This window comes from Amycolatopsis sp. NPDC045836, from assembly GCF_056431745.1.
Window position 1 is genome coordinate 1 of the sequence record NZ_JBWKKF010000021.1, and the last position, 57,671, is coordinate 57,671.

The window sequence follows — 57,671 nt, forward strand, 5'->3', positions numbered from 1 at the left end:
TGGTACAGCGGCGAATACGACGAATCACGCTCCGGCGCCAGCCGTTCCACCATCTCCGCCATCGGGAAGTCCTCGTGCTCGAACGCCCCGAGCACCACCTCCCGCACCTGCGCCAGCACGTCCTCGAACGACATGCCCGCGGTGAAGTCGGCGATCAGCGGCACCGGGTTGACGAAGTAACCGACGGTCCGCTCCAGCTCACCCCGGCCACGACCGGAGATCGGCGAGCCGACCACCACGCGGTCCTGCCCGGTCTCCCGGTGCAGCAGCAGCTGGTAGGCCGACAGCAGCACCACGAACGGCGTCACCCCACATCGGACACCGAGGTCCTTCAGCCGCTCGGTCAGCTCCCGCCCGAGGCCGAACACCCGGCTCGCCCCGCGGAAGGACTGCACCGCCGGACGCGGGCGGTCCGCGGGCAGCGCCAGCACCGGCAACTCGCCGGACAGCCGGTCGCGCCAGTAGTCCCACAGCCGGTCGCCGTCCGGGCTCGCCAGCAGTTCACGCTGCCAGTCGACGAAGTCGGCGTACTCGACGGCGGGCCGGGCGGGTTCCGCGCCGCCGCCGTACTCCAGCGCCAGTTCTTCCAGCAGCACCACGCAGGACCACAGGTCGACCACGATGTGGTGCGCGCAGATCAGCAGGACCGCTTCGCCGTCCTGGCGCCGGTAGACGCGCAGCCGCACCGGCACGCTGTCTTCCAGCACGAACGGGCGGTCGGCTTCGTCGGCGAGCGCGCGCTCGAAGTCCTCCGGGGCGTCGAGGCACTCGAAGTCGATCGCGGAACCGGGGCGGTAGAACGGGCCCTGGTCGTCCTCGCCGAAGGTCGCGCCCAGGAGTCCGTGCCGGGCGACGACGGCCCGCCACGCCTCCTCCAACGCGTCGGTGTCCAACGGTGAAAGCACCCGCAACGCCGTCGCGACGTGGTAGGCACCGGATTCGGCGGCGAAGCGGTGAATGGACCAGAGCGCTTCCTGCCCGCGGGAAAGCCTGGACAGTCCGCCGTGTTCCCGGCGGGTGATGGCGTTCGTGTGCCCGGCCGATAATCGCTGGACGACCTCGTCAGCCAGGGTTTCCGCCGTGCGGCCGTCGAACAGCAACGTCACCGGGAGATCGATTTCCCACTGGCGCTGGAGCAGCGCTTTGAACTCCATGCCCATGAACGAATCGATGCCGTAGGACCGCAGTTCGCGGTTCGGGTCCAGTTCGTCCACGCGCATCACCCGCGCGAGCCACCGGTGCACCGCCACCCGAACGGTTTCCCGGCGTTCCCCCTCGGCCATTTCCCGGATTTCCGCACCGGACGGCGGTTCCAGGCGAGGTGGGCGCAGTTCACCGGCGCGGAAGGTCCGCATTCGGACGCCGGTGAGTTCCGCGACCACGTAACCGCCGGCATCCAGCAGGCCGATGTGGAATGCCGGGAAGTCTTCGCTGGTGTCGCTGCGCACCACGTGCGTCCACGCCACCGAAGCACCCTCGCGGTGGATTTCGAACCGGTCGATGCCGCCGACGTACCAGCCTCCGCCTTCCCAGGGCCCGAGAAGTGCGAACGCCGGTTGCAGCGCCGCTTCCAGCATGACGGGGTGTAGGCGGTAGAGCTCGGCTTCCGCCTCGGAAACAGTGGAATTCACCGCACCGAGCATTTCCTGGTTACCGCGCCAAGCCGTTTCCACGCAGCCGATCGCGGGCCCGCAGGAAAGGCCGAGCGCGGCCAGATCGGCGTAGAACTCGGCTCGCGAAACGGGTTGCGCGCACCGGCGGCGGATGTCCGCCAGCGGAACGGGGTCGGCGGTTTTCTCCGCGCTGCTGCCGGGCGCGAAGAGCGCCCGCACGTGGACCGTGCGGGCCCAGTCGGCGCGGCGGATGCGCACCCCGCAGGCACCGGCGGAGTTCTGGTGGAGTTCGGCCACCAGCTCGATCTCGTCGCGTTCGGTGTGCACCACCGGTTCCGGCAGGCGCACGTCGACCATGGCTTCGCCCTGCTCGGCGATCGCCGCGGTGGCGCCGGCGATCTCCAGCACCACCGCCGACGGCACGACCGGAACACCCGCCAGCTCGAGGTCCCGCAGGCAGGGCACGGACTCGGTGTCCAGCTCGGTTTCGATCCGGTCAAGGGAGCGCATCAGGTCCCAACCCCATTCCTCTAGCCCTCGCGTGCAGGTTTCAGCGGCCGCGCAGCAGCGGGTGCGCGGCACGCGGTCTGGCCGGTGCCTTCGGCGCCGCCCGGCGCACGGTGATCGGCCACCGCTCGTGGTGTTCGAACGGGGTGACCGGCAGGTGCACCAGCGACCGCCCGGCCCATGCCCGGTCGATCCCGACCCCACGGCAGTGCAGGGCGCCGAGCACCCGCGGCAGGCCGTCACCGGTGAAGTCGTCGCAGAAGCGGACGGTGAAATCCCGCTCGGGGCTCTCGCCGCCGAGGTGCAGCGGGGTGTCCGGCTCGCCGAACGTCCCGTCGAACTCGTACGGGTTGACCGCGCCCGCCACCGCCGCCGCCGCCAGTTCACCCGAGCCGTGCCCGAGGACCAGGTCCGGGTGGACACCCCACTCCGCCAGCAGGCTCGCCAGCGCGTACTGCGGCACGAAGCCGGGTGCGTCGATGGTGCCGTGCAGGTCTTCGGCGATCAGCCGCAGCCCGGGAACCCGGTGGCACAGCGCTTCGAACCACTCGCCGTCCGGCTTGCCGTCGGTGAATTCGAAGGCGATCACCGGCGCACCGGCCACGAACTGCTCGGCTTCCGCCAGGCTCCGCCCCAGTTCTTCGCGGGTGGCGCCCACCGCGAACAGCCGGTGCGGGTGGTGCTTCCTGGCGGTCCACGCGGTGTGCGCGATGTCCGCGACCGGGACCTCCGGGTGCTCACGCAGGAATTCGGTGTACCGGCGGGAAAGCTCGGTCAGCGAGGTCGCCGAGCGGGCCGACAGCACCAGCACCTCGGGCCCCTCGGCGGGCTGCGCGACCTGAGCCGGTGCCTCACCGACCACCACGTGCACGTTGTTGCCGCCGTAACCGAACGAGTTGATGCCCGCGACCCGCGGCCCGTCCCAGGGGCGCGGTTCGGCCGGGATCTCCACCCCGGCACCGAGGCGGACCTGCGGGCTCAGCCGGTCGACCGCGATCGGCGGGATCCAGCCGTGGCGCAGCACCAGCACGGTCTTGATCAGCGAGATCACCCCGGACGCCGCTTCCAGGTGCCCGAGGCCCGCCTTGACCGACCCCAGCCGCAGCGGTGTTTCCCGCGGGCCGCCGAACACCCGTGACAGCGCCCCGGCTTCCACCGCGTCCCCGATGGCGGTGCCGGTGGTGTGCGTCTCGACGTAACCGACCTCGGCCGGGTCGACCCCGGCGTTGCGCAGGGCGAGCCGGACGACCTCCTCCTGCCCGGCCGCACTCGGCGCACCCAGGCCGTTGCCGCGCCCGGAACCCGCCATCGCGGACCCCTTGAGCACCGCGTGCACCGGCCCCGGTTCGCCCGCGCGGCGCAGGACCACCAGTCCGCACCCTTCGCTGCGCACGAACCCGTCGGCGGCTTCGTCGAAAACCTTGCTGCCACCGGTCGGCGAGAGCAGCCGCGCGTGCGAGTTGGCGATGTCCACCTCCGGTGCGAGGCACAGGTTCACCCCGCCCGCGATGGCCAGGTCGCATTCGCCGTCGAGCAGGCTGCGCATCGCCTGGTGCACCGCGACCAGCGACCCGGAGCACGCGGTGTCCACCACCACGCTCGGCCCCCGCAGGTCGAGCGTGTAGGACAGCCGGTTCGCCAGCAGGCTCAGCCCGCCGCCGACCAGCGAGTAGATGTCCACTTCGGACAGGTCCTGGAGCAGCATCCTGGCGAAGTCGCTGTTCGAGGCGCCGACGAACACCCCGGTCCGGCTGCCCGCCAGCGCCTCCGGGACCAGCGCCGCGTCCTCCAGCGCCTCCCGGGCGACCTCCAGCACCAGCCGCTGCTGCGGGTCCAGCCGCTCCACCTCACGCGGGGTGATGCCGAACAGCTCGTGGTCGAACCGGTCCACTTCGGACAGCAGGCCACCCCAGCGGGAACAGGTCCGGCCGGCCACCCCGGGACGGGGATCGTAGGTGGCGTCGACGTCCCAGCGCGACGGCGGCACCTCACCGACCTCGCTGCGGCCCTCCCGGATGAGCCGCCAGAACTCGTCCGGTCCGGCGATCCCGGGCAGGCGGCAGGCCATTCCGGTCACCACGACCGTCACAGCGCGTCCCCGGTCCCCTCGGCCGCCCGCTGCTCCACCAGGTGCCGGGCGAGATCGCGGATGGACGGGTACTCGTACAGCGCGGCGGCGGGCACGGGCACCCCGAGCAGCACCGAAAGGTTCCCGGTGAACTCCGCGCCCCGCACCGAATCCAGGCCCTGCGTGCTGAACGGCTGCGCGCGGTCGATCGCCGTGCCGTCGGCGCCGAGCACCCGGCCGACGTTCTCCGCGAGCAGCACCTCCATCGCCTCGGCGGTGCCGGACCAGCCGTCGTCCAGTGCGCCCGGGCTCCCCGTCCGCGCGCCGGTGGCACCCCGCCACTCGTGCAGGGCTTCCAGGCTGCCCGCGAGGAACCGCGCTCGGCAGGCCCGGCGCTGGATCTTGCCGCTGGTGGTCTTCGGCAACGCGGTCGGCTTGACCAGCACCACCACGTCGACGGTGATTTCCAGTTCCTCCAGCACCCGCTTGCGCACGGCCTCGACGATCGCCTCGAAGTCGCTCTCGCGCCGGGTGCGGACCTCCTGCACCACGACCAGCCGTTCGCTGCCGCCGGCCGGGACCGAGAAGGCGGCCGTGCCGCTGGCGCGGTTCCGGGGGTGGCACGGGCCGATGAGGTGCTCGAGGTCGGACGGCGCGTAGTTGCGGCCGCGGATGATGATCAGGTCCTTGTACCGCCCGGCGACGTAGAGTTCCCCGTCCTGCACCAGGCCCATGTCGCCGGTGCGCAGGTGGTGCGCGCCGCTGCCGGGCAGCGTGGCCCGGAAGGTCCGCTCGGTTTCCTCTTCCCGGTTCCAGTACCCGGCTGGCACGCTCGGCCCGGTCACCCAGATCTCGCCGGGCGTGCCGTCGGCACAGCGCTCCAGCGTTTCCGGGTCGACGATGACCAGTTCGTGGTCGTCCAGCGGGGCCCCGCAGCCGACCAGCCGCTTCCCCGGCTCCTCGGTGTCCCAGGTGCGCTCGGCGACCACCGGGCGGCGGCCCGGCAGCGGCACCGCGGCGGCCAGGGTCGCCTCGGCCAGGCCGTAGCAGGGGCGGAAGGTCTCGGGCCGGAACCCGGCCGGGGCGAAGCGTTCGGTGAACCGCTCGATGGTCTCCGCGCGCACCGGCTCGGCGCCGTTGCACGCGTGGCGCCAGCTCGACAGGTCCAGCCCGGCCAGTTCCTCGTCGGTGACCCGCTCGGCGCACAGCTCGTAGGCGAAGTCCGGTGCGGCCACCATCTCGCCGCGGTACCGGCTGATCGCCTCCAGCCAGCGCGCCGGCCGGGTGACGAAGTCGCGCGGGGTCATCAGCGCGGCGTGGTACCCCATCACCGCGGGCATCAGGATGAATGCGATCAGGCCCATGTCGTGGAACGGCGGCAGCCAGGACACCGCCACGCTGTCCGGGGTCAGCTCGAACCGGCGGTACATGGCGCCGACGTGCCGCATGATGTCGCGGTGCCGCACCACCACGCCCTTGGGCGCGCCGGTGGAACCGGAGGTGTACTGCAGGAAGGCGAGGTCGCCGCCGTCGATCGCGGGTGGCGCCCAGGTCGCGGTCAGCCCGTCGTCCAGGGTCTCCACGTCGAGGACCGGGAACTCGCGCTCGTCAACGGTTTCGGCGAACCGTTCGGCGACCGCGGCCGCCGTGCCACCCGCGGTCAGCACCGCACCGGCCCCGCAGTCCACCGCGATCGCGGCCAGTTCCCGCGACCTGCCGTGCCGTCGCGGCGGGTAGCACGGGACGGCGGTGGCCCCGGCGTAGAGGCAGCCGAAGAACGCGGCCACGTAGTCCGGCCCCGGATCGATCGCCAGCAGCACCCGTCCCCCGGCGAGGTCGTCGGCCTGCAACCGGGCGGCCACCCGGCGAGCGGCGGCGTCGAGCCCGGCGAAATCGTATCGCGCGTTTTCGCGCTCACCGTTCTCGAGAAAGGTGAAGGCGGTTTTTCCCGGAGTGGCTTCCGCACCGGCGCGGACGGCTTCGACTACGGTGGAAAACGGCATGGCACGGCCCCTGTCCCCAGCTGTGGCGTGTTTCCTAAGAGCGCGGTTCACCCAGCGGCAGCACGACCCGGCCGTAGCTGCCGTTGATCAGGTAGGCGGCGCCGACGTAGAGCCCCAGCAGCGCTGCCACCAGCGCGAAGACCCCGCCCACCAGGTCGACGGGCGGCGCGACGGCGAACTGGCCGATGGTGATGAACACATACATCAGCGTGGTCAGCACCAGCAGCCCGAACACCGCGCGGTTCACCCGTCGCGCGGCGACGGTGACGAACAGCGCCACCAGTCCCCACGCCAGGGTGAAACTACCGGTGGCGGCAGTGACAGAATCACCAAAGTTCGCCACCAGCTGCGGCAGGAACAGCCAGGTGTAGAGCGAGTAGCTCAGCCAGAACGCGGCGAACGAGGTGAAGGTGACCGCGGCGAAGGAATCACGCTGGGAAAACGCCAGGATACCGGCGATGAACTGCGCCACCCCACCGAAGAAGATCGCCGTCGGGAACACCACGACGATGAAGTTGAACGAAACCAGCCCGGCGTGGAACACCGCCAGGATGAACAACGTGGTGGAGAAGCAGAGGTAACCCAGCGCCAGGTGCGCCGAACCCGGGCGGCTCGACGGCGCCGGTTCGGAAAGGGGTGCCTCGACCGCCACCGGCCCGGACTGCAACGTGGTCATCGGATTCGCCTTCCGCCGCGGGAGCGCGCCGCGGGAGGGCCCGTGGAAGTTCTTCCCCCAATGCGGCGTGCCTCGATTCGATGCGGCCGATGCTAAGACGCCCGAAGACGGAACCGAGAGCCACGAAGGCGCGCCCCATTCGGCTCAGCCCTGGGCACCGGCGGGGTGCCCCGATCGGGGCGCCCCGTCCGGGCCGGCGCTCTCCCAGAGCACGCTGAGCATCCGGTGCAGGTTCGCCCGGTCGCCGTCGTCGAGCGGGGCGAGCAGGTCCTCGGCGAGCTGGTGCTGGGCGTCGAACAGCCGGGACATCCGGGCGCGGCTGTCCGCGGTGAGCCGCAGCAGGGTGGCGCGGCGGTCCTCCGGATCGGGCTCCCTGGTGATCAGCCCGTCGCGTTCGAGCGCGTCGACCATGCTGGTCACCGAACGCGGGCTGACGCCCAGATCGCTGGCCAGCCTGCCCATCCGCGCGGGCTCCAGCTCGCTGACCGTGACCAGCAGGCGGGCGCGGGCCTCGGACAGGCCGATGGTGGCGCCGAGCAGGCGGTCGGACTGCAGGCACAGGCGGCGCGAGGTGTCGAACAGGAGCGCCACGATGTCCCTGGCGGGCGGGCTCTCGGGTTGACGGCCGGAAGCGGGGGCGGACATACTCCCGAATATTAGTGTACTTCCTCACTATCTACCAGTTCACTGTGAACCGAACCAGGAACGCCAGGAAGGGACTCGCCATGTCCGACCCGACACCCGCGCTGGTGGTCGACGGCCTGCACAAGCGCTACGGCGACGTCGAGGCGGTCAACGGGCTCAGCTTCTCCGCCCGCCGCGGCACCGTGCTCGGCCTGCTCGGGCCGAACGGCGCGGGCAAGACCACCACCGTGCAGATCATCTCCACGCTGCTGCCGTTCGACCGCGGCACGGTCACCGTGCTGGGCCGGGACGTGGTGCGCGACGCCCGCGCGCTGCGCTCGGAGATCGGCCTGACCGGCCAGTACACCGCGCTCGACGAGTACCTCACCGGGTACGAGAACCTGGAGATGATCGGCAGGCTGTACCACCTCAGCGGGGCCGACGCCAAGCGCCGGGCGAACGAGCTGCTGGCCAGGTTCGAACTGGTCGAAGCCGGGAAGCGGCTGGTCAAGACCTACTCCGGCGGCATGCGGCGGCGCCTGGACCTGGCCGCCAGCCTGATCCTGCACCCGGCGCTGCTGATCCTCGACGAACCGACCACCGGACTGGACCCGCACAGCCGGATCACCGTGTGGCAGCTGGTCCGCGAGCTGGTGGCCGGTGGCACCTCGCTGCTGCTGACCACGCAGTACCTGGAAGAAGCCGAGGAACTGGCCGACGACATCGTGGTGATCGACGGCGGCGCGGTGGTCGCCCAGGGCACCCCGGATTCGCTGAAGGAGCAGGTCGGCGGCGCGCGGCTGGAGGTGCACCTGGCTCCGGGCAGCCGGACCACGGTGGCGCTCGAAGCGCTCGAACGGTTCAGCACCGCCTCGGCCGAGGTGGACGCCGAGACCGGCGTGATCACCGTGCCGGCGATCAAGGAACCGCGGCTGCTGGCCAGGGTCATCCGCGAACTCGACGACCTGGAGATCGGCGTGGCGGACGTGCGCCTGCGTGAACCCACGCTCGACGAGGTCTTCCTGACCCTCACCGGCAAGAACGCCGTGCCCGCCGAACCCCAGCGAGCCTGAGCCGGGGCAGCCCGAGAACCCGAGGAGACACCGTGACCACGGCCCAAGCCCCCGTCCAGCCACTGCAGCGCGGCAGGCTGCGCTGGGCGATCACCGACACCCTGGTGCTGACCAGGCGCAGCCTGCGCCACATCCCGCGCATCCCGGACCAGCTGATCTTCGCCACCGTCAACCCGATCATCTTCGTGCTGCTCTTCCGCTACGTCTTCGGCGGCGCGATCGGCACCCCCGGCATGACCTACCCGGACTTCCTGATGGCGGGCATCTTCGTGCAGACCGTGGCCTTCGGCGCGGTCAACTCCGGCGTCGGCCTGGCCGAGGACATGCACCGCGGGCTGGTCAACCGGTTCCGCTCGCTGCCGATGGCACCCTCGGCGGTGCTCACCGGCCGCATCCTGGCCGACGTGGTGCGCAATTCGCTGATCATCGTCACCGGGGTGCTGATCGGGCTGGTGGTCGGTTTCCGGCCGACCGCGGGCGTCGGCGGCTGGATCGGTGCGATCGCCCTGTTGCTGCTGGTCAGCCTCACCTTCTCCTGGGTGTCCTCGACCATCGGGCTGCTGGTGCGCAACGCCGAGGGCGCGCAGTCGGCGAACTACATCTGGCTGCTGCCGCTGACCTTCGCCAGCAGCGCCTTCGTGCCGACCGAATCGATGCCCGCCGGGCTGCGGGTCTTCGCCGACCACCAGCCGATCACCGTGATCGTCGACGCGGTCCGGGGCTTCCTGCTGGACGAGCCGCTGGGCTGGCGCGGCTGGGGCGCGTTCGCCTGGTGCGCGGTGATCGTGGCGGTCTGCGCGCCGCTGGCCGTGCGCCGGTTCCAGCGCCGGGCGATGAGCTGATTCCTGTTCGCCAACGCCGAGCCCTTCCACCAGAATGTGGGAGGGCTTGGCCTTCCTGTGGCCGCGTGTTGTTCTGCGTGGGGGCTCGAATACCGTTGAACAAGGGTAATGCGGCAATTCCGGCGGACTGCTACCAAGAGCGATTGACTGCTCACTGCTTACCACAGCGCCGAGATGAAGACCAGAGGAAATCTTTCACACCTGCGTCGGTAGTAATGGGCTGATCCTGCATTGGGGGCAGGCGTCGTGAATGGGTGAATCCGATGAATCAGAGAAGCTCGGAGAGCATTTCGGTCATCGCTGGGGCGGACGTTGGCACAAGCATTCTCCTGGTGGGGCAGAACGAGGTGGTGCGGCGCGGGATCGAGGCGATGCTCCAGTCGGTCGATGGCGTGCGCCACGTGCTGACCAGCGCCGGCTTCCGCGAGGCGGGCGCACTGGTCGCCGCGCACCGGCCGGACGTGCTGGTGGCCGGGCTGGGGCCCGACCCCGGCCTGGCCACGCTGCTGGAGCAGGCGCGCCTCGCGCACACCAGGATCCTGTTGCTGATGCGCGATCCCGGCGAAGCGGAACTGTCCGCCGCCGCGCGGCTGCCCGGCGACGGCTACCTCGTCGAGGACGAACTGACCGTGCCGGTGCTGGAGGACACCCTGCACCGGCTGCTGGTGGACCAGGTGCCGATGCCCTCGGTGATGGCCCGCGGCCTGCTGCGGCGGGCCGGTCGCGGCCCCGGCCCGGCGGCCCCGGCGCCGCCGCCGCCGCGTGACTACCGCACACGCCTGACCCGCCGGGAACTGCAGGCGCTTTCCCTGCTCGTGGAAGGCATGAGCAACAAGCAGATCGCCCGCGGCCTGGCCATCTCCGACCACGCGGTGAAGCGGGTGATGGCCAGCGTGCTGGTGAAACTGGACTGCGCCAACCGGACCCAGGCGGTGGCACTGGCGCTCAAGGGCGGCCTGGCCGGCGCCGGAACCAGATGAGGTGGGACCGCATGGACTTCAGCCTGCTCTACTTCGCCAACCGGGAAGTGACCGATCCGCCGAAGGAGTACGACCTGCTGCTCGATTCGGCGCGCTTCGCCGACGAGCACGGGTTCACCGCGTTGTGGTTGCCGGAGCGGCACTTCCACCCCTTCGGGGGCGCGTACCCGAACCCGGCGCTGGCCGCCACCGCGCTGGCGGTGTCGACCAGCCGGGTCCGCCTGCGCGCCGGCAGCGTGGTGCTGCCGCTGCACGACCCGCTGACCGTGGTCGAGGACTGGTCCTTCGTGGACAACCTCTCCCGGGGCCGGGTGGACCTCGCACTGGCCACCGGCTGGAACGCCAACGACTTCGCGCTCGCCCCGGACCGCTACGCCGGGCGTCGCGAGTACGTCTTCGAGCACCTGGACACGCTGCGCGACCTGTGGGCGGGCAAGCCGGTGAGCCGGGTCAACGGCGAGGGCGCGGAGGTGGAGATCACCACCTACCCCCGGGCCGTGCAGCCGGACCTGGACCTCTGGCTGACCTGTTCGTCGAACCCGCGGAACTTCGCCGAAGCCGGGGCCCGCGGCCTCAACGTGCTCACCGCGTTGCTGTTCCAGGAGGTCGACGACCTGGTGCCGCGGATCGAGGCGTACCGCGAGGCGCGGTCGGCCGCCGGGTTCGACCCGGGCGCGGGCACGGTGACGGTCATGCTGCACACCTTCGTCGGCGAGACCGACGACGCCGTGCGGGAAACCATCCGGGAACCGTTCCTCGGCTACCTGGAGTCCTCTGTGGACCTCTGGCGCAGCAAGTGGCCGGAACTCGACGAAGCCAGGCAGGGCAACCTGCTCGACCACGCCTTCGAACGGTACTTCCGCTCCTCGGCCCTGTTCGGCTCGGTGGCCCGCTGCGCGGACTTCGTGCGGAACCTGTCCGAGGTGGGGGTGGACGAGGTCGCCTGCCTGATCGACTTCGGCGTGCCAGACCAGCTGACCCTGTCCTCCCTGGCGTACCTGGACCAGGTGCGCCAGGCCGTGACCGCACCGGGAGACCTGCCATGTCGGTGACCACGGCCCACGTCCGCGACCTGCCGCTGGAGTGGACCGCTCCGGCGCTCACCCCGCGTGACACCGGCGCGGAGCCGGGCGTGGTGGTCTGGGACCTCGACCTGGTCCTGCTGCCTTCGCGGCGGCTGGACCGGGAGGCGCACCGGGTGGCCTTCGCCAGGGTGACCGGCAAGCGGCCGGTGCACGAGCCGCCGATGCTGGACCAGACCGATCCGCTGTTCGCGGTCGACCTGCTGTGCCACAACGGGTTCGCCCGCATCGGCGCCCGCAGGCTGCTGCCGACCTACCTGCCCGCACTGGCCGCCGCCTACCGCGCGCTGGCGAAGCGGCGGCCCTGGCTGATGCCCCGCCCGTGTGAAGACGCGTTCGCGCGACTGCGCCGGAGCGCTCCTGTACCGGGTGTGGTGCAGGCGTTCATCTCGGCGAAGCTGCGGCCGAGCGCGCTGCTGACCCTGTCGGCCACCGGGCTGGACCGGTACCTGGACCCCGCGGTGGGGGCCTTCGGCTCGGACCACGTGCACCGGGACAAGCTGGCGGAGATCGCGCTGGCCCGGGCGGAACGCGAGCACGGGGTGCGCTTATCCGCCTGAGCCCCCCGGCTCGATGTGCAGTGCGCTCTGCTCCGGGCCGGCCGCACCCGCCTGCCCGGCGTCCTCGGCGACCTCGTCCTTCTCGTTGTCCAGCGGCAGGCCGCCGTCGGCCGTCGGCTGCAACTGCTGGGCGGGCGCTTCGGGGTCGCCGCTGGTGCGGACGTCCGGGTCCTCGGCCCAATCGTCGCGATCACCCAGTTCGAGCCGCTCGTTCTGCTCGGAACGCATCCCGGGCCTCCTTCCGTTCGCCCGGCGGCTACCACCGGCCTAGCCGGGCGAAACCCCGAAGGTGGTGAGCAACTCGTCCACCAGCACCCCGGCGTCGGCGCCGAAGGCGACGTGGGCGTTGGGGGCACCGGCGGCGTTCGGCCGGGTGTCCATCACCGTCCGGCCGACCGTCAGCGGGCTCTCGGTGTCCACCGTGACGTGCAGGTGCCGGGTGGTGACGACCTCCGGCCGCACCAGGTACGCGGTGCACACCGCGTCGTGCACCGGCGCGGCGTCCTCGGCCGAGATGCCACCACCGGCCCGGTAGGCGTCGATCCGGCGGGTGATCAGGTCCGCCGCCGCCGTGCCCGCCGGGGTGCCGAGGGCCGCCATCGCCTCGCAGTCCCGGCGCGTGACCAGCGCCTGGTGCGTGGCGTCCAGCGGCACCAGCGTCACCCGTTCGAAGCCCGCCGAGAACACCATGGCGGCGGCTTCGGGATCGGCCCACACGTTGAACTCCGCCGACGCGGTCACGTTGCCGTAGGCGTGCGCGCCGCCCATCACGACCAGCTCGTCGACGGCCTCCACCACCGACGGGTCGATGTTGACCAGGGTGGCGATGTTGCTCAGCGGCCCGACCGGGACCAGCGTCAGCTGCTGGGTCGCCGCCCGCAGCGTCTCCAGCAGGTACTCCACCGCCGTGCTGTCCCGGGCCTTCGACCGCGCCTCGGGCAGCGGCAGCGACGTGCCGTGCATGTCCCGCTCGCTGTCGCGTTCGTAGTGCTTCTGCCCGGGGAAGCCACGCCGGGCGATCGGGTGCGCCAGGCCGGGGTGCACCGGCACGGCGCACCCGATCCAGTCGAGCACGCGCAGCGTGTTGTCCGTGGTGTTGACCAGGCCCACGTTGCCGTTCACCGTGGTCACGCCGAGCAGGTCCAGTTCCGGGTGCAACGCCGCGTGCATGAGCGCCACGGCGTCGTCGGTGCCGGTGTCGACGTCCAGGATGAGCCTACGTGCCAACGAATCCCCGTTCCAACCTCGGCCGGACGGCCGCTCGATCGTCCCAGTGCGAGGTCGCGCCGGTCAAAAGCGACCTCGCCCGCCGCGCCGGAGGCGCGGCCAAGAATGCTGTTCTCCGTGCAGATCATCCATGGTGGTCACCCGAAGTGGTTACCCCGGCTACTGAACTCAGTGTGAACGACAGGTGAACGAGGGGTGCGAGGTTTCACGGCTGACCGAAGGGGAACGCCTTCACCATGCGATTCGGGTACACACTGATGACCGAGCAGGCCGGGCCGAAGGACCTGGTGCGCTTCGCCGGTGAAGCCGAGCGCGCCGGTTTCGACTTCGAGGTGATGAGCGACCACTACTTCCCGTGGCTCGACGAGCAGGGGCACGCGCCCTACGCCTGGAGCGTACTGGGCGCGGTCACCCAGTCCACCGAACGCGTCGAGCTGATGACCTACGTGACCTGCCCGATCCTGCGGTACCACCCGGCCGTGGTGGCGCAGAAGGCGGCGACCGTGCAGTTGCTCGCCGACGGCCGGTTCACCCTCGGCCTCGGCGCCGGGGAGAACCTCAACGAGCACGTCGTCGGCCGGGGCTGGCCGCCGGCCAACGTCCGGCACGAGATGTTCGGCGAGGCGCTGGACATCATCAACGGGTTGTTCGAGGGCGGCTACTTCAACTACGCGGGCAAGCACTACCGGGTGGACTCGGCCAAGCTCTGGGACCTGCCGGAGACCAAGCCGCGGATCGGCGTCGCGGTTTCCGGTGAGCAGTCGATCGCCGCGTTCGCGCCGAAGGCCGACACGATGATCTCCACCGAGCCGAAGGCCGAGCTGTGCCGGTCGTGGGACCAGCACGCCGGGCGGTCCACGCGCAAGGTCGGCCAGCTGCCGATCTGCTGGGACCCCGACCGGGACGCGGCCGTGGAACGGGCGCACGAGCAGTTCCGCTGGTTCGCCGGTGGCTGGAAGGTCAACGCCGAGCTGCCGGGGACCGCCGCCTTCGCCGGCGCCACGCAGTTCGTCAGGCAGGAGGACGTGGCCGGATCGATCCCGTGCGGGCCGGACGCCGAGCCGATCGTGGAGGCGTTCCGCGGCTTCGCCGACGCCGGGTACACCGACGTGGCGCTGGTGCAGATCGGCGGTGACCACCAGGACGGCTTCTTCGGCTTCGCCGAGCGCGAGCTGCTGCCCGCCCTGCGCGAAAAGCTGGGTTGAGCACCCCGGATAATGAGGGCTCCTGGTCAACCATGGTGAGCCCGAAAGGAATCCGGTGGAAACGCTCGAGTTCCAGGCCGAATCGCGCCAGCTGCTGCAGTTGATGGTCCATTCGCTCTACTCGAACAAGGACATCTTCCTGCGTGAGCTGATCTCCAACGCGTCCGACGCCCTCGACAAGCTCAAGCTCGAGGCGTACCGCAACAAGGACCTGGACGTGGACACGGCCGACCTGCACATCCAGCTGGAGGCCGACAAGGAGGCCCGGACGCTGACCGTGCGGGACAACGGCATCGGCATGTCGCGGGACGACGTGGTCGAGCTGATCGGCACGATCGCCAAGTCGGGCACGGCCGAGCTGCTGCGGAAGATGAAGGAGGCCAAGGACTCGGACGCCTCGGCCGAGCTGATCGGCCAGTTCGGCGTCGGCTTCTACTCCAGCTTCATGGTGGCCGACAAGGTCACCCTGGTGACCCGGCGGGCCGGGGAGAGCCAGGGCACCACCTGGGAGTCCACCGGCGAGGGCACCTACACCATCGACGAGGCCGAGGACACGCCCGTCGGCACCGCGGTCACCCTGCACCTCAAGCCCGAGGACGCCGACGACCACCTCTACGACTACACCGCCGACTGGAAGCTCAAGGAGATCGTCCAGCGGTACTCGGACTTCATCACCTGGCCGGTGCGCCTCGGGAAGGACAGCACCGAGGCGGTCAACTCGATGAAGGCGCTCTGGGCCCGCTCGAAGGACGAGGCCACCGAGCAGGAGTTCCACGAGTTCTACAAGCACATCAGCCACGACTGGACCGACCCGCTGGAGACCATCCAGCTGCGTGCCGAGGGCACCTTCGAGTACCAGGCGCTGTTGTTCCTGCCGTCGCACGCGCCGCTGGACCTGTACATGCGGGACAGCAAGCGCGGGGTGCAGCTCTACGTCAAGCGCGTGTTCATCATGGACGACTGCGAAGCGCTGATGCCGGAGTACCTGCGGTTCGTCAAGGGCGTGGTGGACGCGCAGGACCTCTCGCTCAACGTCTCCCGCGAGATCCTGCAGCAGGACCGCCAGATCCAGCTGATGCGCCGCCGCCTGGTGAAGAAGGTGCTCAGCACGGTCAAGGCGATGCAGAGCACCGAGCCGGAGAAGTACGCGACGTTCTGGAAGGAGTTCGGCCCGGCGGTCAAGGAGGGGCTGGTCAACGACGCGGACAACCGCGAGACCCTGCTCGAGATCTCCTCCTTCGGCTCCACCCACGACGCCGAGAAGCCGACCACGCTGCGCGAGTACGTGGAGCGGATGAAGGGCGGCCAGGAGCACATCTACTACCTCACCGGCCCGTCCCGCTCGATGATCGAGCACTCGCCGCACATGGAAGCGTTCCAGGCCAAGGGCTACGAGGTGCTGGTGCTGACCGACCCGGTGGACGAGATGTGGGTCGAATCGGTCACCGAGTTCGACGGCAAGAAGTTCCAGTCCATCGCCAAGGGGCAGGTCGACCTCGACTCCGACGAGGAGAAGAAGGACGGCGACGAGAAGCAGAAGGACTTCGCCGGGCTGCTGAGCTGGCTCGGCGAGACGCTCTCGGAGCAGGTCAAGGAGGTCCGGCTGTCCTCCCGGCTGACCACCTCGCCCGCCTGCATCGTCGGTGACGCGCACGACGTGTCGCCGACGCTGGAGAAGATGTACCGGGCGATGGGCCAGGAGATGCCGCCGATCAAGCGGATCCTGGAGCTGAACCCGGACCACGAGCTGGTCAGCGGGCTGCGCCGGGCGCACGAGGAGCGCAAGGACGACCCGGCGCTGGCCGAGACCGCCGAGATCCTCTACGGCATGGCGCTGCTGGCCGAGGGCGGCGAGCTGAGCGACCCGCCGCGGTTCATGCGGCTGCTGGCGAGCAGGCTGGCCAGTTCGATGTGACCACCGGCGGATCCGACTTCCTGCAGCTGCGCATCGAGCGGGCCCCGGCGGGCGGGCGGGCCGCCTGGCTGACCGGGCAGCTCCGGGCGGCCATCGCGGACGGCCGCCTGCCGGTGGGCAGCAGGCTCCCCGCCAGCCGGGTGCTGGCGGCGGAGCTGCGGGTTTCCCGCGGGGTGGTCACCGAGGCGTACCGGCGGCTGGCCGAGGACGGGCAGGTCGCCGGGCACGGCCGGGCGGGCACGGTGGTGGTGGCCCGGCCGGTGACCGCCCCGGAACCGGCCGAGGCGCCGCCGCCGGGTGACGTGTTCGCCGGCGGCCCCGGCGCGGACGTGTTCGACCGGCTGCGCACGGCGCCTGCCCGGATCGACCTGTCCCCCGGCAAGCCGGATCTGGCGGCGTTCCCGCGCATGGCGTGGTTGCGTGCCGAACGCGCGGTGCTCAACGAGATGTCCCCGGCGGACTTCGGGTACGGCGATCCGCGGGGCACCCCGCCGCTGCGGGTCGCCATCGCGAACTGGCTCGCCCGCAACCGCGCCATCCGGGCCGACCCCGGTGAGATCGTCGTGGTCGCCGGGGTGGCGCAGGCGCTGGACCTGCTGGGGAAGGTGCTCGTCGAGCGCGGGATCGGCGCGGTCGCGGTCGAGGACCCCGGTTCGCTCGGGGCGCGGCAGCACCTCGGGCACCTGGGCCTGGCGACCCCGCCGGTGCCGGTGGACGAGGAGGGCCTCCGGGTCGGGGAGCTGGCCGCGCCCGCGGTGCTGGTCACCCCGGCGCACCAGTTCCCGACCGGGGTGGTGCTCGACGGCACGCGGCGGGAGGCGTTGTGCCGCTGGGCCGAGGACGGCGGCGTGGTCATCGAGGACGACTACGACGCCGAACACCGCTACGACCGCCCGCCGGTGCCCGCTCTGCGGTCGGTGCTGGACCGGATCTGCTACGCGGGGAGCGTGTCGAAGCTGCTGGCCCCGGCGTTGCGGATCGGGTGGGTGCTGGCCCCGTTCCTCGACGACCTGGTCGACGCCAAGCGCTTCGCCGATCTGGGGAACGCCGCGCTGCCGCAGCTGGTGCTGGCGCACCTGATGGAGTCGGGTGAGCTGGAGCGGCACCTGCGCCTGCTGCGCCGGCGGCACCGCCGCCGCCGCGACGCGATGATCGAGGCGATCGGGCGGCACCTGCCCACCGCCCGCGTGCACGGTGCCGCGGCCGGGCTGCACCTGGTGATCACCTACGGAGGCGGCCCGCCGGACACCGACCTGGCGGCCGCGGCGCTGGCGGAGGGGGTCAAGGTGCAACCCCTGTCGTGGCACCGCCAGCGCCCCGGCCCACCCGGCCTCGTCCTCGGCTACGGCGCCACCACCCCCACCGACATCAACACCGCCCTGACCACCCTCGCCCCGCTGCTCACCCGGTGATCCCCGGACCCGCCGAGGTCCAGCCTCACGCCCAGCCAAGCCGACTCCCACCGCCAAGCCCGGCGCCAGCCGCGAACGCGCCGCAGAGGTGCCGGTCAGGTCATCGTTTCGCCGTAGACGTGGGTGACGGACAGCTTCAGCAGGACCCGCCGGTCGGAGACCATGACCGAGCGGTATTCGGCCCAGTCCGGGTGTTCGCCCGCGGCCTTGCGGTAGTAGTCCACCAGCGCCTCGACCTCGGGGCCGTGGGGATCGGTGCTCGGGCCGATCAGGGTGGCCGTGCCCTCCGCCGTGGCCCACGACCAGCCGTCGGCGCTGGTGACCTCCAGCGCCGCCCGCGGGTTCCGGCGCAGGTTCTTCGTTTTCGCCCGGCCCTCGGTCAGGGAAACGTAGATGACGTCGGCTTCCCGGTCGTAGTACGGCGTGACCGGCGACAACTGCGGCAGCCCGTCGGCCTTGATCGTCGCGAGCACGCCGAGATCGCGGTCGGCGAGCAGGTCTCGCGGGTCGTAAGCGGTCAAGCTCCCACCTCCGAAGGCTTCCGGAACTGTTCGACCAGGGCAGCGTAACCGGCTCCGCCGCGCCCCGCCGCCACGGCGCGTTCCCCCAGTGCCTTCAGGAACTTCGGCAGTTCGGCGCTCACCCCCAGCGACTCGCTTTCGTGCACGACGTGGTCCATCGCGGCCAGGTGGGTGTCGAGGGTGGCGTCCAGCGGCGGGTAGGCGTCGTCGTCGATCTGCTCGCCGTAACCGGGGAGCCAGCCGGCGATGGTGGTGGTCATCGACTTCGCCAGCTCGGCGAACGCCGACGCGGGCACCCCCGCCGCCCCCAGCAGCGCCGCACCCTGCAGGAACCCGTTCAGGATGCTCCACATCAGCCCCAGCACGGCGACGTCGTGCAACGACGACAGCCCCTGGTCGGTGCCCACGTGCACGGCCGTCCCCAGGCTGCGCAGCACCGGTTCGTAGGCACCCGGCGGCCCGCTGTACAGCACGACGGCGTCCGCGCTCCCGATCGCCGCCGGAACGGCCAGGATCGCCCCGTCGACATAGGTGGCACCGCGCTCGGCGGCCCAGGCGGCGGTTTCCCCGGCCACCGCCGACGTGCCGGAGGTCAGGTTCACCAGCACCCGCCCCTCGAGCCGGTCGCCGAGCGGGCCGAGCAGTTCGCGCACGGCGTCGTAGTCGGAGACGCAGATGATCACCAGTGGGCTCGCCGCGACGGCGTCGCCCGCCGAACCGGCGAGCACCGCGCCCCTGGCGACCAGCTCGTCCGCCTTGGCCGCCGAGCGGTTCCACACGGTCGTGGGAATGCCGTCGCGCAGGAACGCGCCGGCCAGTGCCCGGCCCATCAGCCCGAGGCCGAGCACGGTCACCGCTTTCACCGAATCTTCGTTGGTCATGGCGCTATGGTGAACCTTCACACCGGTATGAAGGTCAAGGAGCGAGCGTGCTGATCGGAGAACTGAGCCGGCGCACCGGCGTCGCGGCGCACCAGTTGCGGTACTACGAGTCGCAGGGCCTGCTCGCCCCCGGCCGCGGCGGCAGCAGCGGTTACCGCCAGTACGGCGAGGACGCGGTGCTCACCGTGCTGCAGATCCGCAAGCTGCTCGACGCCGGGCTGTCCACGCAGGCGATCGCCCACCTCCAGCCCTGCCTGTCCGGCACCGGCCCCGACCTCACCCCGTGCCAGGAGACGCTGGACCTGCTCAACGGCCGGTTGCAGAGCCTGGACGAGCAGATCGACACGCTCGTCCGCACCCGCCAGGCCCTGCACGACTACGTCAAGGTCACCGAAGCCGGCCTGCCGCGTTACCACTGCCCCGACGAGGCCGGGCAGGTGGTGTCGGCCGGGAGCTGACCGGTCAGCAGGTATCCGGTGACGTGGGCGTCGCCGCAGGCGTTGCCGTTGGCGCGGTAGGCGCCGTGCCCACCGGAGTCCACGGTGATCATCCGCGCCCGGTCCCCCAGCGCCCGGCGCATTTCGCGGGCCCCGGCCAGCGGGGTCGACGGATCACGCGTGTTCTGCACCAGCAGCACGTTCGACGGCCCGTCGCCGGTGATCCGCACCGGCTTCTGCGGTTCGTACGGCCAGAACGAACACGGCGTGATGTTCACCGGCATGCCCGCGGTCAGCGGGAACTCCGCCCGGGACTTCGCCACGGCGCGTTCGTGCGCCTTGACCGAACCCGGCCAGTCGATGTCGTTGCACACCGTGGTGATGGCCACCGCGCTGGTGTTCTGCAGCACGTCCTCCGGCGGCTGCGGCTGCGGCGGCACCGGCGTGCCGTCCCTCGCCGCGACCATCAGCTTCGCGATCACCGGGAAGCCGGCGTCGGTGTAGAGGTTGCGCAGCAAGGCTTCCCGCAGCTGGTTGCCGGTCAACCCGGGGAGCGGTGCGCGGTCCAGCCGGGCGGCGAGGTCGAGGAACAGCGGGCGCACGGCGGCCGGATCGCCGGCCAGGTCCTGGCCGTTGGCCGGATCGGTGACCCAGCGCGCGAAGTCGGGGAGCCGGTCCTCGACGCCGATCTGGTAGTTGGCCAGCCAGCCGCGAGCCACCCGGCGCGGGTCGCCGGAGCTGTCCAGCACCACGCGGTCGGTGTGCTGCGGGAACATCGTGGCGTAGACCGCGCCGACGTAGGTGCCGTAGGAAAGGCCCCAGTACGACAGCTTCCGCTCCCCCAGCGCCCGCCGCAGCCGGTCGAGGTCGCGGGCCTCGTTCGGGGTGTTGATGTGCGGCAGGAGCGGGCCGCCGTTGCGTGCGCAGGCATCGGCGATCCGCTCGCCCTGCACGACGTTGGCCTCGATGCCGCCGTCCGCGTCCGGCCAGGCCATCGTGCGGCCGTTGTCCTCCGGCGACAACCCGCAGCTGATCGGTGTGCTCCTGCCGACCCCGCGCGGATCGAAGCCCACCACGTCGAACCGCTCACGCAGCTCGGCCGGGAGGTCCAGGGTGGACGGGCGGTTCAACCCGGAACTGCCGGGGCCGCCGGGGATCAGCAGCAGCACCCCGTGCCGTGCCTCCGGCCGCTTCGCCGGGATCCGCGACACCCGGACGTCGATCCGGTCACCGCGGGGTTTCCGGTAGTCCAGCGGAACCCGCAGGGTGGTGCACTCCTGCCGTTCGGTGCTTCCGGCGACCGGGCACGGTTCCCACCGCAGGGTTTCCGGGGCGGCCGCGGCCGGGGTCGCCAGACCCACCAGGCACAGGGCGCTGAGCAAGACCATTCTCATGCGGCTCAGCCTGGCCCGGTGAACCCGTCGAGCCCACCGGGCCGGCCGGAGGGTTCAGGGTAGGGCGGTCCCCACCGGCATCCCCCGCAACACCTCCAGCACCACGTCTTCGGGCACGTCGCGCACGAGTTCGGCGCCGGACGGGCCGTCCAGCGCGAACGCCAGCCCGGTGGTCGCCTTCTTGTCCTTGGCCATCAACCGGATCAGCTCGGCCGGGTCGAGACCGGGTGGCAACTCGGACGGGCACCCGTAGGACCGCACGACTTCGAGGTGTTCGCCCACCCGCGCCTGATCGATCCGCCCGAGCGCGCCGGCCAGCCGCCCGGCGAAAACCGTGCCGATCGCCACGGCTTCCCCGTGCCGCAACCGGAAATCGGTGGCGCGTTCCAGTGCGTGCCCGAGGGTGTGCCCGTAGTTGAGGATGTGCCGGAGCCCGGAATCGCGCTCGTCCTGCGACACGATCTCGGCCTTGCGGCGCACGCTCGCCGCGATCTGCTCGGCCAGCGGCAGCGACCGCAGTTCCCCCGCGCCGATGAAGTGCGCGCGGGCGATCTCGCCGTAGCCGTTGATCCACTCGCGGCGCGGCAGCGTGTCCAGGAAGTCCGTGTCGCACAGGACCGCCGCGGGCTGCCAGTAGGCCCCGACCAGGTTCTTGCCCTCCGGCAGGTTCACCGCGGTCTTGCCGCCGACGCTCGCGTCCACCTGCGCCAGCAGCGAGGTCGGCAGGTGCACCACCGGCACGCCCCGGTGGTACAGCGCCGCGGCCAGGCCGGTGACGTCGGTCAGCGTGCCACCACCGCACGACACGACCGCGTCCGACCGGGTCAGCCCGAATCCGGCGAACCGGCGGCACAGCTCCTCCACCGTCGCCAGGTTCTTGTCCCCCTCACCCTCCTGCCCGGTGAGCACGACCGACTCCACGCCGGGGTCGGGCAGCAGTTCCGCCGGTCGCGCCGAGACGATCGCGACCCGCCGGACCCCGAGCCCGGCGAGCACCCCGCCGAGCAGGTGCCGGGTGCCCGCGCCGACGTGCACCGGGTACGACCGGTCGCCGAGGTCGACGTCGATCCGCGCGGTCATGCCTTCGCGGCCGCGGCGGCCGGGCACAGTTCGAGCAGTTCGGCCGGGTCCTCCAGCACCACGTCCGGACCGGCGGCCAGCAGGTCGGCCGTGTTGCCCTCGCAGCCCCACACCGCGGCGATGGCGGTGACCCCGGCGGCCTGCGCGCTCTGCAGGTCGGTCACCGCGTCGCCGATCATCATCGACCGTTCGGCCGGCACCTCGAGCACGTCCATCGCGTGCCGCACGATGTCCGGCGCGGGCTTGGGCCGGGCGATCTCGTCCGAGCCGATCACCACGTCGAACAGTTCGGCCAGGCCGAGGGTCTCCAGCAGCGACCGGGCCCGCGGCCCGCTCTTGCCGGTGGCCACCGCGATCCGGTGCCCGCGCGCCCGCAGCTCGCGGATGGTCTCGGGCACCCCGTCGTGCACCTCGACCTCACCGGCGAGGCGGTAGCTTTCGCGGACGAACGGCTCCTCCATCTCCAGCGGCAGCCCCATGATCCGCATGATGTCCGGGAAGTACCGGCCGAGGTGCTTGTTGTACTCCTCGAACGGCGGGTGCCCCTCGCCGACCACCTCGGCGTAGGCCAGGTCGAAGGCCCGGCGCATCACCGCGAAGCTGTCCACGATCACGCCGTCGAGGTCGAACACCACCGCCAGCGGGCCGCCGGTGGTCACCGGCCGGTTGAGTTCGATCGTCATGCCCGCCTCCCGAGGCGCTGCCGCACCGAGCCGTAGACGCCTTCGATCACCCGCACGGTCTTGCGGGCGTCTTCGATCGCCCTGCCCTGCGCCGCCGGATCGGCCAGCAGGCCGGGCAGTTCGTTGAGCTGCCGGTCGTACTCCGAGCCGATCGGCTCCTCGGGTACCGGGAGCACCACGGTTTCGCCGTCGCAGGTCAGCGTCAGCACCGCCTTGTCCTCGCGGTTCGGGCTGAAGCCGAAGGTGCAGCGCAGCCGGGCGGTGCCCTCGCTGCCGTGCACGGTCACGCTGGTCACGTCGCGCTGTTCGTGCGACGCCCAGCTCGCGCGGACCAGCACCGAAGTGCCGTCGTCGGTGACCAGGAACGCGTTGGCGGTGTCCTCCACGTCACCGGAGGCACCGGTGCCCGCGTCGTGCCGCCACACCGCGCCCCGCGAGCTGTCGTTGACGAAGTCGGCCGAGACCGAGCCGATGACCTGGTCGATCTCGGCGTCACCGAGCAGCGGGCCGGCCACGTCGAGCAGGTGCCAGCCGAGGTCGACCAGCGCACCACCACCGGCGTACCGGCGGTCGGTGAACCAGCCGTCACCGGAGGGCACCCCACGGGCGCGGATCCAGCTCAGCTCGACGTGCCGGATGTGGCCGAGTTCCTTGCGCAGGTCGTGCAGGGCCAGGACGTCGGCGCGGAAGTTGGCCGCGCTGCCCGCCAGCAGGGTGGCCCGCCCGGCGCGCTCGGCGGCGGCCAGCGAGTCCACCTCCGCGGTGGACAGGCACACCGGCTTCTCCAGGAACACCGGGACCCCGTCGAGCAGCAGGCCCTTGGCCACGTCGTGGTGCAGGTGGTTCGGCACCGCGACCACGGCCAGGTCGACGGCCACGCCCTTCAGTTCGTCCACACCGGACAGCAGCCGGACGTCGCCCGCCTCGCGGCCGACCGTGCTGCGGATGACCGCCTCGGGATCCACCGCGGCGACCACTTCGAAGGCGGGGTGGGCCCGCAGGCGGGGCAGCCAGATCGACCGCCCGGCCCAGCCGAGCCCGACCACCGCGACCCGGTAGGTCTTCATCGCTCCGCCAGGACTTCGGCGACGATGGCGGCGGTGTCGTGCATCTGCTGTTCGGTGCCCAGCAGGGTCCGGTGGTGCAGCCACACGCAGTCGCGGTACAGCTCCTCGGTCACCGGGCAGCGGGCGGCGATCTGCTCGACGGTCTCGTCCGGCGCGCCCTTCTCCCAGAAGCCGTCGACGCGGTAGATCGCGCGGAACGCGGCGAACGCGGGCACACCGCGCTCGATCAGCGCGTCGACCAGTGCGTTGCGCTGCTCCTCGGTGATGCCGGGGAGGCGGATCATCGCCATGTAGTGCGGGTTGCGGTCGCAGCGCTCGTCCCGCGACTGCGCCACCACACCGGGGATCTCGTCGAGCAGGCCGGCGAGCAGGCGCCAGCGCTCTTCGCGGGTGTCGATCTGGCGGTCCAGGCGGGCCAGCTGCGCCCGCAGCACGGCGGCGCTGAACTCGTTCATCCGGAAGTTCGAGCCGGAGGTCTGGTGCAGGTAGCGGCGGTCGGTGCGCGGGCGGCCGCAGCTGTGGCGCAGGAAGGCGTGCTCGTAGGACTCGGTGTCGGGGAAGGTCACCGCGCCGCCCTCACCGGCGGTCATCAGCTTGCCGTTCTGGAAGCTGAACGCGGCGATCGAGCCCAGCTCGCCGACGCGCTTGCCCTGCCAGCGGGCGCCGTGCGCGTGCGCGGCGTCCTGGATGATGGCCACCCCGGCGTCGTTCGCGATCTTGGCCAGCCCGTCCATGTCGGACATGTGCCCGGCCATGTGCACCGGCATGATCGCCTTGGTGCGGGTGGTGATCAGTTCGGCGGCGGCACCGGCGTCGATGCAGTAGGTGTACGGGTCGACGTCCACCGGGATCGCCGTGCCGCCGAGGCGCTGCACGGCCTGCGAGGAGGAGATGAAGGTGAACGCGGGCACCAGCACCTCGGTGCCCGGGCCGACTCCGAGCACCTCGAGCGCGAGTTCCAGGGCGTGCGTGCCGTTGGTGACGGCCAGCGCGTGCGCCGCGCCGTGGTACTCGGCGAACTCCTGCTCGAAGGAGTCGACCTCCTTCCCGCCCATGCGCCACCAGCCGTCCTGGTCCAGTGCGCGCAGGAGGCCGTCGCGTTCGCCGTCGTCGTGCTGCGGCCACGCCGGGTAGTCGGGGGCCGGGGTCGGACGAGAATTCATCGGGCTGCTCCGATTCGGGTTTCCGGGATTGCCTTCCTGGGGTTGTGTCCGAGCGTAAAACCGGTTTTGGGCACCCCCAACCCCGACGACCCCCCTAGTCGATCCGGCCCGCAATTCTTCCGGGGTATTCACCAGGAATTTCGATTACTGGTGTTTTCCCCAGTGCTGGTTGGCGGCGAGCAGCAGGGCGCCGTGCAATGAGGACAACCCGCCCAGTGCGGCGGGCCGAATGGGGACAACCGGTTTTCCGTGGCCCGTCAGGTTCCTCGCCTGCGCGGCCACTTCGGCGGCGAACCCGGGCAGCGCGGCGGCGAACCCGCCGCCGATCAGGATCCGGGACGGGTGCGCCAGTTCCGCGACGCCGACCGCGGCGGCCGCCAGCGCGGCGCAGCTCTCCTGCACCGCGGCCAGCGCCCAGCCGCGGGTGTCCCGGTACGCCTGGCAGAACTCGGCGAACTCCGGTTCGCGGCCGAGGAGCCCGGCGGCCCGGCGCAGGGTGGCCGGTCCCGAGGCCAGCGCCTGCACGCAACCCGAACGCCCGCACCCGCACGGTGGCCCGTTGCGGTCGACGACGAGGTGTCCCAGCTCACAGGAGCCGCGGGCCAGGCCCGGCCACGGCCGTCCACCGGCGACGATGCCACCGCCGATGCCGGTGCCCACCCCGAAGTAGACCAGGTCGGTGCACCCGGCCGCGTCGGCTTCGGCGACCGCGGCGAGGTCCCCGTCGTCGGCGAAAATCACCGGAACACCGGGGAAAACCTCGTCGAAGAGGGCGTGGAGATCGGCGCCCGCCCAGCCGGGGCGGCTGGGCCAGGCGGCGACGGTGCCGTCTGGGTTCACGGTGGCGGGCATGGCCACGCCGATCGCGTCGGGCCTGCCGAATTCCGCGACGGCACCGGCCAGTTGGGCGAAGTCGTCGCGGACGTCGCGGAACGGGGCCCAGCGCAGTTCGCCTTGTTGCGTTCCGGTGCGGAAAGCGACTTTGGTGCCGCCGACGTCGATGCCGAGGTGATTGCTCATGGCTCCCTCAACGGACTGAGCGATTTCGGGTTCCGGTGGTGTTAGGACTGCGAGTATGGACGAACTGCTGCTGATGAACGGACCGAATCTGGGGATTCTGGGAAAACGCGAGGTCGAGGTCTACGGGACCAGCACGCTGGCGGACATCGAAGCGCTGGTCGCCGCGGAGGTCGCCGAGCGCGGCTGGCGCGTCACCGCCGTGCAGCACGACTGCGAGGGTGAGCTGATCCGGACGCTGCAGGACAGCTACGACACCGTCGGCGCCATCGTCAACCCGGGTGCGCTGATGATCGCGGGCTGGTCGCTGCGGGACGCGCTGGCGAACTACCCGCGGCCGTGGATCGAGGTGCACCTGTCGAACGTCTGGGCCAGGGAACAGTTCCGGCACGAGTCGGTGCTGGCGCCACTGGCGAGCGGGGTGATCGCCGGGTTGGGGGCGGAGGGGTACCGGCTGGCGGCTCAGGCTTTGCTGCGGATGTGAGTTGCGGGTCCGCCCCGGCTTTTTGGTGTGACTACGGCGAAGGACCGGGGCGGGGTGGGGGCTGGGCGGCTGCTCCTGTTGATCGCCCCGGTTTGCGTTGGGCTGATTGTTGGGGGGCCGCTGGGTTCCGTTGGGTTCCCGGGGCTGCGGTGGGCTCGCCCCGGGGTGAGCCCACCGCGCCTTCCGGTCAGGACTGGCCCAGCTCCTCGTCCAGCAGGGCGAACACCTCGTCGTCCGAAGCGGAGGCGAAGTCGATGTCGGGGGTGTCGGCGGGGGTGCCGGTGCGCAGGGAGGCCCACCGCGTGCGCAGCACCTCGAGGCGGCCGGCCACCTGCTTGAACACCTGGTCGTCGACCGAAGCGCGGCCGATGGCCTGCTCCAGTTTCGCCAGCTCGTCCAGGATCGACGGGGTCGCCGCGGCCTCGGCCGGGGCCAGCTGGCTCCGCAGCAGCGCCACCAGTTCGTTCGGCGTCGGGTGGTCGAAGACCAGGGTCGCGGGCAGCTTCAGGCCGGTGGCACCGGTGAGCCGGTTCCGCAGCTCGACCGCGGTCAGCGAGTCGAAGCCCAGTTCCTTGAACTGCCGGTCCGGCTCGACCTCCCCGCCGTCGGCGTGACCCAGCACCGCCGCGACCTGCTCCCGCACCAGCGCCATCAGCGCTTCCTCGCGTTCGACGTCGCTGAGGCCCGCGAGCCGCCGCAGCAGGGTGTCCGCGGTTTCGACGCCCGCCGCCGAGCGCTTCGACCGCGTCCGGATCAGCGCCCGCAGCAGCGGCGGCACCTCCGGCTGGGACCGCAGCACCGACAGGTCCAGCCGCACCGGCAGCAGCACCGGCGAAGCCGCGGCCAGCGACGCGTCGAACAACGCCAAGCCCTGCTCGACGGTCACCGCCGGCATACCCGACCGCGCCATCCGGTCGGCGTCCGCGCCGGAGAGCATGCCGGTCCGCGCCCAGGCGCCCCAGCCCAGCGAAACCGCCGGGAGCCCGAGGTCACGCCGGTGCGCGGCGAAGGCGTCCAGCCAGGCGTTCGCCGCGGCGTAGTTGCCCTGACCGGCGTTGCCGAACACCCCGGCGGCCGAGGAGAACACCACGAACGCCGACAGCTCACCGGCCACCGAGTGCAGGTTCCACACCGCGTCGACCTTGGGCCGCAGCACCGCGCTCAGCCGCTCCGGGGTCAGCGAACCGATCGTGCCGTCGTCGAGCACACCCGCGGTGTGCACGACCGCCCGCACGTCGTGCCGGGAGAACAACGCGGCCACGGCATCCCGGTCCGTCACGTCGCAGGCTTCGACCGACACCGAGGCGCCCAGCGCGGAAAGCTCCGCCTCCAGTTCGGCAGCGCCCTCGGCCGCCGGGCCGCGACGGCTGACCAGCACCAGCGAACGCACGTCCCGCGTGGTGACCAGGTGCCGGGCCACTTCCGCGCCCAGCCCGCCGGTACCACCGGTGATCAGCACCTGGCCGTCCCAGGTGAACGGCTCGGCGGACCCCTGCGCCCGCACGACCCTGGCCGCCAGCGCGAGCCCGTCGCGAATGGCCACCTGCGGTTCCGCCACGGTCAGCGCCTGCGGCAGCACCGCCACCGAGAGGCCACCCGCGTCGAGGTCGACCAGGCCGAACCGGCCGGGGTTCTCCGACTGCGCCGAGCGCACCAGCCCCCAGACCGCCGCGGCACCGAGGTCCGGCGAGTCACCCGCCTCGGCGGCGACCGCGCCACGGGTGACAAAAACCAGCCGCGAGTCGGCGAACCGTTCCTCGGCCATCCATTCCTGGAGCAGGCCGAGGACGCGTGCGGTGACCTGGTGGGCCGACGCCACCACGTCCTCACCACCGACGATCGGCACCACCACCGTGCCAGGCACCTCACCGTCCACGATGGACGCCAGGTCGGCGTACGGCTCACCCGCCGCCAGCGGTTCGGCCAGCCCCAGCTCGTCCGGCCCGACCACGGCGGTGGCGACCATCCCGGGTTCCATCGCCACCGGCACCCAGTCCAGCTCGAACAGCGAATCCCGCGAGACGTCGTTCACCTGCTCCGCGGCCACCCCGCGCACCACCAGCGATGCGATCGAGGCGACCGGCTGGCCGGAGGTGTCGGCCGCGGCGATCGCCATCGTCTCGCCCGCGGTCCGGAGGCGCACCCGCAACGTCCGCGCCCCGGTCGCGTGCAACGACACGCCCTCCCAGGAGAACGGCAGCCCGCCCTCCCCGGAACCGGCCAGCAGCGAGGCGTGCAGGGTCGAGTCCAGCAGCGCCGGGTGCAGCCCGAAGCCGTCGACCGGCACCTCGTCGTCCAGCGTGACCTCGGCGTACAGGTCGTCGCCGAGCTTCCAGACCGAGCGCAGGCCCTGGAACACCGGGCCGTAGCCGAAGCCGATCTCGGCGAACTTCTCGTAGCAGCCTTCGACGGAGACCGCTTCGGCACCGGCGGGCGGCCAGACCGTGGCGTCGAACTCCGCGCGTTCCACGCCCTCGGCCAGCGAACCGCTGGCGTGCTCGGTCCACGGCAGGTCGACCGCGTCCTCCGGCCGCGAGTACACCGCGATCGGGCGGCTGCCCGACTCGTCCGGCTGCCCCACCGAAACCTGCAACTGCACGGCCCCGGACTCCGGCAGCACCAGCGGCCCGGCCAGGGTCAGTTCCTCGATGCGGTCGCAGCCGAGTTCGTCGCCCGCCCGCAGGGCCAGTTCGACGAACGCGGTGCCCGGCAGCATCGCCCGGCCCAGCACCGCGTGGTCGGCCAGCCACGGGTGCGAGCCCAGCGAAAGCCTGCTGGTGAACAGCACGCCCGGCCCGGCGGCCAGTTCGACGGCCGCGCCCAGCAGCGGGTGCGCCAGCGAGACCAGGCCCAGCCCGGAGGCGTCGCCGCCCCGGGCCAGCGAACCCGACGGCCAGAACCGCTGGTGGGCGAAGGCGTAGGTCGGCAGTTCCACCTGTCGTGCTCCCGTTCCGGCGAAGAACTCCCGCCAGTCGACGTCCACGCCGTGCACGTGCAGCCTGCCCAGTGCGGTGACGGCGGTCTGCTCCTCGTCACGGTCCTTGCGCAGCACCGGCACGGTGACGGCCCCGGGTGCGGACTCGGCGGCCATCGCCGAGAGCACGCCGTCCGGGCCCAGTTCCAGGAACGCGGTGACCCCGTTCGACACCAGTTCGCCGATGTGGTCCGCGAACCGGACCGCGTCCCGCACGTGCCGCACCCAGTACTCGGGTGAGGTCACGTCACCGCCGGCCACCACCGGGATCTCCGGTTCGCAGAAGGTCAGCCCGGTGACCACCGACCGGAACTCGGCCAGCATCGGGTCCATCAGCGGCGAGTGGAACGCGTGCGACACCGGCAGGCGGCTGGTCTTGCGGCCGTCCGCCTGGAACTTCGCCGCGATCTCGGTGACCGGCTCCTCGGCACCGGCGACGACCAGCGAGGCCGGGCCGTTGATCGCCGCGATCGACACCTGCTCGGTGAGCAGCGGTGTGACCTCGTCCTCGGTGGCCTGGATCGCCACCATGGCCCCACCGGCGGGGAGGGCCTGCATCAGCGAAGCCCGAGCCGAGATGAGCTTGCCCGCGTCCTCCAGGGAGAGGACCCCGGCGACGTGGGCCGCCCCGACCTCGCCGATCGAATGCCCGGCGAGGTAGGCGGGCTTGACGCCCAGTGACTCGGCCAGCCGGTACAACGCCACTTCCAGGGCGAACAACGCGGGCTGCGCGTTCCCGGTCCGGTTCAGCGCCTCCTGGTCGCGGCCCCACATCACGTCCCGGACGTCCAGGTGCGACAGGACCTCGTCCAACGCCGAGGCGAACACCGGGAACCGCTCGTACAGCCCCCGGCCCATGCCGATCCGCTGCGAGCCCTGGCCGGAGAACAACACCGCCAGCGTGTGGTCGTCGGCGACCCCGCGGGCCGCCTCCACCACACCGTCCTCGATGCTGTCGCCGGCCAGCAGGACCGCGCGGTGCTCGAAGGCGGTCCGCGAGGTCACCAGCGAAAGGCCAACGTCGACCGCCAGGCGGCCGTCGGCGAACTCGGTGATCCGCTCGATCTGCCCGTCCAGCGCGGCGGCCGTCTTCGCCGAAACCGGCAGCGGCACGACCTCCGGCTCGATCTCCGGCACCTCCGGCTCCGCGACGGTCCGCGGGGCCTGCTCCAGGATGACGTGCGCGTTGGTGCCGCTGATGCCGAACGAGGACACCGCCGAGCGCCGTGCCCTGGGCACCTCCGGCCATTCGGTGACCTCGGTGAGCAGTTCGACCGCACCGGCGTCCCAGTCCACGTGCGACGACGGCGTGCCGACGTGCAGCGTCTTCGGCAGCGTGCCCTGGCGCATCGCCATGACCATCTTGATCACCCCGGCCACCCCGGCCGCCGCCTGGGTGTGCCCGAGGTTCGACTTGATCGACCCGAGCAGCAGCGGCCGGTCCTGGCTGCGTTGCCCATACGTGGCCAGCAGCGCCTGCGCCTCGATCGGGTCACCCAGCGAAGTCCCGGTGCCGTGTGCCTCGACCACATCGACGTCCGAAGTGGACAGACCGGCCGAAGCCAGCGCCTGCCGGATCACGCGTTGCTGAGACGGGCCGTTCGGCGCGGTCAGCCCGTTCGACGCGCCGTCCTGGTTGACCGCGCTACCCCGCACCACGGCCAGCACGGTGTGCCCGTGGCGCTGGGCGTCGGAAAGCCGTTCCAGCACCACCAGGCCGACGCCCTCGGACCAGCCGACCCCGTCGGCGTCGTCGGAGAACGCCTTGCACCGGCCGTCCGGCGAAAGCCCGCGCTGCCGCGAGAACTCCACCAGCGCCGACGGCGTCGACATCACCGTCACCCCACCGGCCAGCGCCAGCGAGCACTCCCCGGCCCGCAGCGCCTGCATGGCCCAGTGCATGGCGACCAGCGAAGACGAGCAGGCGGTGTCGATGGTGACCGCCGGGCCTTCGAAACCGAAGGTGTAGGCGACCCGGCCGGACGCCACGCTCGGCGAGGAACCGGTGCCCTGGTGGCCTTCGGCGTCGCCACCGCCGAGGCCGGCGCCGTAGTCGTTGTACATCACGCCGGTGAACACCCCGGTCGCGCTGCCGTGCAACGAGGTCGGGTCGATCCCGGCCTGCTCGACCGCCTCCCACGCGGTTTCCAGCAGCAACCGCTGTTGCGCGTCGGTGGCCAGCGCTTCACGCGGGCTCATGCCGAAGAACGCCGGGTCGAACTCGCCCGCGTCGTGCAGGAACCCACCGGACCGCGAGTACGAGGTGCCGGGGTGATCGGGGTCCGGGTGGTACAACGCGTCCAGGTCCCAGCCGCGATCGGCCGGGAAACCGCTGATCGCGTCGGTGCCGTCGAGCGCGAGCTGCCACAGGTCCTCGGGTGAGGACACCCCGCCGGGGTAGCGGCAGGCCATGCCGACGATGACGATCGGGTCGTCGGTGACCGCCTTGGTGACCTGCTCCGGGACCACCGCTTCGGCGCCGAGCAGTTCGTCACGCAGGTAACCGGCCAGCGCGGCGGTGTTCGGGTAGTCGAAGACCAGCGTGGCGGGCAGCCGCAGGCCGGTCACCGCGCCGAGCCGGTTCCGCAGTTCGACCGCGGTCAGCGAGTCGAAGCCCAGCTCCTTGAACTGGCGGGTGGCCTCGATCCTGGTGCCCTCGGTGTGCCCGAGCACCGCCGCGACCTCCCCGCGGACCAGCTCCAGCAACGCCTCCACCCGGCCGGATTCGTCCAGGGTGGACAGTCGCTGGACCAGCGAGGCGGCCGTCTGCGAACCGGCGGCCGAACGCCGCGACCCGGTGCGGATCAGCCCGCGCAGCAGCGGCGGGATCTCCGGCTGCGCCCGCAGCACCGGCAGGTCCAGCTGCACCGGCATGATCATCGCCGAGTCACCCGACAGCGCCGCGTCGAACAACGCCACGCCCGTTTCGGCGTCGATGGCGGGCATACCCGACCGCGCCAGGCGCTCGGCGTCGGAGGCCACCAGCATGCCGGTCCCGGCCCAGGCACCCCAGGCCAGCGACAGCCCCGGCAGCCCACCGGCCCGCCGCTGCTCGGCGAGTGCGTCCAGGAAGGCGTTGGCGGCGGCGTAGTTGCTCTGCCCCGGCGTGCCGAACACCCCGGCGGCCGAGGAGAACACCACGAACGCGCTCAGCTCGCGGTCGCGGGTCAGCTCGTGCAGGTGCCACGCGGCATCCACCTTCGGCCGGAACACCAGGTCCAGCCGCTCGGGTGTCATCGAACCGAGCACACCGTCGTCGAGCAGGCCCGCGGTGTGCACCACGGCGGTCACCGGGTGCTCGTCGAGCAGGGCGGCGACGGCGTCCCGGTCGGCCACGTCGCAGGCGACCAGTTCGGCGCGTGCACCGCGGGCTTCCAGGTCGGCGACCAGCTCGGCGGCCCCCTCGGAGTCGTGACCGCGGCGGCTGACCAGCAGCAGGTCCACCACACCGTGCTCGGACACCAGGTGCCGGGCGAGCACCCCGCCGAGACCACCGGTACCGCCGGTGATCAGCACCAGGCCGTCCGGGTTCCACTCGAACCGCTGCTCGGGCGGCACGACCCGCGCCACCCGCGGGGCGAGCAGCTGCTCACCCCGGATCGCGAGCTGCGGCTCACCGGCCGCGAGCGCACTGGTCAGCAGTTCACCGTCGCCGTCGACCAGCGAGAACCGGCCGGGGTTCTCGGCTTGGGCGACCCGCACCAGGCCCCAGACGGCGGCGGTGACCGCGTCGGGCACCTCATCCTCGGCGGCGGCGACCGCGTCACGGGTGACGATCGCCAGCTTGGCGTCGGCGAACCGGTCGTCGGCCAGCCACTCCTGGAGCAGCGAAAGCACCCGCCCGGTCACCTCGCGAACCGCGTCGGGAGCCTCGCCGCCACCGGCCTCGATCCGCGCGACGACCACCTCGGGAACGCCGGTCAGGGACGCCAGCGGGCCGGTCAGTTCGGCGGTCACCGGGCCGTCCTGCGGCACCGCGACCGGCGTCCAGTCCACGGTGAACAGCGAATCGCCGGTGTTGTCCGTGCTCACGGCTTCGGCGGCCTTCAACGCGAGCGCCTCGACCGAGACCACCGCCCCACCGGCGGGGTCGGCCGCGGCGATCGAGAGGCCGCCGTCGGTGCGGGTCAGCCGCACCCGCAACGCGGAAGCGCCGGTGGCGTGCAGTGACACGCCTCCCCACGAGAACGGCAGGCCCCCCTCACCGGAACCGGCGAGCAGCAGGGCGTGCAGGGTGGCGTCCAGCAACGCCGGGTGCAGGCCGAACGCCCCGGGTTCGACGGGCAGTTCCACCTCGGCGAAGGTGTCGTCACCGCGCTGCCAGACCGCCTTCAGGCCCTGGAACACCGGGCCGTAGGCGAAGCCGGTCTCGGCGAAGGCGTCGTAGCAGCCCTCGACCTCGACCGGTTCGGCGCCGGCTGGCGGCCACTCGGCGGTGTCGAAGGTGAGCTGCCGCTCCCCCACGGCCAGCACACCGGTGGCGTGCTGCACCCACGGCTGGTCGAGCGCCCCTTCCGGCCGCGAGTACACCGCGACCGCGCGGCGGCCGGATTCGTCCGGCGGGCCCACCGCGACCTGCGTCTGCACGGCACCGCGTTCCGGCAGGACCAGCGGTGCGGCCAGGGTGAGTTCGTCGACCCGGTCGCAGCCGACCTCGTCCCCGGCCCGCAGCGCCAGCTCGACAAAAGCCGTGCCGGGCAGCAGGACCTGGCCCAGCACCGCGTGGTCGGCCAGCCACGGGTGCGAGCCCAGCGACAGGCGGCTGGTGAACAGCAGCCCCTCACCCCCGGCCAGGTTGACCGCCGCGCCGAGCAGCGGGTGCTTCACCGCGTCCAGGCCGAACCCGGCGGCGTCGCCGGTCCGGGAGGCCACCGGCGGCCAGTACGACCGGCGGTGGAAGGCGTAGGTCGGCAGGTCGACGCGCTGGGCGCCGGTGCCGTCGAACAACGCCTTCCAGTCCACCCGCACGCCGTTGACGTGCAGCCGGGCCAGCGCGGTGACCGCGCTCAGCTCCTCGTCGCGGTCCTTGCGCAGGAGCGGCACGGCCACGGCTTCGGGGGCGATTTCGGCGGCCATCGCCGAAAGCACCCCGTCCGGGCCGATCTCGACGAAGTGCGCGTCACCGGCGGCAGCCAGGTGGTCGGCGAACCGCACGGTGTCGCGGACGTGGCCGACCCAGTAGTCCACCGTGGTCACGTCACCGGTGGTGTGCATCGGGATGCGTGGCTCGTTGAGCGTGATGCCGTCGATGGCGGCCCGGAACTCGTCGAGCATGGGGTCCATCAGCGGCGAGTGGAAGGCGTGCGAGACCTTCAGGCGCGAGGTCTTCTCGAAGCCCGCCGCGATCTCCAGTACGGCGGTCTCGTCACCGGCGATGACCACGGAACCGGGTGCGTTGACCGCGGCGATCGACACACCCTCACGCAACGGGATATCGGCTTCGGCGGCCTTGATCGCCACCATCGCGCCACCGGTGGGCAAAGCCTGCATGAGCCGGGCGCGAGCCGAGATGAGCGTGCAGGCGTCGTCGAGCGACATCACCCCGGCCACGTGGGCGGCGGCGATCTCGCCGATGGAGTGGCCGACCAGCTGGTCCGCCCGCACGCCCCACGACTCCAGCAGCCGGAACACCGCCACTTCCAGGGCGAACAACGCGGGCTGCGCGTTGCCGGTCTGGTTCAGCGCCTCCTGGTCGTCGCCCCACATGACGTCCCGGACGTCCAGGTGGGCCAGGACCTCGTCCAGTGCCCGCGCGAACACCGGGAACCGCTGGTACAGCGTCCGGCCCATGCCGATCCGCTGCGCACCCTGGCCGGTGAACAGCAGCACCGTCGGGCGGTTCACCGCCGTCCCGCGAGCCACCTCGGTGATGCCGTCCTCGGTGTGGTTGCCTGCCAGCAGCACCGCGCGGTGTTCGAAGGTGGACCGGGTGGTCGCCAGCGAGTAACCGATGTCGACCGGCGTGCGGCCGTCGGCGAACTCGGCGATCCGCTCGACCTGGCCGTCCAGCGCCTCGGCGGACTTCGCCGAGACCGGCAGCGGCACGACCTCCGGTTCCACCTGCGGGGCCTCGATGGTGCGCTTCGGTGCGGGCGGCTGCTCCAGGATCACGTGCGCGTTCGTGCCGCTCACCCCGAACGACGAGACGCCCACCCGGCGTGGCCGCTCGTCCTGCGGCCACTCGGTGACCTCGGTGAGCAGTTCGACCGAACCGGCCTCCCAGTCCACGTGCGACGAGGGCGTTTCGGCGTGCAGGGTCTTCGGGAGCAGGCCCTGACGCAGCGCCATCACCATCTTGATCACCCCGGCCGCACCGGCGGCGGCCTGCGTGTGCCCGAGGTTCGACTTGATCGAGCCGAGCAGCAGCGGCCGCTCGCGGTTCTGGCCGTAGGTCGCCAGCAACGCCTGTGCCTCGATCGGATCACCCAGCGTCGTGCCCGTCCCATGGGCCTCCACCGCGTCGATATCCGAAGTGGACAGACCAGCCGAAGCCAGCGCCTGCCGGATCACCCGCTGCTGCGACGGCCCGTTGGGTGCGGTCAAACCGTTCGAAGCACCGTCCTGGTTGACCGCGGAACCCCGCACCACCGCGAGGATCGGGTGACCGTTGCGCTGGGCATCGGAGAGCCGCTCCAGCACCAGCAAACCGGCGCCTTCCGACCAGCCCACCCCGTCGGCGGAGTCGGCGAACGCCTTGCACCGGCCGTCCTCGGAAAGCCCGCGCTGCCGCGAGAACTCGACCAGCGCGGACGGCGTCGACATCACCGTCACCCCACCGGCCAGCGCCAGCGAGCACTCCCCGGCCCGCAACGCCTGCGCGGCCAGGTGCAGCGCCACCAGCGACGACGAGCACGCCGTGTCCACGGTGACCGCCGGGCCCTCGAACCCGAAGGTGTAGGACAGGCGCCCGGAAACCACGCTCGGCGAGGTGCCGGTGCCCTGGTGCCCTTCGAAGTCACCGCCGTGCAGGATCGACGAGTAGTCGTTGTACATCACCCCGGCGAACACGCCGGTCTGGCTGCCCTTGAGCGACAGCGGGTCGATGCCGGCGCGCTCGATCGCCTCCCACGAGGTCTCCAGCAGCAACCGCTGCTGCGAATCGGTGGCCACCGCCTCACGCGGGCTCATCCCGAAGAACGCCGGGTCGAACTCGGCGGCGTCGTGCAGGAAACCGCCGGAGCGGGTGTACGAGGTGCCGGGGTGATCGGGGTCCGGGTGGTACAACGCGTCCAGGTCCCAGCCGCGATCGGCCGGGAAACCGGTGATCGCGTCGGTGCCGTCGAGCACCAGCTGCCACAGCTCGTCCGGGGTGCTCACCCCGCCGGGGAAGCGGCAGCCCATGCCGACGATCACGATCGGGTCGTCGGAGACCACCTTGGTGACCTGCTCGGGGAGCACCACGTCGGCGTCGAACAGCTCGTCGCGGAGGTGGTTCGCCAGCACCACGGGCGTCGGGTAGTCGTAGACCGTGGTGGACGGCAGCCGCAGGCCGGTGGCACCACCGAGCCGGTTGCGCAGCTCGACCGCGGTCAGCGAGTCGAAGCCGAGCGAGGAGAAGGTCTGCTCGCGGTCCACCGCCTCGGCACCGGCGTGCCCCAGCACCGCCGCGACCTCCGTGCGGACCAGGTCGACCAGCAGTTCCGTCCGCTCGGTCTCGGCCAGTGCCGACAGCTTCTGCACCAGCGAAGACGCGGTCTCGGTGCCGGAGACCGACCGGCGCGAGCGCGTGCGGATGAGCCCGCGCAGCACCGACGGGATCCGGCCGAGCGACCGCAGCGTGGCCAGGTCCAGCCGCAGCGGCACGACCACGGGCTCCCCGGTGGACAACGCGGCGTCGAACAGGGTCACGCCGTCCTCGGGGGTCAGCGGCGGCATACCGGTGCGGGCCATGCGCTCGGCGTCGGAGGCGACCAGCATGCCGGTGCCCGCCCAGGCACCCCACGGCAGCGACACGGCGGGCAGCCCGGCGGCCCGCCGGTGCTCGGCGAGTGCGTCCAGGAAGGCGTTGGCCGCGGCGTAGTTGCCCTGCCCGGCGTTGCCGAAGAGACCGGCGACCGAGGAGAACACCACGAACGCGCTCAGCTCGCGGTCGCGGGTCAGCTCGTGCAGGTGCCACGCGGCGTCCACCTTCGGCCGGAACACGAAGTCCAGGCGCTCGGGGGAAAGCGAACCCAGCACACCGTCGTCCAGCACCCCGGCGGTGTGGATCACCGAATCCACCGGGTGCTCGTCGAGCACCGCGGCCAGTGCGTCCCGGTCGGCCACGTCGCAGGCGACCAGCTCGACGTTCGCTCCCCGCGCTTCCAGGTCCCCGACCAGGTCGTCGGCGCCCTCGGCGTCGTGACCGCGGCGGCTGAGCAGCAGCAGGTTCCGCACGCCGTGCCCGGACACCAGGTGCCGGGCGAGCACCCCGCCAAGGCCGCCGGTGCCACCGGTGATCAGCACCAGCCCGTCGGTGTTCCACGTGAATCGCTGCTCGGGCGCGGGCACCCGGGCCAGGCGCGCGGCCAGCACGGCCCCGGCGCGCACCGCGACCTGCGGTTCGTCGGTGCCGAGCGCCCGCGTGGCCACCGAGCCGGCGTCGAGATCGACCAGCCCGAACCGGCCGGGGTTCTCCGACTGGGCGACCCGGACCAGCCCCCACACCGCGGCGGCCGCCACGTCCGGCACGTCACCGTCGACGGCGGCCACCGCCCCACGGGTGACCAGGACCAGCCGCGAGTCGGCGAACCGCTCGTCCGCCAGCCACGCCTGGAGCAGGCCGAGCACCCGCGTGGTGACCGCCCGCGGGTCGTCCCCGGTGACCGGGACCAGCACCACCTCGGGCACCTCGGCCAGTGCGGCCAGCTCACCGTCGAGCTCCACGGTGGACGGAGTCTCGCCGGAGGCGGGGACCGGGGTCCAGGTGAGCTTGAACAGCGAGTCGTGCTCGACGCCCCGCTCGGCCAGTTGCTCGGTGGACACGGCCCGCACGAGCAGCGACTCCACCGACACGACCGGCTGCCCGGAGGGGTCGGCCGCCGCGATCGACACGGCCTCGCCGTCCCGCTTGAGCCGCACACGCAGCTTCGACGCGCCGGTGGCGTGCAGCGAAACGCCTTCCCAGGAGAACGGCAGCCCGGCGCCGCCGTCCCCGGACGCGGCCAGCAGCGAGGCGTGCAGCGTCGCGTCCAGCAGCGCCGGGTGCAGGCCGAACGCCGACGGTCCGGCGTCGTCCGGCAGCGAGACCTCGGCGAACAGCTCGTCACCGCGTTGCCAGACCGCTTCGAGGCCCTGGAACACCGGCCCGTATTCGAAGCCCGCCTCGGCGAACTTGTCGTAGGCGCCGGCCACGGCCAGCGGTTCGGCGTCGGGTGGCCAGGCGGTGGCGTCGAACCGCGCGGTGTGCTCGCCGACGGCCAGCGTCCCGCTCGCGTGCTGCGTCCACGGCAGGTCGGCCGCGTCCTCGGCGCGGCTGTGGATGGTGAAGGTGCGGCGGTCGTGGTCGTCCGGCACGCCGACGCGCAACTGGACCCGGACGGCGGAGTCGTCCGGCAGCACCAGCGGTGCGGCCAGGGTCAGCTCCTCGACGCGGTCGCAGCCGAGTTCGTCCCCGGCCCGCACGGCCAGTTCGACGAACGCCGTGCCCGGCAGCAGGGTGCGGCCCATGACCACGTGGTCGGCCAGCCACGGGTGCGACTTCAGCGACAGGCGGCTGGTGAACAGGGCACCCCCGTCGTCGGCGAGTTCGACCGAAGCACCGAGCAGCGGGTGCTCCACCGAGACCAGGCCGAGACCGCTCGCGTCGCCCGGCCGGACGACCACCTCCGGCCAGAAGCGCTCGCGCTGGAAGGCGTAGGTCGGCAGGTCGACCGCCCGGGCGCCGGTGCCCGCGAAGAACCGGGTCCAGTCGACGGCGGTGCCGTTGACGTGCAGGCGAGCCAGCGCGGTCAGGAAGGCGATCTCCTCGCCGCGGTCCTTGCGCAACGCCGGGATCGCGACCTCGGCCACCTCGGCGGCCATCGCGGACAGCGTGCTGTCCGGACCCAGTTCGAGATACGCGGCTTCGGGCTTCAGCTGGTCGGCGAAGCGCACGGTGTCGCGGACGTGGTTCACCCAGTAGTCCACGCTGGTGACGTCACCGGGCATCGGAATGCTCGGCTCATTGAAGGTCAGGTTCTCGATGGCGGCCCGGAACTCGTCCAGCATCGGGTCCATCAACGGCGAGTGGAACGCGTGGGACACCTTGAGCCGGGTGGTCTTCTCGAAACCTGCCGCGATCTCCAGAACTGCGGCCTCTTCACCGGCGATGACCACACTGGTCGGCCCGTTGACCGCGGCGATCGAGACACCCTCCCGCAGTGGGATGTCGGCTTCGGCAGCCTTGATCGCCACCATCGCGCCACCGGTCGGCAACGCCTGCATCAGCCGGGCGCGAGCCGAGATGAGCGTGCACGCGTCCTCCAGGCTGAGGACACCAGCGACATGGGCCGCCGCGATCTCACCGATCGAATGCCCGGCCAGCGACTGCGGCTTGACACCCCACGACTCGACCAGGCGGAACAACGCCACTTCCAGTGCGAACAACGCGGGCTGCGCGTTCCCCGTCTGGTTCAGCGCCTCCTGATCGTCACCCCACATCACCTCACGGACATCGAGGTGCTCCAGGACCTCGTCGAGCGCGGCGGCGAACACCGGGAACCGCTCGTACAGCTCCCGCCCCATGCCGATCCGCTGCGAGCCCTGCCCCGCGAACACGATCGCCAGCGGACGGGTCTTCGCCTGCCCCCTGGCGATCTCGGCACCGTCGAGCAGCACCGCCCGGTGGTCGAACGTCGTGCGGCTGAGCAGCGAGAACCCGACGTCCAGCGGCGACTCGCCGACCGTCCGGATCCGCTCGACCTGCGCGTCCAGCGCGCCGTCCGTCCGCGCGGAGAACAGCCACGGCACCACCGCGGGTTCGTCCCGGCGTTCCGGCACCACCATCGGCGGCGCCTGCTCCAGGATGACGTGCGCGTTGGTCCCGCTGAACCCGAACGACGACACCGCGGACCGGCGTGGACGGCCGGACTCCGGCCAGTCGGCGGGCTCGGTGAGCAGTTCGACGGCACCGGCCTCCCAGTCCACGTGGGACGACGGCGTGCCCGCGTGCAGGGTCGGCGGCAGCACCCCGTGCTGCATGGCCAGCACCATCTTGATCACCCCGGCGACGCCCGCCGCCGCCTGGGTGTGGCCGAAATTGGACTTGATCGACCCGACCAGCAGCGGCCGGTCCTGGCTGCGTTGTCCGTAGGTGGCCAGCAGGGCTTGCGCCTCGATCGGGTCACCCAAGGTCGTCCCGGTGCCGTGGGCTTCCACCGCGTCGATGTCCGAGGTGGACAGACCAGCCGACGCCAGCGCCTGGCGGATCACGCGCTGCTGCGACGGGCCGTTCGGCGCGGTCAGGCCGTTCGAAGCACCGTCCTGGTTGACCGCGCTGCCCCGGACCACCGCGAGCACCCTGTGCCCGTTCCGCCGGGCGTCCGAAAGCCGTTCCAGCACCACCAGGCCGACACCCTCGGACCAGCCGACACCGTCGGCGTCGTCGGAGAACGCCTTGCAGCGGCCGTCGACCGCCAGCCCACGCTGCCGTGAGAAGCCGATGAACGCGCTCGGCGTGGACATCACCGTCACCCCACCGGCCAGCGCCAGCGAGCACTCGCCACTGCGCAGCGCCTGCATCGCCCAGTGCATGGCCACCAGCGACGACGAGCACGCCGTGTCCACGGTGACCGCCGGGCCTTCGAAGCCGAAGGTGTAGGACACCCGGCCGGAGACCACGCTGGAGGAGGCACCGGTGCCCTGGTAACCCTCGTTGTCGCCACCACCGTCCAAAATGGAGACGTAGTCGTTGTACATGACACCGGTGAACACCCCGGTCTGGCTGCCGCGCAGCGAAACCGGGTCGATGCCCGCGCGTTCCAGCGCCTCCCAGGAGCTTTCCAGCAGCAGCCGTTGCTGCGAGTCGGTGGCCAGCGCTTCACGCGGGCTCATGCCGAAGAACGCCGGGTCGAACTCGGCGGCGTCGTGCAGGAAACCGCCCTCGCGGGTGTACGAGGTGCCGGGGTGGTCCGGATCGGGGTCGAACAGGTTGTCCAGGTCCCAGCCGCGATCGGCCGGGAACCCGGTGATCGCGTCGGTGCCCTCGGACACCAGCCGCCACAGCTCCTCCGGTGAGCCGACCCCGCCGGGGAACCGGCAGGACATGCCGACGATGACGATCGGGTCGTCGGCGGTGACCGCCCGGGTGACCTGCGCCGGGACCGCCGCTTCCGCGCCCAGCAGTTCGTCGGCCACGAAGGCGACCAGCGCGGTGGCGGTCGGGTAGTCGAAGATGAGCGTGGCGGGCAGGCGCAGCCCGGTCACCGAGCCGAGGCGGTTGCGCAGCTCGACCGCGGTCAGCGAGTCGAAGCCCAGCTCCTTGAACGGCCGCGAGGGGTCGACGGCCGCGCCGTCCACGTGCCCGAGCACCGCGGCCACCTGACCGCGCACCAGGTCGAGCAGGATCTCGGTCCGCTGCTCCTCGCCCACCGCGAGCAAGCGGCTGACCAGCGAAGCCGCGGTTTCGGCGCCCGCCACCGAACGCCGGGTCCGGGTGCGGACCAGGCCGCGCAGCAGCGGCGGAACCTCGGCCCGCGCCCGCAGCACCGGCAGGTCCAGCCGCACCGGCAGGACCACCGCGCGGTCGGTGGCCAGTGCCGCGTCGAACAGGGCCACGCCGAGTTCCGGGTCGAGCGGCGGCATCCCGGACCGGGCGAGCCGGTCGCCGTCCGCGCCGGCCAGCATGCCGGTCTCCGCCCAGGCACCCCAGGCGAGCGAAACCGCGGGCAGCCCTTCGGCCCGGCGGTGCTCGGCCAGTGCGTCGAGCCAGGCGTTGGCGGCGGCGTAGTTGGCCTGCCCGGCGGCACCGAAGACCCCGGCAGCCGAGGAGAACACCACGAAGGCCGACAAGTCACTGGTCAGCTCGTGCAGGTTCCAGGCGGCGTCGACCTTGGGCCGCAACACGGTGTCCAGGCGGTCGGCGTCCAGGGAGTCGATCACGCCGTCGTCGAGCACCCCGGCGGTGTGGATCACGGCCTTGACGTCGTGCTGGGCCAGCAGCTCGGCCAGTGCCTCCCGGTCGGCCACATCGCAGGCCGCCACCTGCACGTTGGCGTCGAGGTCGCGGACATCGGCCTCACCACGGCGGCTGACCAGCAGCAGGTTCCGCACCCCGTGCTCGTCGACCAGGTGCCGGGCGATGGCCCGGCCGAGACCACCGGTGCCGCCGGTGATGAGCACCAGCTCGTCCGGGTCCCAGGTGATCGGCGCCCGCGGGGTGACCCGGGCGATCCTGGGCACGAGCACCTGGCCGTCGCGCACGGCGACCCGTGGCTCGTCCACCCCGAGCGCTTCCGGCGACACGTCCCCTTCGACCAGCCCGAACCGGCCGGGGTGCTCGGACTGGGCCGAGCGCACCAGCCCGGCCACGGCGGCCGTCGGCAGGTCGGCGGGGTCGCGCAGGGCGAAGACCAGGCGGGACTCGGCGAACCGCTCGTCGGCCAGCCAGTCCTGCACCAGGGACAGCGCCTTCGCGGTGACGGCGTGGGTGCCGCCGACCGCGTCACCGGACGGCTCGACCGGCACCACCACCAGGTCCGGTACGTCCACAATGGCGGAGAGGGCGCCGTCGAGGGTGCTCACCGACCGGTCGGCCGCGGTGGCGGTGACCGGGGTCCACTCCACCGCGAACAACGCGTCGCGCTCGGCGCGGTGCTGGTCGAGCTGGTCCGCTTCGACCGCCCGCACCAGAAGCGATTCGATCGAGGCGACGGGCTCGCCCGCGGTGTCGGCGACCGCGATGGCGATCGAGTCGTCGCCGAGGGAGGTGAGCCGCACGCGCACGGTGGTCGCCCCGGTGGCGTGCAGCGACACGCCTTCCCAGGAGAACGGCAGGCCGCCCTGGCCGAGCGGGCCGAACCCGGCCGCGTGCAGGGTGGCGTCGAGCAGGGCCGGGTGCAGGCCGAACCCGTCGCGCCCGGCTTCCTCCGGCAACGCGACCTCGGCGTAGGTGTGCTCACCCTGCCGCCAGACCGCCTCGAGGCCCTGGAACACCGGGCCGTAGTCGAAGCCGTTCGCGGCGAACTGCTCGTAGCAGCCGTCGAGGTCGACCGGCTCGGCGCCGTCCGGGGGCCAGGCGGTGGTGTCGAAGTCGGCACGCCGCTCGCCGGTGGCCAGCACGCCGGTGGCGTGTGCGGTCCACGGCAGGTCGACGGCATCCTCGGCCCGGCTGTGCACGGTCAGCGTGCGGCGGCCGTGCTCGTCGGCGGCGCTGACGCGCAACCGCAGCTGCAAGGCTCCCGAATCCGGCAGGACCAGCGGTGCGGCCAGGGTCAGCTCATCCACGCGGTCGCAGCCGAACTCGTCACCGGCCCGCAACGCCAGTTCGACGAACGCGGTGCCGGGCAGCAGCACGCGGCCGAGGATGGTGTGGTCCTCCAGCCACGGGTGCGACCAGCGGGAAAGCCTGCTGGTGAACACCACGTCGCCCTCGGCGAGTTCCACGGCGGCGCCGAGCAGCGGGTGGTCGACCGAGCCGAGCCCGGCGCCCCGCACGTCCCCGGGCCCGCCGAGCGCCCGCGACGGCCAGAACCGCTGGTGCTCGAAGGCGTAGGTGGGCAGGTCCACCCGCCGCGCCCCGGTCCCGGCGAAGAACGCCGTCCAGTCCACGCGGGTGCCGTGGACGTGCAGGTTCGCCAGCGCGGTGACGATGGCGACCTCTTCACCGCGGTCCTTGCGCAACGCCGGGACCGCGAACTCGGCCACCTCGGCGGCCATCGCGGACAGCGTGCTGTCCGGGCCGATCTCGAGATACGCGTTCTCGGGCTTGAGGTGATCAGCGAAACGCACGGTCTCGCGCACGTGCCGGACCCAGTAGTCGACGCTGGTGACATCACCGGGCATCGGAATGCGCGGCTCGTGGAAGATGAGACCTTCGATGGCGGCCCGGAAATCGTCCAGCATCGGATCCATCAACGGCGAGTGGAACGCGTGGGACACCTTCAGCCGGGTGGCCTTCTCGAAACCTGCCGCGATCTCCAGAACTGCGGCCTCTTCACCGGCGATGACCACACTGGTCGGCCCGTTGACCGCGGCGATCGAGACACCCTCCCGCAGTGGGATGTCGGCTTCGGCAGCCTTGATCGCCACCATCGCCCCACCGGTCGGCAACGCCTGCATCAGCCGGGCGCGAGCCGAGATGAGCGTGCACGCGTCCTCCAGGCTGAGGACACCAGCGACGTGAGCCGCCGCGATCTCACCGATCGAATGCCCGGCCAGCGACTGCGGCTTGACACCCCACGACTCGACCAGGCGGAACAACGCCACTTCCAGCGCGAACAACGCGGGCTGCGCATTGCCCGTCTGGTTCAGCGCCTCCTGATCGTCACCCCACATCACCTCACGGACGTCCAGGTGGGCGAACACCTCGTCCAACGCCGCCGCGAACACCGGGAAGCGGGCGTACAGCTCCCGGCCCATGCCGATCCGCTGCGAACCCTGCCCCGCGAACACCATGGTGAGTGGCCGGTCCACCGCGACACCGCGGGCGACCTCGGCACCGTCGAGCAGCACCGCCCGGTGCTCGAACGTCGTCCGCGAAGACACCAGCGAGAAGCCGACATCGATCGCCGGGGCTTCGACGGCGCGGATCCGCTCGACCTGCGCGTCCAGCGCGGTCGCCGACTTGGCCGACACCGGCAGCGGCACCACCGCGGGCGTCACCGCCGGTTCCGCCTGCGGCGACCGCGGCGGCTGCTCCAGGATCACGTGCGCGTTCGTGCCGCTGATGCCGAACGACGACACCCCGGCGCGGTACCGCCGGTCCACCGCCGGCCACTCGACCGCGGAGGTCAGCAGCTCCACCGCACCGGCTTCCCAGTCCACGTGGGACGAAGGCGCGTCCACGTGCAGGGTCGGTGGCAGCACCCCGTGCCGCATGGCCATGACCATCTTGATCACACCCGCGACCCCTGCCGCCGCCTGGGTGTGCCCGAAGTTGGACTTGATCGACCCGACCAGCAGCGGCCGATCCTGGCTGCGTTGCCCGTACGTGGCCAGCAACGCCTGCGCCTCGATCGGGTCACCCAAGGTCGTCCCGGTACCGTGGGCTTCCACCGCGTCCACGTCCGAAGCAGACAGACCGGCGTTGGCCAGTGCCTGCCGGATCACCCGCTGCTGCGACGGGCCGTTCGGCGCGGTCAGCCCGTTCGACGCACCGTCCTGGTTGACCGCGGAACCCCGCACCACCGCGAGGATCGGGTGACCGTTGCGCTTGGCGTCGGAAAGGCGTTCCAGCACCAGCACGCCGACGCCCTCGGAGAACCCGGCGCCGTCCGCGGAGTCGGCGAACGCCTTGCACCGCCCGTCCGCGGAAAGCCCGCGCTGCCGGGAAAGTTCGACCAGGGTGCCCGGAGTGGCCATCACCGTCACGCCACCAGCCAACGCCAGTGAGCATTCCCCGCCACGCAACGCCTGCGCCGCGAGGTGCATGGCGACCAGCGAGGACGAGCACGCCGTGTCGACGGTGACCGCCGGGCCTTCGAGGCCGAAGGTGTAGGACAGGCGCCCGGAGACCACGCTCGGTGAGGCACCGGTGCCCTGGTAACCCTCGAACCCGTCGCCGTCGATGATCGACGAGTAGTCGTTGTACATGACCCCGGCGAACACGCCGGTCTGGCTGCCCTTGAGCGAAGCCGGGTCGATCCCGGCCCGTTCGATCGCTTCCCACGAGGTCTCCAGCAGCAACCGCTGCTGCGCGTCGGTGGCGAGGGCTTCACGCGGGCTCATGCCGAAGAACGCCGGGTCGAACTCCGCCGCGTCGTGCAGGAAGCCGCCGGAACGGGTGTACGAGGTGCCGGGGTGGTCGGGGTCCTCGTGGAACAGCCGGTCCAGGTCCCAGCCGCGATCGGCCGGGAACCCGGTGATCGCGTCGGTGCCGTCGAGCACCAGCTGCCACAGCTCCTCGGGCGAGCCGACCCCGCCGGGGAACCGGCAGCCCATGCCGACGATCACGATCGGGTCGTCGGTGACCGCCCGGCTGACCTGCTGCGGCAGCACGAGGTCGGTGTCGAACAGCTCGTCGCGCAGATAGGCGGCGAGTGCCGCGGTGGTCGGGTAGTCGAAGATCAGCGTCGCGGGCAGCCGCAGCCCGGTCGCCGAGGTGAGCCGGTTGCGCAGTTCGACCGCGGTCAGCGAGTCGAAGCCCATGCCTCCGAACGCCTGCTCCGGGTCGACCGACTCCGGACCGGCGTGCCCGAGCACCATGGCGACCTGGCCGCGCACCAGGTCCAGCAGCGCTTCGGTCCGGTCGGCCTCACCGAGGGACGACAGCCGCTGCACCAGGGTGACGGCGGTTTCCGCGCCGGCGACCGACCGGCGGGCCCTGGTCCGGATCAACCCGCGCAGCAACGGCCGGATCTCGCCCTGAGCCCGCAGCACCGGCAGGTCCAGGCGCATCGGCAGGACGGTGGCCTCGCCGGAGCCGAGCGCGAGGTCGAACAACCGCAGCCCTTGCTCGTCGGACAGCGGCGGCAGGCCACCCCGGCCCAACCGCTCCACATCAGTCCCGGCGAGCATCCCGCTCTCCGCCCAGGCACCCCAGGCGAGGGAGACCGCGGGCAGCCCTTCGGCCCGGCGGTGTTCGGCGAGCGCGTCGAGGAAGGCGTTGGCGGCGGCGTAGTTGCCCTGACCCGGCGTGCCGAACACCCCGGCGCCGGAGGAGAACAGGATGAACGCGTCCAGGTCGCCGGTGAGTTCGTGCAGGTTCCAGGCGCCGTCGACCTTGGGCCGCAGCACGGTGTCCAGGCGGTCGGCGTCCAGGGAGTCGATCACGCCGTCGTCGAGCACCCCGGCGGTGTGGATCACGGCCTTGACGTCGTGCTGGGCCAGCAGCTCGGCCAGTGCCTCCCGGTCGGCCACATCGCAGGCCGCCACCTGCACGTTGGCGTCGATATCGCGGACATCGGCCTCACCACGACGGCTGACCAGCAGCAGGTTCCGCACCCCGTGCGCGTTCACCAGGTGCCGGGCGATCACCCCGCCGAGACCACCGGTGCCGCCGGTGATCAGCACCAGCCCGTCCGGATCCCAGGTCGCCCGTTCGCGGGTCTCCACCCGCGCGAGCCGGGCCGCCTTCGCCACCCCGTCCCGCACGACGACCTGCGGTTCGTCGGCACCCAGGCCGGGGGCCGGGTCACCGTCGGCGTCCACCAGGCCGAAGCGGCCCGGGTGCTCGGACTGCGCCGAGCGGACCAGCCCGTGCACGGCCGCCGCGGCCAGGTCCGCGCTACGGGTGACGAAGACCAGCCGCCCGGTGCGTTCCCGGGCCAGCCAGTCCTGCATGGCGGCGAGCACCTCGGCGGTCGCCGCGTGCGCGGCGGCCACCACGTCCCCGGCGGCCGCCACGTGGTGCACCTGGTGTTCGTCCACTGTGGAGCCACTGACGGGCACCCAGTCGACGCGGAACAACGCGTCGCGGTCGGCGTCGGGCTCCTCGGCCGAAACCGCCCGGACGACCAGCGAATCGATCGACGCCACCAGCCCACCGGAGGCATCCGCCACGGCGATGGACACCGCGTCCTCGCCGACGGCGGTGATCCGCACCCGGACGGTCGTCGCGCCGGTGGCGTGCAGTGACACGCCCTCCCAGGCGAACGGCAGGCCACCACGGCTGATCACCCCGAGGTCGGCGAACCCGACCGCGTGCAGCCCGGCGTCCAGCAGGGCCGGGTGCAGGCCGAAGTTGGCGTTTTCGGCCCCCTCCGGCAGGGACACCTCGGCGAACAGTTCGTCACCGGCCCGCCACACCCCGCGCAAGCCCTGGAACGTCGGGCCGTAGTCGAAGCCGTCGGCGGCGAACCGGTCGTAGGCACCGGTGAGGTCGATCGGCTCGGCACCGGCGGGCGGCCAGGCGGTGGCGTCGAACTCGGCGCGGCGCTCGCCGGTGCCGAGCACACCGGTGGCGTGCTGCGCCCAGGGTGCGTCCACGTCGGTGCGCGAGTGGATGGCGACGGTCCGGCGGCCGGTCTCGTCGGCCTCGCCCACGCGCACCTGGAGCTGCACGGAACCCAGTTCCGGCAGGACGAGCGGGGCGGCCAGGGTCAGGTCCTCGATGCGGTCGCAGCCGACCTCGTCCCCCGCCCGCAACGCCAGTTCGACGTAGGCGGTGCCGGGCAGCAGCACGCGGCCCAGCACCGTGTGGTCGGCCAGCCACGGGTGCGTGCGCAGGGACAGGCGGCTGGTGAACACGCTTTCGCCGTCAGCCAGCTCGACGGCCGCGCCGAGCAGCGGGTGCTCCACCGACACCAGGCCGAGGCCGGTCGCGTCGCCGGGCCGGACCACCACCGGCGGCCAGTACCAGCGGTTCTGGAAGGCGTAGGTGGGCAGGTCGACGATCCGGGCGCCGGTGCCGTCGAAGAACTTCGCCCAGTCCACCTTGACGCCGTGGACGTGCAGGCGGGCGAGCGCGGTGGCGAAGGCGACCTCTTCACCGCGGTCCTTGCGCAACGCCGGGACCGCGACCTCGGCCACCTCGGCGGCCATCGCGGACAGCGTGCTGTCCGGGCCGATCTCGAGATACGCGTTCTCGGCCTTGAGGTGATCAGCGAAGCGCACGGTGTCGCGGACGTGGTTCACCCAGTACTCCACGCTGGTGACATCACCGGGCATCGGGATGCTCGGCTCGTGGAAGGTGAGACCTTCGATGGCGGCCCGGAACTCGTCCAGCATCGGATCCATCAGCGACGAGTGGAACGCGTGGGACACCTTCAGCCGCGTGGTCTTCTCGAAGCCCTCGGCAACCGACAGGACCGCGGCCTCTTCACCGGCGATGACCACGCTCGACGGCCCGTTGACCGCCGCGATCGACACCCCTTCACGCACCGGGATGTCGGCTTCGGCGGCCTTGATCGCCACCATCGCCCCACCGGTCGGCAACGCCTGCATGAGGCGGGCGCGAGCGGAGATGAGCGTGCAAGCATCTTCCAGGCTGAGGACACCAGCGACGTGGGCCGCCGCGATCTCACCGATCGAATGACCCGCCACCGACTGCGGTTTGACACCCAGTGACTCGACCAGCCGGAACAACGCCACTTCCAGCGCGAACAACGCGGGCTGCGCGTTCCCCGTCTGGTTCAGCGCCTCCTGATCGTCACCCCACATCACCTCACGGATGTCCAGGTGCTCGAAGACCTCGTCCAAGGCGTTGGCGAACACCGGGAAGCGGGCGTACAGCTCCCGGCCCATGCCGATCCGCTGCGAACCCTGTCCCGCGAACAGGAACGTGAGCGGGCGTTCGACCGCACTCCCCCGTGCCACCTCGACACCGTCGAGCAGCACCGCCCGGTGCTCGAACGTCGTCCGCGAAGACACCAGCGAGAAGCCGACATCGATCGCCGGGGCTTCGACGGCGCGGATGCGCTCGACCTGGCCGTCCAGCGCGGCCGGGGTCTTGGCCGACACCGGCAGCGGCACCGCCTTCGGCGTCACCACCGGCTCGATCGCCCGGGGTGCCACCGAGTCCGCCTGCTCCAGCACCACGTGCGCGTTGGTGCCGCTGACCCCGAACGAGGACACCGCCGCCCGGCGCGGGCGACCGGCCTCCGGCCAGTCGGCGGGCGCGGTGAGCAGGTCCACCGCACCGGCTTCCCAGTCCACGTGGGACGAAGGCGCGTCCACGTGCAGCGTGCGCGGCAGCTTGCCGTGCCGCATGGCCATGACCATCTTGATCACCCCGGCGACCCCTGCCGCCGCCTGGGTGTGGCCGATGTTCGACTTGATCGACCCGAGCAGCAGCGGCCGGTCCTGGCTGCGTTGTCCGTAGGTGGCCAGCAACGCCTGCGCCTCGATCGGGTCACCCAAGGTCGTCCCGGTGCCGTGGGCTTCCACCGCATCCACGTCCGAAGCAGACAGACCGGCCGCAGCCAGTGCCTGGCGGATGACGCGTTGCTGCGACGGGCCGTTCGGCGCGGTCAGCCCGTTCGACGCACCATCCTGGTTGATCGCCGAGCCCCGCACGGTGGCCAGCACGGTGTGCCCGTTGCGCTGGGCGTCCGAAAGCCGTTCCAGCACCAGCAGGCCGACCCCTTCGGACCAGCCCACCCCGTCGGCCGCGTCGGCGAACGACTTGCAGCGGCCGTCCTGCGCCAGGCCGCGCTGCCGGGAGAACGCGATGAACGAACCCGGCGTGGCCATCACGGTGACCCCACCGGCGAGCGCCAGCGAGCACTCCCCGGCCCGCAGCGCCTGCGCCGCCAGGTGCAGCGCCACCAGCGAAGACGAGCACGCGGTGTCCACGGTGACCGCCGGACCCTCCAGCCCGAGCGAGTAGGCGACCCGGCCGGACAGCACACTGCCCGCGGTACCGGTGCCCTGGTAGCCCTCGAACGCCTCGTCGTCGATCAGCGTGCTGTAGTCGCTGGACATCACCCCGGCGAACACGCCGGTCTGGCTGCCCTTGAGCGAGGCCGGATCGATCCCGGCGCGCTCGAACGCCTCCCACGCGGTGGCCAGCAGCAACCGCTGCTGCGCGTCGGTCGCCATCGCCTCACGCGGGCTCATTTCGAAGAACTCGGGGTCGAATTCGCCCGCGCCCCGCAGGAAACCGCCGTAGCGGGTGTAGGAGGTGCCGAAGTGGTCCGGATCGGCGTTGTAGAGCGTGTCCAGGTCCCAGCCGCGGTCGGCGGGGAACTCGGAGATCGCGTCGGTGCCGTCGAGCACCAGCTGCCACAGGTCCTCGGGTGAATCCACGCCACCCGGGTAGTGGCAGCCCATGCCGACGATGACGATCGGGTCGTCGGAGACCGCCCGGGTGACCTGCTGCGGCAGCACGGTGTCGGTGTCGAACAGCTCGTCCCGCAGGTAACCGGCCAGCACGGTGGTGTTGGGGTAGTCGAAGATCAGCGTGGCCGGCAGCCGCAGGCCGGTGGCCGTGCCGAGCCGGTTGCGCAGTTCGACGGCGGTCAGCGAGTCGAAACCGAGGTTCTGGAACGCCTGCGCCGGATCCACCGATTCCGCGCCGAGGTGCCCGAGCACGGCGGCGACCTGACCGCGGACCAGGTCGACCAGCGCTTCGGTGCGGTCGGCCTCCGCCAGTCCGGAAAGCCGCTGCACCAGTGAAACCGCGGTCTCCGAACCCGCCACGGCCCGCCGCGCCCGGGCCCGGACCAGCCCGCGCAGCAGCGGCGGGACCTCCGGCTGGTTGCGCAGCACCGGCAGGTCGAGGCGGACCGGGAGCACGGCGGCGCCGGGACCGGCGACCGCGCGGTCGAACAGCTCGACACCCTGCTCGATGGTCAGCGGTGGCATGCCGGAGCCGGTGACCTTCCGCAGTTCCGCTTCGGACAGCCCGCCGGTGAGGCCGATCGACGGGTCCCAGGCACCCCAGGCCAGCGACACCGCGGGCCGCCCTTCGGCCCGGCGGTGGGCCGCGAGTGCGTCGAGGAAAGCGTTTGCGGCGGCGTAGTTGCCCTGGCCGGGCGTGCCGAAGGTGCCCGCCGCGGACGAATACAGCACGAACGCGGACAGGTCGCCGGTGAGTTCGTGCAGGTTCCAGGCGCCGTCGACCTTGGGCCGCAACACGGTGTCCAGCCGATCGGCGTCGAGCGAGCCGATCACGCCGTCGTCGAGCACCCCGGCGGTGTGGATCACGGCCTTGACGTCGTGCTGGGCCAGCAGCTCGGCCAGTGCCTCCCGGTCGGCCACATCGCAGGCCGCCACCTGCACGTTGGCGTCGATATCGCGGACATCGGCCTCACCACGACGGCTGACCAGCAGCAGGTTCCGCACCCCGTGCGCGTTCACCAGATGCCGGGCGATCACCCCGCCGAGACCACCGGTGCCGCCGGTGATCAGCACCAGCCCGTCCGGATCCCAGGTGGCGCGGTCGCCGGTTTCCGCCCGGACCACCCGGGCCGCGAGCACGCTGTCACCCCGCACCGCGACCTGCGGTTCGCCGGTGGCAAGCGCTGGCGCCACGTCGGCACCCGGTTCGAGGTCCACCAGCCCGAAGCGACCGGGGTTCTCCGACTGCGCCGAGCGCACCAGGCCCCAGACGGCCGACTCGACCAGGCCCGTGCCCTCGGTGGCGAAGACCAGCCGCGAGTCGGCGAACCGCTCCTCACGCAGCCACTCCTGGAGCACGCCCAGTACCCGCGTGGTCACCTCGTGCACGGCGGCCACCACGTCGTCCTGCGCGACCTCCACCGGGAACACCACCACCGGCGGCACGTCCACCACGGACGCCAACTCGGTGCTGGTGGTGAACTCCGGCGTGGTGCCGGTGCGGACCTTGGTCCAGTCGAGCCGGAACAGCGAGGTCGCCGCGGCGCTCGGCTCGGCGATCGCCGTGGTCGCCCGCGCGAGCAGCCCTTCGACCGAGGCCACCGGACCGCCGGCGGTGTCGGCCACCTCGATGGCGACGGCCTCCCCGGCACCCCGTGACAACCGCACCCGCAACGCGGTCGCCCCGGTGGCGTGCACCGAAACGCCTTCCCACGAGAACGGCAGCCCGCCCCGGCTCACCTCACCGAGGTCGGCGAAACCGGCGGCGTGCAGGCAAGCGTCCAGCAGCGCCGGGTGCAGCACGAACCGCCCGGCGTCCTGCTCGGCCGATTCCGGCAGCGCGACCTCGGCGAACAACACGTCTTCACCCTGCTTCCAGGCGGCCTTGAGGCCCTGGAAGGTCGGCCCGTGGTCGAAGCCCAGTTCGGCGAAGCGCTCGTAGTGCCCGGTCACGTCGAGCGGCTCGGCGTCGGGTGGCCAGGCGGTGAAGTCGAAGGCGGGCGGCTGCGCGCCTTCGGACAGGAACCCGGTGGCGTGCGGGGTCCACTGCGACTCGTCGGCTCGCGAGTGGATCGCGACCGGACGCCGTCCGTCCTCGTCAGGGGCGCCGAGGTGCACTTGGAGCTGCACGGCGGTTTCGCCCGGGAGGACCAGCGGCGCGGCCAGGGTCAGTTCGTCGATCCGGTCCAGGCCGAGGTCCTCCCCGGCCCGCAGCGCGAGTTCGACGAACGCCGTGCCCGGCAGCAGCACCCGGCCCCGCACGTTGTGGTCGGCCAGCCACGGGTGCGTGCGCAGCGACAACCGGCTGGTGAACACCAGGCCCCCACCGGCAGCCAGGTCGAGGGTGGCACCCAGCACCGGGTGCTCGACCGCGCCGAGCCCGGCGGCACGCACGTCACCCGGGGTGCGGGCGGCCGAGGCCCAGTACCGCTGCCGCTGGAAGGCGTAGGTGGGCAGCTCGATCTTGCGGGCACCGGTGCGGGCGAACAGCGGCGCCCAGTCGACGGTGACCCCGCTGACGTGCAGCCGGGCCAGCGCGGCGACGGCGGCGGCTTCCTCGGCACGGTCCCGGCGCAGCAACGGCACGGCCACGCCTTCGACGCTTTCCAGCGCCATCGCCGACAGCACGCCGTCCGGCCCCAGCTCCAGGAACGCGGTCACGTCCTGGTCGGCGAGCCGCCGCACGTTGTCGGCGAACCGCACGGTGTCCCGCACGTGGTTCACCCAGTAGTCCACCGTGGTCACGTCGCCGGTGGCGACCAGCTGGAGCCGGGGCTCGCTGAAGGTGAGCCCGGCGATGGCCGCGCGGAACTCGTCGAGCATCGGTTCCATCAACGGCGAGTGGAAGGCGTGCGACACCTTCAGCCGCGAGGTCTTCTCGAAGCCCGCGGCGACCTCCAGCACCGCGGCTTCCTCACCCGCGATCACCACTGAATTCGGCCCGTTGACCGCCGCGATCGACACACCCTCGCGCGCCGGAATCTCGTCCTCGGCAGCCTTGATCGCCACCATCGCCCCGCCGGTGGGAAGAGCCTGCATCAGGCGGGCCCGCGCGGAAACCAGCGTGCAGGCGTCTTCCAGGCTGAGCACCCCGGCCACGTGCGCGGCCGCGATCTCGCCGATGGAGTGCCCAGCCAGGTAGTCCGGCTTGATGCCGAGCGATTCGACCAGCCGGAACAACGCCACTTCCAGCGCGAACAACGCGGGCTGCGCGTTGCCCGTCCGGTTCAGCGCGTCCTGATCCGCACCCCACATGACCTCGCGGACATCGAGGTATTCGAAGATTTCGGCCAAGGCGGCCTTGAACACCGGGAAGCGGTCGTACAGCTCCCGCCCCATGCCGATCCGCTGCGAACCCTGACCGGAGAACAGGAACGCGGTCAGCCGGTCGGTGGCGGTGTCCCTGGCGATTTCGGTGAAACCGTCCACCAGCACCGCGCGGTGCTCGAACGCCGATCGGGTGGTCGCCAGGGAAAGGCCGATGTCCAGCGGTGATCCGGTGACGGTCCGGAGGCGGTCGATCTGCGCGTCGAGCGCTTCGGGGCTGCGACCGGCAACCAGCCACGGCACCACCGACGGTTCGACCTCGGCGGGCTCCTCGACGACCTCGGCGGCCGGGGCCTGTTCGAGGATGACGTGTGCGTTCGTGCCGCTGACCCCGAACGAGGACACCCCGGCGCGGCGCGGGTGACCGGTCTCCGGCCAGGCCCGCCGCTCGGTCAGCAGTTCGACCGAGCCCTCCTCCCACTCCACGTTGGACGAGGGTGCGTCGATGTGCAGGCTCTTCGGCAGCACGGCGTGCTGGAGCGCCATCACCATCTTGATCACCCCGGCGACCCCGCCCGCCGCCTGCGGGTGCCCGAGGTTCGACTTGATCGACCCCAGCAGCAACGGCGTTTCCCGGTTCTGGCCGTAAGCCGCCAGCACCGCCTGCGCTTCGATCGGGTCACCCAGCACGGTCCCGGTCCCGTGGGCTTCCACGGCGTCCACCTCGGCCGGTTTCAGCCCGGCGTTCGCCAGCGCCGCCCGGATCACCCGCTGCTGCGACGGGCCGTTCGGCGCGGTCAGCCCGTTCGACGCCCCGTCCTGGTTGACCGCGGAACCCCGCACCACGGCGAGGATCCTGTGCCCCTTGCGCTGCGCGTCCGAAACCCGTTCCAGCGCGAGCACGCCGACGCCTTCGGACCAGCCGGTGCCGTCGGCGGCCTCGGCGAACGACTTGCACCGGCCGTCCGCGGCGAGCCCGCCCTGCTGGGTGAACGCGGCGAACCCGGTCGGGGTGGACATCACCATCACCCCACCGGCCAGCGCCAGGTCGCACTCGCCCTGCCGCAGCGCCTGCACGGCCAGGTGCAGCGACACCAGCGAAGACGAGCACGCGGTGTCCACGGTGACCGCCGGGCCTTCCAGACCCGAGGTGTAGGAGACCCGGCCGGAGATCACGCTGGCCACCGAAGCGGTGGTGGTGAACGCGTCGCCTTCACCGGACTTCGCGGTCAGGCTGCCGTAGTCCTGGCCGGTGGTGCCGAGGAACACCCCGGTCTGGCTGCCCTTGAGCGACAGCGGGTCGATGCCGGCGCGTTCCAGCGCCTCCCACGCGGTCTCCAGCACCAGCCGCTGCTGCGGGTCCATCGCCACCGCTTCCCGCGGTGAGATGCCGAAGAACCCGGCGTCGAAGTCGGCCACGTCAGCCAGGAAGCCGCCCTCGAAGGTGGCGCTGCGCAACGCTTCGACGTCCCAGCCGCGGTCGAGCGGGAAGCCGCCGATGGCGTCCCGGCCCTCGTCGACCAGCTCCCACAGCTCCTCCGGGCTGGTGACCCCGCCGGGGTACCGGCACCCGATGCCGACGATGGCGACCGGCTCCACGGCGGACGCCACCAGCTGCTGGTTCTGCTTGCGGAGACGCTCGATCTCCTTCAGGGACGACCGCAGGGCCTCGACGTACTGGTTGGTGGAGTCGGTCATCAACCCGTCCTTAGTGTTCAGTCAATTCCGTCGGTCGCCAGCCGGAGCAGGCTTTCGGCGTCCATGTCGTCGAGCGAAACGTCACCGTTCCCGGTGGCGGGGGCCGCTTCCGGTTCGGCTTCCGCGTCGGCCAGTTGCAGCACCAGGTCGAGCAGGCCGGCCTTGCGCAGCCTGCTGACCGGGATCGCGGCCAGGGTTTCGCGGATGCGGGCGTCCGGGTCCGCCGCCGGGGCGTCCGCCCCGAACAGCTGGGTCTTGAGGAACTCCGCGATCGCCGCCGGGGTCGGGTGGTCGAACACCAGCGCCGCGGCCAGCGGCAGCCCGGTGGCCGCCTTGAGCCGGTTGCGCAGTTCCACCCCGGTCACCGAGTCGAAGCCGACCTCGCGGAACGCCTGGTTCGCGGGCAGCGCGTCGGTGTTGTCGTAGCCGAGCGTGGCCGCCGCCTCGGTCCGGACCAGGTCGAGCAGGGCACGACCGCGTTCGGCGTCCGGCATCGCGGTCAGGCGCTGCTTGAACTCCGACTCGCCGGATTCGGCGCTTTCGGCTGCCGGTTCGGCCAGCACCGCGGCCACCTCGGGGAGCTCCGAGAGCAGCGGGCTCGGCCGGTTCGCGGTGAAGCTCGGCGCGAACCGAGTCCAGTCCGTGTTGGTCACGGTCAGCGCGGTCCGGTCGTCCTCCAGCGCCTGCCGCAACGCGGTGATCGCCAGGTCCGGGGCCATGGTCAGCAGGCCGCGGCGGGTCAGGTGCTCCCACATCGACGGGTTGTCGTGCACCATGCCCGCCTCGGCCCAGGCACCCCAGGCGATCGCGGTGGCGGTGCGGCCCTGAGCCCGCCGGTACTGCGCCAGCGCGTCCAGGAAGGCGTTGCCCGCCGCGTAGCCGGGCTGCCCGCCGCTGCCCCAGTTGGCGGCACCGGAGGAGAACAGCACGAACGCGTCCAGGTCGAGGTCCGCGGTCAGTTCGTGCAGGTGCCACGCCGCGGTCATCTTGGCTTGGAGCAGGGCGTCGAGCTGGTCCACCGTGAGCGCTTCGATCGCCGCGTCGCCGACCCCGACCCCGGCCGCGTGCACCACCGCGGTCAGGTTCGAGAGGCCGCCGAGCAGGGCCGCCACGGCGTCGCGGTCCGACACGTCGCAGGCGGCGACGGTGACCTCGGCACCCGAGGCTTCCAGTTCCTCACGCAGTTCCCCGGCTCCCGGTGCGTCCAGGCCGCGGCGGCTGGTGAGCACCACGTGCTCGGCACCGCTGGCCACCGCCCACCGGGCCACGTAGCCGCCGAGACCGCCGGTGCCACCGGTGATCAGCACGGTGCCGCGCACCCGCCACGGCTCGGCCTGCCGTGCCGCGACCGGGGCCGCGTGCACCAGCCGGCGGCCGAACG

At 71.9% G+C, this 57,671-nt stretch carries 27 protein-coding genes (1 of these 27 running past the window's edge); 10 read left to right on the forward strand and 17 right to left on the reverse strand.

The genetic code is table 11. From position 1 onward, the window contains the following. The 5 genes from AC07EG_RS32085 to AC07EG_RS32105 all read right to left on the reverse strand — a co-directional run. Positions 1-2,123 (reverse strand): condensation domain-containing protein (locus AC07EG_RS32085; RefSeq protein WP_478256980.1); only part of this gene is annotated, 2,123 nt, incomplete at its 3' end. A 40-nt stretch (positions 2,124-2,163) separates the two neighbouring features. Continuing rightward, a complete protein-coding gene (locus tag AC07EG_RS32090) occupies positions 2,164-4,209 on the reverse strand; it encodes a type I polyketide synthase (RefSeq protein ID WP_478256981.1) in 2,046 nt (681 codons plus the stop codon). Next, positions 4,206-6,191, reverse strand: a complete 1,986-nt coding sequence (locus tag AC07EG_RS32095) for an AMP-binding protein (RefSeq protein WP_478256982.1) — start codon at positions 6,189-6,191, stop codon at positions 4,206-4,208. Before AC07EG_RS32095 ends, AC07EG_RS32090 begins: the two co-directional genes overlap by 4 nt. Positions 6,192-6,225: 34 nt before the next feature. Then, positions 6,226-6,867 (reverse strand): acetate uptake transporter, encoded by a 642-nt coding sequence (locus AC07EG_RS32100; RefSeq protein ID WP_478256983.1) that lies wholly within the window; start codon positions 6,865-6,867, stop codon positions 6,226-6,228. 144 nt (positions 6,868-7,011) lie between these two features. Continuing rightward, the gene (locus AC07EG_RS32105; RefSeq protein ID WP_478256984.1) at positions 7,012-7,512 is read right to left on the reverse strand and encodes a MarR family winged helix-turn-helix transcriptional regulator; all 501 of its coding nucleotides are present in this window, start codon (positions 7,510-7,512) and stop codon (positions 7,012-7,014) included. A gap of 80 nt (positions 7,513-7,592) precedes the next feature. Here AC07EG_RS32105 and AC07EG_RS32110 point away from each other — a divergent pair, with 80 nt between their 5' ends. The 5 genes from AC07EG_RS32110 to AC07EG_RS32130 all read left to right on the forward strand — a co-directional run bounded on the left by AC07EG_RS32110 (position 7,593) and on the right by AC07EG_RS32130 (position 12,028). Continuing rightward, positions 7,593-8,564: an ATP-binding cassette domain-containing protein gene (locus AC07EG_RS32110; protein ID WP_478256985.1), complete on the forward strand. Its 972-nt coding sequence runs from the start codon at positions 7,593-7,595 to the stop codon at positions 8,562-8,564. 32 nt (positions 8,565-8,596) lie between these two features. Then, on the forward strand, positions 8,597-9,406 hold the full coding sequence (locus AC07EG_RS32115; protein ID WP_478256986.1) for an ABC transporter permease: 810 nt from the start codon (positions 8,597-8,599) through the stop codon (positions 9,404-9,406). A gap of 332 nt (positions 9,407-9,738) precedes the next feature. Continuing rightward, positions 9,739-10,386, forward strand: a complete 648-nt coding sequence (locus tag AC07EG_RS32120) for a helix-turn-helix transcriptional regulator (protein WP_478256987.1) — start codon at positions 9,739-9,741, stop codon at positions 10,384-10,386. Between the two features lie 11 nt (positions 10,387-10,397). Then, positions 10,398-11,438 (forward strand): MupA/Atu3671 family FMN-dependent luciferase-like monooxygenase, encoded by a 1,041-nt coding sequence (locus AC07EG_RS32125; protein WP_478256988.1) that lies wholly within the window; start codon positions 10,398-10,400, stop codon positions 11,436-11,438. Continuing rightward, the gene (locus AC07EG_RS32130) at positions 11,429-12,028 is read left to right on the forward strand and encodes an HAD family hydrolase (protein WP_478256989.1); all 600 of its coding nucleotides are present in this window, start codon (positions 11,429-11,431) and stop codon (positions 12,026-12,028) included. The genes AC07EG_RS32125 and AC07EG_RS32130 overlap by 10 nt, the downstream gene beginning before the upstream one ends. Here AC07EG_RS32130 and AC07EG_RS32135 read toward each other — a convergent pair. Beyond that, entirely contained in the window at positions 12,017-12,256 is a 240-nt protein-coding gene (locus AC07EG_RS32135; protein ID WP_478256990.1) for a hypothetical protein, read from the reverse strand. The genes AC07EG_RS32130 and AC07EG_RS32135 overlap by 12 nt on opposite strands. Positions 12,257-12,295: 39 nt before the next feature. Then, complete coding sequence (locus AC07EG_RS32140) at positions 12,296-13,255, reverse strand: nucleoside hydrolase (RefSeq protein WP_478256991.1); 960 nt, start codon at positions 13,253-13,255, stop codon at positions 12,296-12,298. 236 nt (positions 13,256-13,491) lie between these two features. Here AC07EG_RS32140 and AC07EG_RS32145 point away from each other — a divergent pair, with 236 nt between their 5' ends. The 3 genes from AC07EG_RS32145 to pdxR are packed head-to-tail and all read left to right on the forward strand — an operon-like array spanning position 13,492 to position 17,787. After that, entirely contained in the window at positions 13,492-14,460 is a 969-nt protein-coding gene (locus AC07EG_RS32145; RefSeq protein ID WP_478256992.1) for an LLM class F420-dependent oxidoreductase, read from the forward strand. 55 nt (positions 14,461-14,515) lie between these two features. Then, entirely contained in the window at positions 14,516-16,375 is a 1,860-nt protein-coding gene (gene htpG, locus AC07EG_RS32150; RefSeq protein WP_478256993.1) for a molecular chaperone HtpG, read from the forward strand. Next, a complete protein-coding gene (gene pdxR / locus AC07EG_RS32155) occupies positions 16,372-17,787 on the forward strand; it encodes a MocR-like pyridoxine biosynthesis transcription factor PdxR (RefSeq protein ID WP_478256994.1) in 1,416 nt (471 codons plus the stop codon). Before htpG ends, pdxR begins: the two co-directional genes overlap by 4 nt. A gap of 95 nt (positions 17,788-17,882) precedes the next feature. Here the strand turns inward: pdxR and AC07EG_RS32160 are convergent, their stop codons facing one another. Further along, entirely contained in the window at positions 17,883-18,308 is a 426-nt protein-coding gene (locus AC07EG_RS32160) for a PPOX class F420-dependent oxidoreductase (RefSeq protein WP_478256995.1), read from the reverse strand. Then, a complete protein-coding gene (locus AC07EG_RS32165; RefSeq protein WP_478256996.1) occupies positions 18,305-19,189 on the reverse strand; it encodes an NAD(P)-dependent oxidoreductase in 885 nt (294 codons plus the stop codon). Before AC07EG_RS32165 ends, AC07EG_RS32160 begins: the two co-directional genes overlap by 4 nt. A 47-nt stretch (positions 19,190-19,236) precedes the next feature. Between AC07EG_RS32165 and AC07EG_RS32170 the strand changes: the two genes are divergently transcribed. Then, positions 19,237-19,647 (forward strand): MerR family transcriptional regulator, encoded by a 411-nt coding sequence (locus tag AC07EG_RS32170; RefSeq protein ID WP_478256997.1) that lies wholly within the window; start codon positions 19,237-19,239, stop codon positions 19,645-19,647. Here AC07EG_RS32170 and AC07EG_RS32175 read toward each other — a convergent pair. The 6 genes from AC07EG_RS32175 to AC07EG_RS32200 form a co-directional block, all read right to left on the reverse strand. Then, a complete protein-coding gene (locus tag AC07EG_RS32175; RefSeq protein ID WP_478256998.1) occupies positions 19,599-21,020 on the reverse strand; it encodes an alpha/beta hydrolase in 1,422 nt (473 codons plus the stop codon). The two genes, AC07EG_RS32170 and AC07EG_RS32175, sit on opposite strands and share 49 nt — an antisense overlap. A gap of 54 nt (positions 21,021-21,074) precedes the next feature. Further along, positions 21,075-22,100, reverse strand: coding sequence for a 3-dehydroquinate synthase family protein (locus AC07EG_RS32180; RefSeq protein WP_478256999.1), 1,026 nt, complete (start codon positions 22,098-22,100; stop codon positions 21,075-21,077). Then, the gene (locus AC07EG_RS32185; protein ID WP_478257000.1) at positions 22,097-22,783 is read right to left on the reverse strand and encodes an HAD-IA family hydrolase; all 687 of its coding nucleotides are present in this window, start codon (positions 22,781-22,783) and stop codon (positions 22,097-22,099) included. The genes AC07EG_RS32180 and AC07EG_RS32185 overlap by 4 nt, the downstream gene beginning before the upstream one ends. Continuing rightward, on the reverse strand, positions 22,780-23,850 hold the full coding sequence (locus tag AC07EG_RS32190; protein ID WP_478257001.1) for a Gfo/Idh/MocA family protein: 1,071 nt from the start codon (positions 23,848-23,850) through the stop codon (positions 22,780-22,782). The genes AC07EG_RS32185 and AC07EG_RS32190 overlap by 4 nt, the downstream gene beginning before the upstream one ends. Further along, on the reverse strand, positions 23,847-25,013 hold the full coding sequence (locus tag AC07EG_RS32195; protein ID WP_478257002.1) for a DegT/DnrJ/EryC1/StrS family aminotransferase: 1,167 nt from the start codon (positions 25,011-25,013) through the stop codon (positions 23,847-23,849). Before AC07EG_RS32195 ends, AC07EG_RS32190 begins: the two co-directional genes overlap by 4 nt. A 144-nt stretch (positions 25,014-25,157) precedes the next feature. Then, positions 25,158-26,033 (reverse strand): ROK family protein, encoded by an 876-nt coding sequence (locus tag AC07EG_RS32200; RefSeq protein WP_478257003.1) that lies wholly within the window; start codon positions 26,031-26,033, stop codon positions 25,158-25,160. Positions 26,034-26,088: 55 nt separating this feature from the next. Between AC07EG_RS32200 and AC07EG_RS32205 the strand changes: the two genes are divergently transcribed. Further along, positions 26,089-26,514, forward strand: coding sequence for a type II 3-dehydroquinate dehydratase (locus AC07EG_RS32205; protein WP_478257004.1), 426 nt, complete (start codon positions 26,089-26,091; stop codon positions 26,512-26,514). A 187-nt stretch (positions 26,515-26,701) separates the two neighbouring features. Here the strand turns inward: AC07EG_RS32205 and AC07EG_RS32210 are convergent, their stop codons facing one another. Together AC07EG_RS32210 and AC07EG_RS32215 are read right to left on the reverse strand one after the other, a co-directional pair. Next, complete coding sequence (locus tag AC07EG_RS32210; protein ID WP_478257005.1) at positions 26,702-56,290, reverse strand: SDR family NAD(P)-dependent oxidoreductase; 29,589 nt, start codon at positions 56,288-56,290, stop codon at positions 26,702-26,704. Between the two features lie 17 nt (positions 56,291-56,307). Then, a protein-coding gene (locus AC07EG_RS32215) for a type I polyketide synthase (RefSeq protein WP_478257006.1) crosses the window boundary here: on the reverse strand, positions 56,308-57,671 show its 3' portion. 31,576 nt of this gene lie beyond the right edge of the window; 1,364 of the gene's 32,940 nt are visible here — the last part of the coding sequence; the start codon falls outside the window, past its right edge; its stop codon occupies positions 56,308-56,310.

Coding starts and splice junctions, on each gene's coding strand:
- AC07EG_RS32095 (WP_478256982.1), bottom strand. CDS start 6,191: ATGCCGTTTTCCACCGTAGTCGAAGCCGTCCGCGCCGGTGCGGAAGCC.
- AC07EG_RS32100 (WP_478256983.1), bottom strand. CDS start 6,867: ATGACCACGTTGCAGTCCGGGCCGGTGGCGGTCGAGGCACCCCTTTCC.
- AC07EG_RS32105 (WP_478256984.1), bottom strand. CDS start 7,512: ATGTCCGCCCCCGCTTCCGGCCGTCAACCCGAGAGCCCGCCCGCCAGG.
- AC07EG_RS32110 (WP_478256985.1), top strand. CDS start 7,593: ATGTCCGACCCGACACCCGCGCTGGTGGTCGACGGCCTGCACAAGCGC.
- AC07EG_RS32125 (WP_478256988.1), top strand. CDS start 10,398: ATGGACTTCAGCCTGCTCTACTTCGCCAACCGGGAAGTGACCGATCCG.
- AC07EG_RS32130 (WP_478256989.1), top strand. CDS start 11,429: ATGTCGGTGACCACGGCCCACGTCCGCGACCTGCCGCTGGAGTGGACC.
- AC07EG_RS32135 (WP_478256990.1), bottom strand. CDS start 12,256: ATGCGTTCCGAGCAGAACGAGCGGCTCGAACTGGGTGATCGCGACGAT.
- AC07EG_RS32145 (WP_478256992.1), top strand. CDS start 13,492: ATGCGATTCGGGTACACACTGATGACCGAGCAGGCCGGGCCGAAGGAC.
- AC07EG_RS32165 (WP_478256996.1), bottom strand. CDS start 19,189: ATGACCAACGAAGATTCGGTGAAAGCGGTGACCGTGCTCGGCCTCGGG.
- AC07EG_RS32175 (WP_478256998.1), bottom strand. CDS start 21,020: ATGAGAATGGTCTTGCTCAGCGCCCTGTGCCTGGTGGGTCTGGCGACC.
- AC07EG_RS32180 (WP_478256999.1), bottom strand. CDS start 22,100: ATGACCGCGCGGATCGACGTCGACCTCGGCGACCGGTCGTACCCGGTG.
- AC07EG_RS32185 (WP_478257000.1), bottom strand. CDS start 22,783: ATGACGATCGAACTCAACCGGCCGGTGACCACCGGCGGCCCGCTGGCG.
- AC07EG_RS32190 (WP_478257001.1), bottom strand. CDS start 23,850: ATGAAGACCTACCGGGTCGCGGTGGTCGGGCTCGGCTGGGCCGGGCGG.
- AC07EG_RS32195 (WP_478257002.1), bottom strand. CDS start 25,013: ATGAATTCTCGTCCGACCCCGGCCCCCGACTACCCGGCGTGGCCGCAG.
- AC07EG_RS32200 (WP_478257003.1), bottom strand. CDS start 26,033: ATGAGCAATCACCTCGGCATCGACGTCGGCGGCACCAAAGTCGCTTTC.
- AC07EG_RS32205 (WP_478257004.1), top strand. CDS start 26,089: ATGGACGAACTGCTGCTGATGAACGGACCGAATCTGGGGATTCTGGGA.
- AC07EG_RS32210 (WP_478257005.1), bottom strand. CDS start 56,290: ATGACCGACTCCACCAACCAGTACGTCGAGGCCCTGCGGTCGTCCCTG.